The following is a 57,671-nucleotide window of genomic DNA, read 5'->3' as shown; positions in this document are numbered from 1 at the left end:
CGCCCCAAGAGCCGCCTTTCCTGGGGAATAGAACTTCCGTTTGACCCGGAATTCGTGACTTACGTCTGGTTTGACGCTCTCATCAACTACGTCTCCTTCGCCGGTTACCTGGCGGAACCGGACAGCGGGCTGCCGGAATTCTCCAAGCTCTGGCCCGCGGACTGCGAAGTGATCGGCAAGGACATCCTGGTGCCCGCCCACGGCGTGTACTGGCCCGCCATGCTGCATGCCATGGGCTTCTCCGACGAGGAAATGCCCACCCTGCTCGTCCACGGCTGGTGGAACATCAACGGGGAAAAAATGTCCAAATCCATCGGCAACGTGGTGGACCCCAACCTGCTGGCGGAACAGTTCGGCCCGGAACCCGTGCGCTATTACCTGGTGCGAGACATCACCACCGGAAAGGACGCCAACTTTGACGCGGACCGCCTGGTCATGCTGTACAACACGGAGCTGGCCAATGACCTCGGCAACCTGTGCAACCGTTCCATCAACATGACGCGCCGCTACTGCGATTCCGTCATCTCCGATGCGGAGGAATACGATGACGAAGCCTCCAAGGCCCTGCGCGTCACCATGGACCAGGCCGTCACCCTGTTCTCCAAATACATGGACGACAACATGGTCTCCGACGCCCTGGCGGCCCTGAACGCCCAGGTTTCCGCCTGCAACGCGTACATTGAACAGCAGCAGCCCTGGCAGCTTGCCAAGGATGAGGCCGCCGCGCCGCGCCTCCGCTGCGTGCTGCGCCACCTGCTGGAATGCTGCGCCCAGACGGGCTACCTCATCGGCTGCGTCCTGCCGGACGCTTCCGCCCGCATCCTGGACCAGCTCAACGCCGCGGACCTGTTCCGGGGCCGCACGCCGGATACGCTGGCCTGGGGAATCCTCCCCTCCGGGCACCGCATCAATAACCCGGCCCCCGTCTTCCCCCGCATTCTCTCGGAAGAGGAAAAGGCCAAACTGGCTGAAAAAGCGGCCAGGACGGCCAAAAAACAAGGCTGATTCCCGTGAGTGCCTCCGCATCCTTCGTCAAATCCCTGCTGGCCCAGTGCTGCCTGGGCGGCATCTGTGAATGGGTGGTCTGCCCCGGCGCGCGCAACATGGCGCTGCTCCAGGTGCTGGCCGCCGCGGAGGACCTGGTGAAATGGACCCACTTTGACGAACGGTCCGCCGCGTTCTTTGCCCTGGGACGCATTCAGGACATGGGGCTTCCCGTAGCCGTGGTCACCACGTCCGGCACGGCGGCGGCGGAACTGCTCCCCGCCGTGGTGGAGGCTTACTACCAGCGCCGGCCCCTGCTCCTGCTCACCGCGGACCGCCCGGCGGACTACCGCGGCTCCGCCGCTCCGCAGGCCATCGAACAGGCGGACCTGTTCGGCATTTACGCGCCCACGATTGATCTGGAAACGCCGGACAGCCTGCCGGAAGACATTCTGGAAGACTGGGATTACGCCTCTCCCCTGCACATCAACGTCTGCCTGCCGGACCCGGACCCCGCCTGGAATCCCGGCAACTGCGACCTTTACCCGGCGGAACCGCCGGAAGACAGCGAATTCCGCGGTTCCCTGGCGGAACTGGCCCAAGCCCTGCGCTTCAAATCGCGCGGCGGGCTGGTGGTCATGCTCGGCGGACTGGACCCCACGGAGCAGGCCCCTGCCCTGTGGCTCGCGAATGAACTGAAAGCCCCCGTGGTGGCGGACGCCACCTCCGGCCTCCGGGAGGAACTGGCCCATCTGGCCCTGACGGATGCGGACGCCCTGCTGAGGGAAAACCCGCCCGCCATCCTGCTCAGAATAGGGGACGTGCCCGTGGCCCGCTTCTGGCGCGACCTGGAGGACATCCCTTCCACGGAAGTCTTCTCCGTCACCCGCACCGGATTCTCCGGGCTGGCCCGGCCCTCCGCCGTCGTCACCGGAGACCTAGAAGCCATTCTGCACGCTCTGGGCGACGTGGACCCCGTGGGGGACGTCAACGGCCTGCGCGCCATGAACAAGCGCAGAAAGGCCCTGATGGAGGAACTGCTCATCACCTGCCCGGACAGCGAGCAGGCCATGGTGCGCGCCTTCTCCTGCTTTGCCGCGGACGGCGACTGCATTTACCTGGGCAACTCCATGCCCGTGCGGTACTGGAACAGCTTCGCCCAGATGGCCGTCCCCACGGAAAACGTCCGCGCCAACCGCGGGGCCAACGGCATTGACGGGCAAATCTCCGGCTTTCTGGGGGTCTCCGCCCGGTGTTCCCGTTCCTGGGCCCTCGTGGGGGACCTGACCGCCATGTACGATTCCAACGCCCTGGCCCTCCTTCCCCAGCTGGACACGGGAACCCGCGTGCTCGGCGTCATCAACAACGGCGGGGGCGGCATCTTCCGCGCCCTGCCCGGAGCGGCCAGCCATTCGGAAGCCATGCGTAACCTGCTTGTGCAGCCCCACGCCTACTCCTTCAAGGCCATTGCGGAACAATGGGGCATGCGCTACCTAGCCATCCGCACGGCGGAAGATTTCGACCAGCTTGACGCCCTGGAGGAAAACAGCCAGGTTCTCGCGGAACTCATCCCGGACCGGGAACAGACGGAACAGGTCAGAAACGCGCTGGCTAAGCACTGAACCGTTCCGCCCAACGCCCCCCTCCCTCCCATCAGCCGGATGGAGAGCCGCAACCCCTTGCGGCAACTGAAAAAACGGAGCGCGGACGAATGAACATTGGAAAAGCCAGTGCGTCCTTCAACCGCCTATTCATCCGGAAGCGGCAGAGGCCGGAGGCATTCCCCCCTGAAGGCATCTTTCCAAATGAAGGGCTCAACACCGCCTCACCGCTACCCGGCATAAAAAACCGGGGGAACGGACCTCCCCCGGCCAAATGCAGCCGCCGGGCGCGTACCACGGCGGCATGGATTTTCCGGCTTTACGCCGGAGCCGTTTACAAATAACTGCGCACTACGCCGGAAACGCGCTCCCGGGCGGCGGCAATGCGCTTGCGCAGTTCAAGCGTGTAAGCCTCCATGTCTCGGATGGGGGACTGGGCCACGCCGGAAATCATGGCCGCCTGGGCCACTGCCGGGCATTCCCATTCAATGATGCGGGGATCGATGGGCTTGGGAATCACGTAATCGATGCCGAAGCTGAGGGGAGCGCCCCCGTACAGGTCAACCACCTCCTGCGGAACGGGTTCCTTCGCCAGATCCGCCAACGCCCGGGCGGCGGCAATCTTCATCTGTTCATTGATGACGGAAGCGTGCACGTCCAGGGCGGCGCGGAAAATGAAGGGGAAGCAGGAGACGTTGTTCACCTGGTTGGGCCAGTCGGAACGGCCGGAACCCATGATGCAGTCCGGGCGCGCCTTCTTGGCGTCCTGGTACGTAATTTCCGGATCCGGATTAGCGCAGGCGAAGATGATGGGGGAAGGAGCCATGAGCTTCACCATGTCCTGCGTGAGCAGCCCCTTGGTGGAAAGCCCCAGGAACACGTCCGCCCCGGTGAGGGCTTCATCCAGTGAGCAGTCCTCCGACTGGGAGAACTGGGCCTTCGTGGCGTGCAGGTCGATGCGCCCGGTATGAATCAGCCCCTTGGAGTCAAACATGTAGATATGTTCGCGGCGGACGCCCAGCGTCATGTAAAACTTGGCGCAGGAAATGCCCGCGGCCCCGGCCCCTACGACGACCACCTTCATGTCTTCCAGCTTGCGGCCCGTCAGTTCTGCGGCGTTCAGCAGGGCGGCGCCGGAGATGACGGCCGTTCCGTGCTGGTCGTCATGGAACACGGGGATGTTCATTTCCTCGCGGAGGCGTTCCTCCACCATGAAGCATTCCGGGGCCTTGATGTCTTCCAGGTTGATGGCGCCGAAGGTGGGCTCCATGGTCTTGATAACCTCGATCAGTTTTTCCGGCTCCTTGACGTTCAATTCAATGTCAAAAACGTCAATGTCCGCGAACACCTTGAACAGAACGCCCTTGCCTTCCATCACCGGCTTGGCCGCATCCGGACCGATGTTGCCCAGGCCCAGAACGGCGGTGCCGTTGGTCACCACGCCCACCAGGTTGGAGCGTCCTGTGTACAGGGCGCTCTGGGAAGGATCCTCCTTGATGCGGAGGCAGGGTTCGGCTACGCCCGGAGAATAGGCAAGCGTCAAATCCCGTTGCGAAAAGCAGGGCTTGCAGGGCAGCGTTTCCACCTTGCCGGGGCGGGGCTGGGAATGGTACTGCAAGGCATCTAATCTAATGTCGGAACTCATGATCGTAATGAAAAAAACAAAAAATCGAGCCTTGCTTGCACCACATAATAGCCATGTATTCAAGTAAATAATCAATTAATCGCGTCACACGCCGCAGCCGGAAAGCGCCCTTTTACATTGAAAGAGCTCTCCGGATGTGGTAATAAGTAGCTGGATTATCAATTGCCTCCTGACCATGGAAACCACTCCCCCACTGCCTTCCGGATTTAATATCAACGGCTACCTTATCCAGTCACTGAAGCAGACGGATGCCCTCTGCCATGTCTATTACGCGTCGGACGCCAACCACGTGCAATACCTGGTCCGTGAATTCTGTCCGCAGGGCCTTGCCGTGCGCGATCCGGAAAGCGGAAAACTGCGTTATCCGGAAACTACGGACATCGAACAGGAAGTCCTTCCGCTGAAAAACGATTTTGAAGCCCAGTTCCGCACCGGCTCCCTGGGGGAAATTCCCGCCCTGGGCACCATGTACCTGGTTTATGCCCTGCCCGGCGTTCATCCCGCCGCGGAGCAGTCCCCGCTTCCGGCTACTCCCGTGGAGCCCCTCCAGCGCGACCAGAGAACCCTGGCCACTCCCGCAGCAGGAGCGCCCCCCGTCCATGCGGTACCCCTTTCCCAGCCCCGGAAAAAGAAAAGCTCCGCCGGCATCTGGATCCTTATCCTGATTCTGCTGGGAGGCGCCTGCGCCGCTTATTACTACACGCAGAAGCCTGCGGAGGACTCCGCCGCCCCGCAGGAACCGTCCAGTACGCAGCCCAAAAAAGAGAAGAAGGAAGCACCCAAACCGGAAAAGAAAGCCGCCCTGCCTGCTGCGGAAGTGGAAGACCCCTTTGAACAGGAAAGCGCCGCCGCGGAGGCCCCCCCGGGTGGAGCAGCGGAACAGCCGGAAGAAACGCCGTCCGCCAGTGCCCCTGAGGAACAGGACGAAGACGGCTCCGCCACTCCCGCGGAAGAACCTGCTCCCGAACCTGAACAGCCTGCCGGAGAGGCGGACGCTCCGGCAGACGACGCCACGTCTGCGGAACAGCCGGAACCGGAAACTCCCACCAAACAGAAGGATGCTCCGGCCCTGGCGGCACAAGCTGCCGTCAAACCCGCCTCCCCCGGCCGTCCGCGCGGAAAAGCCGCCAGGCAGACCACCAACATGGGGGACGTCAACGCCTACGTGAAAAAATTCGCCAAGGCCATGACGCTGAACCAGTGGAGGAAGCAGTACGCCAACCTGTACACGAGCTGGTTCGGCAACTCCGAGGAAGTGGCCAAGGGCTGGATCACCACCTTCGGCCCTCTGGGCTTCCGCGCCCGCGGCCTGGACGCCTCCTGGCCGGACACGAACTTCCGGGGCTTTTTCCCAAAAACCCTGCTGGACCCCAATGGGGAACCCGTGGCGAACCTCTACATGGTCACCCAGGTGATTGAAGGCTCCCCTGCTGAAAAATACGTGAAGGAGGGCGACCTGATCCTGGGCATTGACGGCCAGCCCTTCAAGACGGCCCAAAGCCTGGATGTGCTTTACGGTCCCTACCAGCACCAGGACAGGCGCGGCCTGGACATGCACGCGGGCCTGCTGGTGGACAAGGCGGAAGGCGCCGGAAAAATCACCCTGAACCTCATTCCTGCGGAAAATGTGGAGAAAATCCAGGGCATCCAGCCGCTCTGGAAGGAAGTCTTCCGGGAGGAACGGGCCAAAAAGCCCGTCTCCCTCTCCATTCCGGTGAAGGGAGGCCAGCAGGTGCGCCTTCATGTGGATGACGGCGGCAACGGCATCGGCAGCGACGGCTTCGAATGGTCGGACCTGAGGCTGGAAGGCCCCGGCGGCCCCGTTCCGCTGACCAAGCTCAAGCCCCTGCAATACAGCGTGGGCTACGGCGCGGCCAAATATGACCCCGAGCGCAAGGTGTGGCTGGCTCACGCCGTCTCCTCCCTGGTCTTTGACATTCCCAAGGGAGACTGGAAGCTGAAAGGCACCGGAACGCCCGGAGGGGCGGCCTCCGTAGGTGTGGCTGTCCATGTGGGCGGTTCCGCCACCCTGCCGGACTCCGTGAAGAAATACGTGAAAAACGTCACGTTCAAGATTCCCCAGCTGGGAAGCTACGCTCTCGGCTTCCCGAAAAACTGCGCCAAGAGCAAGGCCGTGGTCCACATGATGAGCGAATGGCTGGCGGCCCAGCAGCGCGAGGACGGCTCCTGGGAACGCCCGGGCGGCTACTGCGGCAACCACTACGACACGGGCTGGGCCGGGCTGGCCCTGATGGCCACGGGCAACCCGAAATATGATCCCGTCATTAAAAAGGCGGCTCAGTACATCGCCTTCTCCGGCTCCCAGTGCTGGTGGGCCGTCCCCCAGGCCTCCGCGGGCATCTTCCTGTGCGAATACTGGCTGCGCTACCGGGACAACTCCGTTCTGCCGGCCATCCGCAACGGCGTGCAGCGCATGAAAAACGAGGTTCTTTACGGGGACTTCGTCACCGGCCACGGCATCCACCCCGGCTATGCGGGCACGGGCGTCAGCATCGGCGGCTCCCACATGTGCCTGTTCCTGGCGCTGGCCAGCAAGACCCCGGCGCGCACGGAAGACGACGTGCTGGACAAGATGATGGACCACGCCCAGTCCATCTGCCCCACCGGCATGGGCCCGTACGGCCGCATGACGGAGGCCTTCACCTTTGAACCCAACCGCGAATGCGGGGGCACCTACTCCGGCCGCCACGGCCCGTACTACATCGCCTCCCTCATCTGCGGGGGACCGGAACTCTACACTAAAAACAGCCGCATCATGTACGGGGAAGGCCCCATCGGCGGCTGCGACCAGGGCCACTCCTCCGAGACGCTCTCCATCATGTGGGCCCTTCCCGCCTACTGGCGGACGAACCCGGAAGTCTACTACAAGAACATGGAGGCGTTCCGCTGGAAGCTGACGCTCCTGCGCCCGTTTGACGGCGGCATGATGCAAAACCCCAACCGCCTGGAACTGATGACGGCAGACCCGGTCATCGGCACCTACATCCGCACCAGCGTCTGGATCACGGCGCTGTGCGCGGAACGCCAGAACCTGGCGATCACGGGCAAGCCGGAATTCCAGGCCAAATCCTTCCGGAAGGTTCCCCCCATCATTGACACGGAATCCCGCTTCCTGAACACCTATGTGCGCAACTGGTCCATGGTCAGCGCCGCGCTGGGCGCCAAGGCTCCCGGCTCCCTGAAATCCGCCATCCGGGAACTGAAAAACATCCCCGTGGAACAGGGCTGCCGCTTCAAGCTCATGAGCGTCGTCAATGCCCGGGCCCTTCCCGTCGCCAAGGCCATCATGGCCATTCCCGGCCTGGACCAGCTCACCAAGGCCACCTGTGCGGAAATGATCCTGGGCATGGACGTGCGCATCTTCTTTGAACCCAAGCGGAAGGACGACAAGCCCCAGCCCGGGGAATACTCCCTGAACGTGGACGTCCAGCAGCCGCTGGGGGGCCGCGCCCTGGGCCTTCACCGCGACAAGGAACTGGAAGGAAAGGCCAATTCCGCCTACAAGTACGACTTTGCCGGCACCGTCCAATTCAGTGACGCCACCACCTTCTCCCCCATGGAAACCATTTCCTGGACCCCCGACTCCAAATTCGGCGGCCAGTGGAACGTGTACTCCTACAAGAAGGAGCTCAGCGGCCCCACCCAGCCGGGCGTGCAGAAAATGAGCGCCAAAATCAAATGGCGCGTGAACGACCTGGACGTGGAATATGACCGCCCCATCGCCGTAGGCGGCTTTGAAGTGGGCTGCGGGGAAAAAGCCCACCCGGTCACCAACTGCAACCACCTGTGGGTGCCGGGCATCCTGATCCGCGACCACGGCAACTGGGGCTGCTCCTTCCACCTGCCGGACGGCACCTACATCTCCGCAGCCTCCCAGGGCAACCAGATAGAGGTGTACGATGAAACCGACAAGAAGAAGGAGAAAACCTGGGTCTCCCCGAACGACTCTTGCCTGACGCAAGGCTCCCGCTGCCTGTTCCGCGTTTCCACGGACTGGCACGGCCTGGAATGCCGCGTGCGAGAACTGAAGCTGCTGGGCAGCGCCACGGAGGAAGTCACGGACTACAAGCTGAAAGCCTCCACCGGAGGCCATGTGGACACCGCCAAGCTGCTGGACCGGGACGCCACCACCATCGAGGAACTGGACGCCTCCCCCACGGAAGACGATCCCCTGGTGCTGGAACTCTCCCTGAAAAACGCCGCCTCCCTGCGCGCCGTGGACATCAAGATTGAAAAGGGGTACAACCGCCTCGTCATTGAAGCCAACAAGGGCGGCAAGTGGATTCCCATCCACTGGGGTTCCCTGGGAGCCGCTACCGCCGGCGTCAGCGATGCGCAGAAAGCCATGTACGCCAATGAGCCAGAGGTGCTGCGCATGCTCCAGCTCCCCGGCAACGGCTTTATCAAGTGCATGAGGACGTTTGAGCCTATCACCACCAACAGGCTGCGCGTCAAGCTCTTCCAGAAGGGGGGCAAGGTCCGCCTGGCGGAACTGCACGTGTACAAGGCGGATTCCGCCAGAAACGTTGCGCGTTAACATTGGGCAGCCTTCCACAACCAACTTGCAATGACAAACCAATCCTTGCCATAAAGAAATCTTCACAGGGGCATGCCCCTGTGAAGAAAAGGGGCTCTACCTCTCCAGCGAGGAAAAGCCCCCTTACACGATATTCGGGCTGCAGGCCCGGTTCTTGGCCATTGACGCCTCTTCCTCCTGTCCCACCCCTCCCTGTTATGTCCATCAGAACAACGCTCCTTCTTCTTTTCCCCATCGTTTCCCTTGCCGGGCCGCCTGCCCTGGCGGCAACCCCGTGGGTCTCCGGCAAAGACTGGGAACTTGTTTTTGAAGACGACTTTGACGGCCCCTCCCTGAATGCCCGCAACTGGAGCCGTATCGATTACGTAAACCATAACGCCCCGGATTGGCGCAAATACCAATCCCAGGACGAAAGCCTTGTGGAATTCCGGGAACAGGACGGCAATTCCGCCATGACCCTGTGGGGAAAATACGGAGACTACACCACCCAGACCAATCAGACCGCCCCAGCCCAGACCTATGCCTGCGGAGGAGTGTACTCTCTGAAAACCTTCCAATTCCAATACGGCTACGTAGAAGTTCGCGCCAGATTCGATTGCGTGCAGGGCGTCTGGCCTGCTATCTGGATGATGCCCAAATCCGACAGCATCGGATGGCCGGCAGGAGGGGAAATTGACATCATGGAACATTTGAATTACGAAGGACGTGTCTACCAGACAATCCACTGGTCTGAAAACGGCGTTCCAAACCAAGACAAATCCCAGGGGGTCACCCCCGGCTGGAGCGACGGCGCTGAAAAAACAAACTGGCACACCTACGGAATGGAATGGACGGAAGAAGGCATCACCTTTTATGTGGACGGAAAGGAAACCGGCTCCTTTAAAAAGCCCAATAATGCAAACTGGCCTTTTGACAAAGACGGAAACGAATTTTACCTGATCATCGACCAGCAGATCGGAGGCAACTGGGTAGAAAATGCAGGGGTTAATAAAGGAATTGACCAGAATACGCTGGCCAACTCCGGAGCCGCGTTCGACATCGACTACGTCAAAGTCTATTCATCAAGCAAATACAACCACCTCGTGCCGGAACCGGCTACAGCCGCGCTGAGCCTGGTTGGAACGGCCATCCTGTTGACTCGCCGCAAAAGGAGCAGACTTTAAACACTCCCTTCCTCCCCCTGTCACGGGGATAAAGCTCCCGGCTTCATTCCCGGCGCACTTTCGGCATAAGGCCGTCATCGGCATTCGCGTCAATACTTCTGAACCGGAGAGGAAGGCGACTCTTCATCCGCCTCCCCTTCCGCCAGGCGGCACAAGGCCTCCGCGCGGCGCAGGCAGGAATCCCACAGTCCTGCCTTTTCCGGGAACGGGAAGCACAGGGAATCGCTCAGCTTCTCCACCCGCTTGAAGGAATCATCCCGGTCATAGGCGTCCAGGCCTTCCAGGCGGGAAGCCACGCCGTCCAGCCAGGAGAGGGGGTCATGGCAAATCAGGGGAAGATCGCACCCGGCCTTCAGGGAAAGCAGGGCGGCTTCATCCGGAGCATGCCGCGCCGCAATCGCCCCCATGCACAAATCATCCGTAAACACCACTCCCCGGAAGCCGAGCCTGTCCCGCAGAAGCCCCCTGATCACCCGTTCGGACAGGGTGGCGGGATAATCGGGATCAATCTGCGGCAGCATGATATGGGCGGACATGATGGAGGAAAGCTCCGGACACAGGGCCAGAAAGGGCAGCAGGTCCGTCTTGAACAACTCACGTTCATCCAGGTCAACCACGGGAAGGCTGAAATGGGGGTCCGCCTGGGCGCGCCCCATGCCGGGAAAATGCTTGCCGCAGCTTTGCACGCCGCCCCGGCGCAGGTTGGAGGAATAAACGCCTCCGCGCGAAATCACGTCCTGGGGATTGTCTCCCCAGCAGCGGCCGGGCAGCGCATTGGCCGCGGACGGGTCATGGCAAATATCCAGTACCGGGTAAAATTCAGGTTCACCCCCAGGTACCGGAGCGCCATCGCCGTCACCGCGCCCAGTTCCACAATGCCGTTAAAACCGCCGCTCCGCGCCAGAGAAGCGGGAGAAGGCAAATTCAGGCCCAGGGAAGCGGTGCGCACAACCCTGCCCCCCTCCTGGTCCACGGCAATGACGGGATGGTGGCGGCAGAGCTTCCGCAACGTTTCCGTCAGGCTGCGCACCTGCTCCACGGAATCCACATTCCGGGAAAACAGGATGAAGCCGGCCGGCTGCAAACGCAGGATGGCCGCCTCCTCTTCCGCGCCCACTTCATGGCCGCTTATGCCGATCAGGGCGGGGAGCATGAACGGAAAAAAATTATTTGCCCAGCAGGGACGTCCTGGTGTACAGGGGATAAACGGGAATGCCGCGTTCCTCAATCGCCTGGCGGCCGCCTTCCTCGCGGTCCAGCAGCACCAGGGCGGCGGCTACCTTGCCCCCTTCCGCCTCAATGGCGTCAATCGCCTTCAGGGTGGAGCCGCCCGTCGTAATGACGTCATCCACCACCACCACGGTATCCCCGGCCTGGAAATTGCCCTCAATGCGGCGTCCCCGGCCATGGTCCTTCGGCTCCTTGCGCACGGTAAACACCTGGAGCTTCTTTTCAGCCCCTTCCAGAGCGCTGGTCATGCCGACGGCCAGGGAAATGGGGTCTGCGCCCATGGTCATTCCGCCAATGGCCGCCACCTCCGGGAAACGGGGCAGAATCTCCTCCTGCACCAGCTTCCAGCCCAGCGCGCCCACCAGCGTGGCCCCCACGGGGTCCAGGGCGGTCATGCGGCAGTCCACATACAGGTCTGACACCTTGCCGGAAGCCAGCGTAAAGGTTCCCGTGCGCACGGATTTTTCCAGAAGAATGCTTTTCAGAAGGTCGTATTGTTCACTCATGGAGATATGGATGGATGAGGTGGTTGCGCCGTGTATAACAGATACCCCCGGAATAAGCAACGGATAACAGCATGCAAATCTTGACAAAAGGGCGGACAGGCTCCATAACCTGCCTGTCATTCTCCCGTTCCCATGAAACCCGGCATACTGGCATTAGCTTCTATCAGTTCCATTCTCGTTTCCTGCAATCCATATGGAAGGCCCCCCTGTTTGATAAAATCGCCGGGAAAATCCAGGGCGCGTCCAGCCAGGACAGCTACCTGTCCGGCGTGGGCGCCACCTCCGGCGTGAACACGGACCTGCCGCCGGAAGCCCGCCTGGGCCAGGGATACTGGGACCTGCCTTCGGGCATTCAGGGGAAAAGCACATCATTATTGACCTCAAGCAGCAGAAAGTCTTCTACTACGTAGGGGCCACGCTGGTGGGCGTCTCTCCCATGTCCTCCGGCAAGGAAGGCTTCGGCACGCCCAGGGGAACCTACAAGATTATCCAGAAGGACGCCAACTACAAATCCGGCACGTACGGCGTTCTGCGCAGCAAATCCACCGGTGCCGTCGTCAACGGGGACTATAACGCCAGGGCCGGCGGCGCGCCCGCAGGAACCTACTTCGACCCCGCCCCCATGCCCTACTGGATGCGGATTACGGGCGGCTACGGCATGCACGTGGGCTTTGTCACCGGATACCCGGTCAGCCACGGTTGCGTGCGTCTCCCGGCAGACATGGCCAAGACGTTCTTTGAACACACACCTCTCGGAACCAAGGTCACCATCCGCTAGCCCTTCCCGGCGGCTCCCTGCTCGCAGGGAGAAAAAGGCCCTCTTCCGGCTTCCTTGAAACGAGGTTTTCCCCTTCTTCCAGACGGGTGCCCGCGCTATGCGGACGCCATGGCACAGCTTCCGCACTCCGGAATTGACAAAAGGCTCCGGACCTCCTTAAATAAATGAGTCTTTGATCTTTTGATTCGTCATGACAGTACCTCAAACCCCTGCCCTTCCGTCCCATTTCAACATAGGCGGCTATAGAATCACGGCGCTTGTAGAAAGCGGTCCGGATTATAACCTGTACCAGGCCATCTCCCCGGAAGGCCAGGCCGTCCTGATACGTGAATTCTGCCCCCAGGGCCTCGTCACCCGTGACCTGGCTACCGGGGAATTGTCCGCGGCCCCGGAAAACCGGGCTCAATTCTCCCAGGCGCAGGAAGCCTTTGAAACCCAGTACTCCGCCAATGCGGAAGGCAAGCTGAGGGGCTTCGGTACCGTGCTCTTCCTTTACCCGCTGGCACAGCCGCAGGCTCAAGCTCCGGCACAGCCCCAGCCGGCCGTTGCCCACGCCCAGGCCCTGCGCCCGGCCAAAAAGCCGCAGCAGCCCCAGCTCCGGAAGCCGGTAATCGGCGCCGTCACGCCCGGCGCGCCGCTGCCCAAGGTAAAGCGTTCCGGCGGCTTCCCCGTCATCACGGTCATCGTTACCGGAATGCTCGCCCTCTTCGGCTTCCTGGGCTACCAGAATCCTCAAGGACAAAAAGGAACCCGTCGCCAAAACCGTGGCGCCCCCGGTAGTGGTTCCGCCCAAGCCCAAACCCAAGCCCGCTCCGCCCAAGCCGGAACCTGTGGTGGTTGCCCCGGAACCGGAACCCATCGTCGTGGCGCCTGAACCGGAACCTGAGCCTGAGCCAGAACCGGTCGCGCCCGATCTTTCCCCTCCCCGCAAGTCATCGCCATGGAAAAGGCGCTGCGGGAGGAAGCCATGGCCTCCAAGGGCAAATTTTCTGAAAAGCTTCTGGCTAAATACCCCCTTTACGCGGAAGCCTACGTGCGCGACTACGTGAAAAAGCGCGGCGGCACCTTCTCCCCGGACTTTGAAAAATGGCTGAAAAACACTAAGAACAACCGTGAAGTCTTCGCCATGTTCTTCCCGCCGGACCCCAGCGTCGCCACCAATGTGGCCTTCATGATTGATGAACTGGGCCTGGAAATGACGGAAAAATACAACCAGCTCGTCCTGGCCTTTGCGGTGGGACGCCGCGAATTCGGCATGGGCGCCTTCGACCTCACCCAGCAGGGCCGCTACATTGACGCCCTGGGCAAACTGAACGGCTTGAGGTCCTCCGGCGTCATGCCTCCGCCCGCGGACCTGTACTGCGCCGGCAAGCCCCCTGTGAACTGGTACGGAAACGCTCCGCGCACGGTGGATGAAGAATGCTACAAAAAGGTGGAAGCCTACCTGGACCGCAAGAAAATCACGCCCAAGCAGGCATGGATCAACAAATACCCCACGGTCTCGGAAATAGGGGACACCGCCATTACGGAAGGCAACCTGGCCGGCTTCCTGCACGAATACCTGTACCGCCACGGCCAGCTGAGGCGCAAGAGGGACCCGTTCCCCACCCCGGTGGAATTCTTCACCTACCTGGTGGACAAATATGAAAACTGCAGCAAGCTGCGGGACGTGGACCACAAGCGCGTGGAATGGACCGGCGTGTCCCTGGAAGGAACGCCCTGGCCGGCCATGATGGCCCTCTCGGAAACGCGCCCCCTGCGGGAATGCGACAGCGTGTGGGAACGCTACATGGGCCAGCGCGGCCCGACGCGCCTGTGGCTGTACGGCCCCTACCGCATGGATGACGACAAGGAGCCGCCCATCCTGTTCAGCTTTGACCCTGATCCGGAATGGTCCCGGGAATCCAATGAACGCAAGCTTCATGAAGGCGGCGTTTGCGGCACCATGTCCCTCATCTCCCGCAACTCCCAGATTGCCCGCGGCATCCCCGCCGCCCCTGCCGGACAGCCCGGCCACGGCAACCTGATGACCACCAACTTCAACGGCAACGGCTGCTGGCTGAGCGTGGGCCAGAGCGTAGACACCCTGAAAGCCACCACGGGATTCTGGTACTTCCGGGACTCCAAGGCGCCGCGCACCGGGAATGCGGAATACCAGTCCGGACTGGCCCTGTCCATGAACATCGACTACGAGAAATTCATCGACAGCCGCTTCGCCATGAACATCTACAAGCTCGCGGGCGCGAACTCTTCCACGGAAGAGGCTCAAGACCCCTCCGGCACGCTGCCCAGGGAATTCACGCAGACCGCCATGAGAACCGTTCTCAAGGCCAACCCGTTCTACACGGAAGCCTGGTACACGCTCTTCAAGCAGGCTCCCCAGGACCTCATGGGGGCCACCAAGATGGTGGATGAAGTACGTGAGGCCCTTCCGGACGGCATGGGCATCAGAAAGCTCTGGAAAACGCGCAAATACGTCTCTTCCGTAGGCCGCGGGGACAAAAACGGCAAGGAAATGCTGGCCAACCACGCCAAGGAATACGTCAATGTGCTCTGCTCCGTGATTCTGGAAAACGCCCTGAAGCAGGAACATGACTACAAGACCTTCCAGTGGGCGGACCTCATGTCCTGGCTCAAGTCCGAGTCCAAGCGCAACTCCTACCCGGAACCCCAGGCCGCCTACCAGATAGCCTATGCCAAGGCCCAGGGCACGGACAGGCTCAAGAGGACCGTGGACAGGGGCTTCAAGAAAGCCCTCAACTTCTACCGGGATGAAAACAATGCCCTGAACGCTCCCAAGGACGTGGATCAGGAGGAAATGTCCTTCTCCCTGGACGCCCTGTGCCTGGCCCTGCCCAAGGAGGAACTGATCCCCTGGATGAAAAACATGGTGGACACCTGCCCGGACGGGTTCAGGTACAAGCCCAAGAACAAGAAGGAAACGAAAATTCACCCCTTCTACAGTGCCCTGACGAAGAACTACATGTCCCTGGCCGACGGTACGGAAAAATCCCGCGTCAAGAAGGAGATGAAGGACTCTTCCGCCAGGATTCTGGAACTCTCCCAGAACAAGAAGGGCGACGGGGAAGGAACCTCCGGACGCCGCCGGAGACGCTGATTCCCGCCGCACCCCGTGCATCTTTACGTCCACATCCCCTTCTGCCACCGCATCTGCCCGTACTGCGCCTTCTTCAAGCACACGCCGGCCTCCACGGACATGAAGCTCTTCATCCGTGCGCTGGGGCGGGAGGTGGAATCCCGCGCCGCCGCCCTGTCCACGGACCGCGGGGGAAACGGCCACGCTCTACTTTGGGGGGAACGCCTTCCATGCTCTCGGACACGCACCTGGGACGCCTCATGGAAACCCTGGACCGGCTCGTGCCCGTAGACAGGCTGGACGAATTCTCCTTTGAGGCCAACCCCGCCACCTTTACGGAAAAAAAAGTGCGCTTCTGGCGTAGCCTGGGCATGAACCGCGTCTCCCTGGGCGTGCAATCCCTGGACCCCGGCATTCTGCATCTGCTGGGACGCGAACACACCCCGGAACAGGCCCTGCACTCCGTGGAAATGCTGAAAAACGCGGGAATGCCCCATATCAACATGGACCTCATGTTCGCCATTCCGGGGCAAACCCTCTCCACCTGGGAAGCCACCCTCAGGGAAGCCGTCCGTGCCGGAACGGACCATGTCTCCGCCTACAACCTCACCTATGAGGAAGACACGGAATTCTTCCGGAGCCTGCTGCGGGGAAAAAAGGCAGGATCCGGACGAAGACGCAGCCTACTTTGAACTGGCGGAACACATGCTGGAAGCGGCAGGCATGCAACACTATGAAACCTCCAACTACGCCCGGGAGGGCTGCCGCTCCCCCACAACATGGCGTACTGGAAGGGTGAGGACTACGTGGGCATAGGCCCCGGCGCAGTCAGCACCATCAACGGCATACGGTACTCCAACACGCGGGACACGGACGCCTACATACGCAGCACGCTGGAAAACGGCCTCCCCCTCTCCGAACAGGAACCCGTCACCGCGGAAGACTACCGCCTGGAACGCATTGCCCTGATGCTCCGGACGGATGAAGGGCTGCCATTGAAATATATCCTTCCGGAATCCCGCCCCCTGCTGGAACAATACCGGGAACTGGGCCTGGCGGACATTTCCCCGGAACAAAGGCTCATCCTGAAAGGCCGCGGCCGACTGCTCGTGGACGCCATTGCGGCGGAACTGTGCTGACGGAGGGGATTTTTCTTCTCAAAAGGCTGCGGTTCCCGGCATCCATGGAAGCCGGATGTTGAAATAATCAGGCATGAGCCATATTATTCTTGGCATTTCAATATCCAGAGGATATTCTGTCCTATAGACAATGGTGTCTGCGTATTCGGATTTTAACTTCTAATCCCGGCTCTTCGGGAATGCATTTAAGAATAATCAGATCACTTGTCTTTTGATCATATGAACACAAAAATGTACGTAGGGAATTTGTCCTTCAATTCCACCGAACAGGACCTGAGGGATTTGTTTGGTTCCCATGGCGAAGTGACTGAAGTATTCATTCCAACCGACCGTGAATCCGGAAGGCCCAGAGGTTTCGCATTCGTCACCATGGATTCCACCGATTCCATGAACGATGCCATTTCCGCCCTGAACGGAAATGAGTTTCAGGGTCGCCCCCTGGTTGTCAATGAAGCCAAACCGCAGGCCAACACAGGCGGCGGCGGTGGAGGCGGTTACCGTGGCAATGGCGGCGGCGGCAGACGCGACAACAACGGCTATGGCCGCAACCGCCGCTAACAGCGGTAAAATTGCGGGAAGAACATTCGCTTCTTCCTGATCACCACACTTCCAGTAAGGCCCGGCGCTTTCATGCTCCTGGCCTTATTATTTATACAAGGCTTCCCGGGAAAGGCCATTCTCCGGGAAGCCTCTTTTTATGGCTGCATGGAATCCCGGAGCGCTGCCTGCCCCGTGCGGCCTTTCATCAAGCCAGCCGCTTCACCGGACTATTCCTCACAACGGGAATGTCCTCCCCCCGTTCAATCTATCTGGAACTGGCGCGCCATTTTTTTCAGCCACCAGTCCCGGTGCCGCATTTCATCCCTGCTGCGTTCCAGTTCCCGGAGCTCGCTGCCGCGCAGCCCTCCCTTCATGTACCGTTCATCCAGCTTGCGCGCCTCCACCCGCGTATCCTTCCGCAGGGCCTTGTAAAACTGGGCTCCCGTTACCAGCCCGCTGGCGGCTCCCCCTGGCCCACCAGGTTCATGTAAAGCTTCCTCAGCCTGTTGTAATCCTCCACCACCCGGTTGTATTTCAAAGCGGCGTACTGGTAGCGTTCCTTCCAGTCCTCCGGACCGGGATTGACCAGGCGGTCCTCCACGGAGCCGGGTTCCGGCGCGGGAGCCGGGGAGCCTGTCCGCGGGAAGGCAGCGGCGTAAGCGGCGGAGGCTGGGGAACGGGGCGACGGCTCGTCCCGGGAATGCCATTGCCCGTCATGGAAAGGGGGGAACGTTCCGTCAGCAGGCTGTCCATGCGCATCTGCTCCAGCGTTTCCAGCAAATGGGCACGCTCCTTTTGCAGGGAAGCATTCGCATCGCGTTCTTCTGAAAGCGACTCTTTCAGCGTCCGCATGCCGCCGGACATTTCCGAATAAATCAGCGCATACGCCCCGATGCACCCCAGCAGAAAGCCCAGGCCCAGCATGATTCCCCTCTCCCGCCACGGTCCGGGACTGCGTTCCGGAGCCGGTTCCGGAACGTCCGGCTCCGGCTCATGGGAAACAGTCAGGTAGTGTTCCAGCGGGCCCTCGTCAGGCATGGGCTTGATTCAGGGTTGGGACGTGAAAATGCCGGTTCAGCCCTGTTCCGGGCGGATGCTGTCCGCGCCGAAGTACGGCACGAGCGCTTCCGGAATGCGGATGGAGCCGTCCGGCTGCTGGCAGGTTTCCAGCAGGGCTACGTACAGGCGCGGCAGAGCCGTGCCGGAACCGTTCAGGGTGTGGCAGAACTGGTTCTTGCCGTCCGCGTCCTTGTAGCGCAGGCGCATGCGGCGCGCCTGGTAGTCCGTAAAGCAGGAGCAGGAGGAAACCTCCAGATACTGCCCCTGGCCCGGAGCCCATACTTCAATGTCATACGTCTTGGCGGAGGAAAAGCCGAGGTCGCCCGTGCAAAGTTCAATCACGCGGTAGTGAAGCTCCAGCTTCTGAAGAATGGATTCCGCATGGCTGCGGAGCACTTCCAGCTCCCGGAAGGAGTCTTCCGGCTTCAGAATCTGGACCAGCTCCACCTTGTCAAATTGGTGGACGCGGATCATGCCGCGGTTGATGCGTCCGGCGCTCCCGGCTTCCCGGCGGAAGCAGGGCGTGTACGCGGCCATCTTGATGGGCAGCTCGCTTTCCTGTAAAATGGTGTCCCGGTACAGGTTGGTCACGGGCACTTCCGCCGTGGGAATCAGGAACATCTGCTGGTCTTCCGTGCCGTACATGTCTTCCTCAAATTTGGGGAGCTGCCCAGTGCCTTCCATGCACTCCCGCTTGACCACAAAGGGAACGCCCACTTCCTGATAGCCGTTCTCCCCGGTCTGCGTGTCCAGCAGGAAGTTGATCAGGGCGCGTTCCAGGCGCGCGCCCGCCCCACGGTATACCACAAAGCCGGAGCCCGTGATCCGCGCGCCGTCTTCAAAGGAAATCATGCCCAGGTTCGCGGCCAGCTCCACATGGTCCTTCGGGTTCTCAATGGCGGGTTTCTCTCCCCACAGCTTGACCTCCGGGTTGGCCGTTTCATCCGCGCCCACGGGGCATTCCGGATGCGGCAGGTTGGGAATGTTCATCAGCAGGGAGGTGAGCTGGGCGGAATTCTCTTCCGCCAGGCGGTCCAGCTCCCGGATGCGGTCCCCGATTTCGCGCACGCGCGCTTCAATGGAGGAGGTGTCCTCCCCCTTCTTCTTGAGCATGCCGATCTGCTTGGAGGTGGCATTGCGCTCGGACTGCAAGGCCTGCTTTTCCGTCTCGGCATTGCGGCGCGCTTCATCGCACGCCAGAACGTCATCAACAAGCTTCCACGCGTCTCCGCTGCGGGGCTTCAAACGCGCTTTCACTTCTTCCGGATTTTCTCGTATTACACGGATGTCGAGCATAACGCGCACAGCTTGCACTCCATCCCTCCGCCACGCAAGCCAAATGAACGGACTTTCATGGAAAAACTGCACCTGCAATAACGTGCCTTTTACTCCGGCGCGGCGCGGTTACTGCGGAAAAACACGCCGGGAGCGCCGCATGCCATGAAGCGCTCCCGGAGGCTTTTTGATGATAGCTGGAGAGACAGCGGAAGATTTGCTGAACAGTTTCCGGAAACCACTGTTTTTATGCGTTTTCCCTGGATGCGGGAGTATTGCAAGAAGGGGCAAAAGGGGAATTTTTCTCCGTTTTCAGCAAGTTAATTCCCTTTCATTTTTATTTGTTCTTGAAGAGTTCAAACGGCAAAGGGTAGTGTAGGAGCACTATGCAACAAACCGCACGCGCCGCTGTCCTGACAGCTCCCAAGACATTTGAAATCCGTGAATACCCCATTCCCGCCATCGGGGATGATGAAATGCTGATCAAGGTGGAAGCCTGCGGCGTTTGCGGCACGGACGGCCACGAGTACAACCGGGACCCCTTCGGCCTCTGCCCCGTGGTGCTGGGCCATGAAGGCACCGGGGAAATCGTCGCCATGGGCAGGAATATCACGAAGGACACGGCGGGCAATCCCCTGGCCCTGGGGGACAAGATCGTCACCTGCATCATCCCCTGCGGCACCTGTGACGCCTGCCTGAATACCCCGGCCCGCACCAACCTGTGCGAGAACGTGGGCGTGTACGGCCTGATGCCTGACGACGACGTGCATTTGAACGGCTACTTCGGGGAGTACCTGGTCATCCGCAAGGGTTCCACGTTTTTCAACGTTTCCGGCATGACGCTGGACCAGCGCATTCTGGTGGAGCCCGCCGCCGTGGTGGTCCATTCCCTGGAACGCGCCAAGTCCACCGGACTGCTCAAGTTCAATTCCGTGGTGCTCGTGCAGGGCTGCGGCCCTATCGGCCTGCTCCAGATCGCCGCGCTGCGCACGCTGGGCATTGAAACCATCATCGCCGTGGACGGCAATGATTCCCGCCTGGAACTGGCTAAGGAAATGGGCGCCGCGCGCACGTATAATTTCACGCATTACGCGGACCTGGACGGCCTCCTTGACGCGGTGAAGAAAGATAACGGCGGCCGCCTGGCGGATTTCGTCTTCCAGTGCACGGGCGTAGGCAAGGCCGGGGCAAACGCCTGGAAGTTCGTGAAGCGCGGCGGCGGCCTGTGTGAAGTGGGCTTTTTCATGGACGGCGGGGAAAGCGTCATCAACCACCATTACGACCTCTGCAACAAGGAAGTGACCGCCGTGGGCTCCTGGGTGTATTCCCCGCAGGATTACCCGACCACGTTCGACTTCCTGAAGCGCGCCTACGGCATCGGACTGCCGCTGACCAAGCTGATTTCCCACCGCTTCAAGCTGGATGAAATCACGGAAGCCCTGGAAACGAACGTCCAGATGAAGGGCATCAAGATTGCCGTCATCTGCGACTAAGCGGAAACTCTTTTTCTTACCTCAACGCCGTTCCTCCGGGAGCGGCGTTTCCAGAGGGGAACGTCACTCATCCAATCCAGGGTAGATATCCTTCCAGTCCAAAAAACGCTCCGTATTGGGAGGAACAGTCATGATAGCCGCGACTTTTCTTTTCAATTGCACCAATGCGTCAGGGTCAAGAACCATGGGTTCGCTCACTTTAAGGTACGCCCCTTCCCGATGCACCTGTCTCTCCAGCGTCAAATATTTCTTGATGACGCCGTCGGAATCCAGGGCGGCATCAATGACGAAATGCAGCAGGAAGCCGGACTCCTGAAGGAAAAAATCAAATTCATAAATCCAGGAAAAACAGCAATTCTCGTCGTCTTCCTCCTTATCATCATTCAGCTCCCTTCTGGGGATTCCGGAATCATACAGACGGTTCAGTTCCTGCAAGAGGGACAGGATGTGTTCACGTCTCAACACGGTTACCTGGCACCCCTGCTTTCCCAGCATTCCCTGCCGACAATCGATGACTAATTCACGGCACTGTCCTTCCATGGCAAGAAGCACTTCCACGGCCTGCTCCCGTTGCCGGTCCATGGGTTCCCGCGAATACATGAGCTGGGTCTTCTACAGATTCACTTTCCCCACCGTTCCGTGATGCCGCCGTAGGAGTCTATGCGGCGGTCGCGGAAGAAGGGCCAGATGCGGCGGTGGTCTTCCAGCGCGTCCAGGTCCAGCTCCGCGTACAGGATGGCTTCATCGCTGACGGGGGCCTTGGCGACGATTTGGCCGTAGTAGTCCGCCACGAAGGACTGCCCCCAGAATTCGCTTTCCCCTTCCGTCCCCACGCGGTTGACGGCGCAGACGTAGCACCCGTTCGCCACGGCGTGGCCGCGCTGCACGGTTTCCCACGCGCAGTGCTGCTGTTCCCCCAGCAGGGGTTTTTCCTCCGGCAGCCAGCCGATGGCCGTGGGGTAAAAGATGATTTCCGCCCCCTGCATGGCCGTCAGGCGCGCGGCTTCCGGGTACCACTGGTCCCAGCAGATGAGCACGCCGATGCGCCCGAATTTGGTCTCAAACGCCTTGTAGCCCAGGTCGCCGGGGGTGAAGTAGAATTTTTCCTCAAAGCCGGGGTCCTGCGGAATGTGCATCTTGCGGTACATGCCCAGGAACGTTCCGTCCGCGTCCACCACCCAGGCGGTGTTGTGGTACAGCCCGGTGGCGCGCTTTTCAAAGCCGGAGGCCACGATCACCACGCCCAGTTCAGCGGCCAGCTTGCAGTGGGCTTCCGTCAGTTCTCCGGGAATGGGTTCCGCCAGGTTGAAAAGGTCGCATTCCTCTGTCCTGCAAAAGTATTCCGTGGTGAAGAGTTCCTGCGTGCAGATGATCTGCGCCCCATGGGCGGCGGCCTCCCGGATGGCGGCTTCCGTCTTTTCCTTGTTCACGGAGGGCCGGGCGTCTGCGGACAGTTGAATGAGTGCGATTTTCGGCATGCCCCTTCCTTACCCCGTTTCCCCTCCCATTCCAAGCAGGGAAAATGAATGCGGCGCGATTATTTGATGGAAAAGGGCATGAAAAGTGTTATGTACATGCAATATGGAACCCACCACCCCATCTCTGCCTGACGACGACGTAGCCGCCATTGACCGGCTCGGCGCCATTTACAAGGAGCTTTCCGCGGAATTGAGCAAGATCATCATCGGCCAGCAGCGCGTCGTGGAGCTGCTGAGCATCGCCCTGTTCTCCCGCGGGCACGCGCTCCTGATGGGCGTTCCCGGCCTGGCGAAGACGCTGCTGATCAGCTCCGTGGCAAAGACGCTGGACCTCAGTTTCAACCGCATCCAGTTCACGCCGGACCTGATGCCCGCGGACATCACCGGCACGGATATCATCCAGGATGATTCCGCCGGCGGCAAGCGGCAGTTTGAGTTCATCAAGGGCCCGGTCTTCGCCAACATCGTGCTGGCGGACGAAATCAACCGCGCCCCCGCCAAGACCCAGTCCGCCCTGCTGGAAGCCATGCAGGAGCGCCGCGTCACCGTCATGGGCCGCACCTTCACCCTTCTGCCTCCCTTCTTCGTGCTCGCCACCCAGAACCCCATTGAGCAGGAAGGCACCTATCCCCTGCCGGAAGCCCAGCTTGACCGCTTCATGTTCCTGATTGAAGTGGATTACCCCACGGAGGAGGAGGAAATGCGCATCGCCCGTGAGACCACCGGAAACCGCAGCGAGGAGCTCAAGCACGTCCTCTCCGGGGAGGAAATCATTTTTTACCAGGACCTGGTGCGCCGCGTGCCCGTCCCGGAACATATTTACGAGTACGCCGTGAAGCTGGTGCGCGCCACCCGCCCCTCCCTGGAGACTTCTCCGGAATGGGTGAAGCAGTACGTGGCCTGGGGCGCGGGCCCCCGCGCCGTCCAGTTCCTCATTCTGGGGGCCAAGACCCGCGCCGCCCTCCAGGGCAGCTACATCGTCCGCAAGGAGGACATAGACGCCATTGTGGAGCCCGTGCTGATGCACCGCGTGGTCACGAACTTCGCCGCGGAGTCCCAGGGCATCACGCCCCGCAAGGCCGTGGCGCGCCTGGCGGCGGAAGTGTGACCGTTCCGGCGTAATCCATCCCCTTTTCCTGCCCTCCCATGAAGTACCTGAACCACGACCTGCTCAGCCGCCTGGGGAATCTTCCCCTGGAAGCGCGCCACAGCATGACGGGGAACGTATCCGGCCGCCACAGGAGCGCCAACCGCGGCTCCTCCGTGGAGTTCGCGGAGTACCGCAAGTACGTTTCCGGGGATGATACGCGCCGGCTGGACTGGAAGGCGTATGCCCGGTCTGACAGGTATTACATCAAGGAGTTTGAGGCGGATACCAACCTGCGCGCCTACATCGTCCTGGACCTTTCCGGCTCCATGAATTACCACCCGGAGCAGGTGGAGTCCAAGTACCTGCGCGCGTGCAGGCTGGCGGCCAACCTGGCTTACATCGCCATCCGGCAGGGGGACGCCGTGGGGCTGAGCTTTTCCCGGCAGACGAAGGACGGAGCCACGCTGCATATCCCCGCCTCCCGCCGCCCTGCCCACCTGAACGTTCTCATCAGCCAGATGGATACGCAGTACCCCAAGGGGGAAACCGTGCTGGCGGAGACCCTGCATGAACTGGCGGAACGCGTCAGCCGCCGTGCCCTGGTGCTGATTTTTTCCGACCTGTTCACGGATACGGAGGAACTTAAAAACGCCCTCCGGCACCTCCACTTCCGCAAGCATGACGTGGCCGTGTTCCATCTGGTGGACCAGCTGGAAATTGATTTTGACTTTGACCGCCCCATCCGCTTTGTGGACATGGAGGGCGGCGGCTCCCTGATTACGGAACCGGATCTCATCGCGGACGAGTACCGCGCCATCGTGGCCGGCTACCTGGAGGAAACGCGCCGCATCTGCACGGACATTAACGCGGACTACCGCCTGGTCAGGACCGGGGACGCCTTGGAAGACGTGCTGACCGGGTTCCTGATGGGGCGGCAGAAGAAGAAAGCGGGCAGATAAGCGCCCGGCTGTCTCACGGAACGGTTGATTGCGCCGCGGAACGGGTGCAGGATTTCCCGCGCGCCTTCCGTGCCACCGTAAGCGGCAGTTTTCATTTTTTTCTCCTTCTCTTCCATCGTGGACGCACCCGTTAAAATGATCGTGGGCCTGGGCAATCCGGGCAGGACTTATGAAGATACCCGCCACAACGCGGGTTTCATGGTGGTGGACCGCCTGGCTGCCGGGTGGGGCGCCGTGTTCAAGACGGACAGGCAGCGCAAGTGCGAGCTGGCGGCCGGCCCCGGCGTGCTGCTGGTGAAGCCCGCCACCTTCATGAATGAATCCGGCCTGTGCGTGGGGCCCATGATGCGCTTCTTCAAGCTGGACCCGCGCAGCGTGTTCGTCATCCATGACGAGGTGGATTTTCCGCTGGGCGTCATGAAACTGCGGGAAAAAGGCTCCGCAGGCGGCCACAACGGCATCAAGTCGCTCATCGCCCACATGGGCACGCAGGAGTTCCCGCGCCTCCGCTTCGGCATCGGCCTGCCACGCGGCAAAGGGGAGATGATCGGCCACGTGCTGGGCAAATTCCGCCCGGAGGAACGCGAGCTCCTGGACGTGATGCTGGGAAAGGCGGCGGACGCCGTGCTGTACACCATGGAACACGGCATCACGAAGGCAGGCAACATTTTCAACGCCGTGCAGGACCATTAGCCGTCGGGACCGCCGCAAGCCCTTGCGGCATTAAAATATAAACGCGCGGGGAACGGACGCGCTTTTTCCTTAAAGCCGGCGCGTCCTGCGGACGCAGGATGATTCAGTAGCCTGCGGGGTTCCGGGAGATTCCCGGGACGCATGCCTTCTTTTTTCGCTCGCCAACAGTGTACGGTATTGCTAAACAAACGGGAATCCGCTAGGATTTTTGCACGTTTTTTCTCCTCCCAGGACAAATCCTGCTTCATCTTCATGGCTGAATTAAGTTCACAAGCTCCGCGCAGGCACATGCAGGCCAACAAAAGGCGCCAACCCAAGGCCAAGCCCAGGAAGCGATTCTGGAGCTTCATCCGGAAGCTGGCGCTGTGGTGCCTGGTTCTGGCCGCCATCGGGGGGGCCGTGGGCTACTTTGGCTTCATGATGGCCTGGAAACGCTATGACAACTGGGCGGCGGAGTTTGACCTGGAACGCATCAACGACCTGGAAAAGCCCAGCATCATTTACGACCGGAACGGGGAGGAAATAGGCCGCATTTATGTGGAAAACCGCAGCTACGTCACGCTGGACAAGATTTCGCCCGCCATGGTCAACGCGCTGATCGCCCAGGAGGACTCCCGCTTCCGGGAGCATCCGGGCTATGACTTCCTGGGGATTTTGCGGGCAGGCAGGGAATACATCCACAACAGCGGGGACGCCAACCAGGGAGCCTCTTCCATCACCCAGCAGCTTGCCAGAAACGCGTACGACCTGAAGAACCGGGCCAAGGCCAGGAATGAAGGCAGCTTTGGCCGCAAATTCGTGGAAATAGCGCTGGCGCGCCGCATTACGGAACGGTACAGCAAGGACCAGGTGCTGGAGTTTTACCTGAACCGCGTTTACTTCGGCAGCGGGTTCTACGGCATCCGCGCCGCCTCTCTGGGCTACTTCGGCAAGGAACCTGCGGACCTCACTACGCGGGAGGCCGCCTCCATCGCCGCCCTGATTAAAAACCCGAACGGCCTTTCCCCCCTCAATAATCCGGAAAGCAACCTGAAATGGCGCAACCATGTGCTCAACCGCATGGCACGGGAAAAGTACATTACGCCGGATGAAGCGGAACGCCTCTCCGCCATGGACCTGGGGCTCAACCCCAGGCCGCTGAAACGCGGCGTCTCCCACATTTACGACCGCATTTCCGCAGAGATTACCGCCTATCTGGGGGAGGACCGCGTGAATGCCGCCGGCCTCAAGATTTACACCACCCTTGACAGGAAGCTTCAGGAGGCCACCGGGAAATCCCTGGAACAGGCCCTGGAAAACATTGAAAAACGCCCCGGCTACCGCCACCAGAAGGCCGCGGACTACCACGGCGCCTCCGGGGACAAGCCGCGCTACCTGGAAGGAGCCCTGCTGGTGGTGGACAACCAGTCCGGCGCCGTCCTGGCCTACCACGGAGGCAGGGACTACACCAAGCGCCAGTATGACGCCATCAAGGACGGCGCCCGCCCCACCGGCACCGCCATCCTGCCCTTCCTGTACGCTACGGCCTTTGACACGGGCAAAAGCCCCGTCACCCGCATTCTGGACGACGCCATTGACAACCGCCTGACGGGCATCGGCGGCTCGGAAGGCATCCTGGGGGAATGGGGCGCGGAAAGCTCCAAAAACCGCTATGAAGGCATGATTACCGCCCACCGCGGCCTGTCCGCCTCCAAGATTGCCGCCTCCCTGCGCATGGGGATGGACATGGGCACATCCCCCTTCGTGAAAAAGCTCACGGACTTCGGCATCCGCAAGCCCGTGCGTGAAGCGGGCAGCACGGAGGTAAACCCCGTTTACCGCCCCAAGATTTTCGTGGGCACGGAACCCGCCTCCCTGAAGGAAATGACGCTGGCCTACACCGCCATCCCGAACGGCGGCTCCCGCCCGCAGGATATTTATTACCTGGACAGGATAGAGGATGAGGACGGCCAGTTGATCTGGGAATCCAACCAGGCCATTGAAACCCGGAACAACGCCCAGGTGCGGAAGGGGGCCACCTCCACCGCCACGGCCTTCCAGCTCCACAACATCCTGAATTCCTCCCTGAAAAACGGCTCCGCCCAGCGCGTGGCCCCGCATCTGCCGAAAGACTTCAAGGGGGGCGTGAAAACGGGGACTACGTATGACTTTGCGGACAACTGGCTGTTCGGCTATGACAGCCGCATCACCTGCGGCATATGGGTAGGCTTCCTGGAAGGGAAAAAACCCATTTACAACGGGGCCTTCTCGTCGGACACCTGCGCCTCCGTCCTGGGCGCCGCCGTCACGGAGGCGGAACGCCTCTTCCCCGCCGGGGAACTGGCCCCGCCCCCCAGCGTGGAACGGGTGGAAATCTGCCTGACCACCGGGAAGAGAGCCACGCACAGTTGCTATGACATTGACCCGGTGGACAAGAAATACCGCCGCCACACCATGTTTGAATACCTCCGCAAGGGGGATTCCAGCCTTCCCTTCTGCGACCTCCACGGGGAGGACATCTCCGCCCCCGTCTCACCCTTCACGGCGCAGAACCGCATCCTGCCCCTGCCGCCCATCCTGCCCACCAAGGCCATCCTCCAGGGGGACGACCCCTACCACACGGAGCTGAACCAGGGCCCCGCCAACCGCAACTATGAACTGCTGGGCGCGGGTGAAAACGTGCCGGAAGCCCAGGCCCTTTCCGCAGACCCCGTTTCTCCGGACCATACGGACACGAGCATCACGCTGCCCGCTCCCAAGCCCATCACCATCCCCGTTCCGGAATTCATCCACCTGTAACTCCCTTTTCTTCCATGCCCTCCCCCTCCCAGGATACGGTAGCCTGCACATGCCCGTCATGCGGAAACCCCTTTGCCGTGAAAACGTCTTTTCTGGGAAGCCAGGTGCAATGCCCCATCTGCGCCGCTCCGGTCACCGCCCGGCAGGAAGAGAAAGTCAAGGATGAAACGGAAGAACAGGCCGCCGTCCCCTGCCGCTGCAACGTATGCAACAATTCCTTTGCCGTCAATCCCTCCTGCATAGGGAACAAGGTGAAATGCCCCGTCTGCCATTCCACCGTCACGGCCACCCGGCAGGAGGAAGAGCCAGCAACGGCCCCGGAACGGATGCCTGAAGCTCCGGAAAAAGCTCCTGAAATCCCGGAAGGGACGCCTGAACCAGCAGCCTCCGTCCGGCACGGCGGCGCGCAGGAGGAAAGCCCCTCCGCTTCCCCGTCCGCATCTTCCCACAAATCTCTTACGCCTCAGAAAAAGACGGATAAACGGAGCATTGCCGTTACCAGGCCTTCCATCCCCATCCCTGCGGAACCCACTACCAAAATCCGCAAGCGGAAGGAAAAGGGGGACGCCGCCCCTGCCATCACAGCCGCCCGCAGCGCCTCCCTGGCGCATGAAGAGCCGGAATACCAGCCCACCGCCCAGGAAGCCGCCCGCAGCGAGCGCCGCCCCACCTGGCACATCTGGCTCTTTGTCTCCGGCCTGGTGCTGGCCTCGCTGGGCGTGTTCATGTTCCTGCGCGGAAAGGACATGGAAGCGGAAGGCTCCAAGATTCTGAACATTTCAGACCGGTTTGTGGACCATGAAGCGGTCTTCTCCCTGGACGTGAACAAGGACCTGCTGGCGGAACTGGAGCAGAGGGAGCAGCAATACCGGCTCATGACCCATCCCCGCAGGGAGGAAGACCGGGAAGTGGAATCCGTCTCCGCCCACATCACGGCAGCCATGAATGAACTGGCCCTCTACTGCATGGCGGAATCAGACGAAGAAAGGCTCAACTACGTGATGGAGCCCGAGGCCGTGCGCCCCAAAATGGCTCACTGGGCCTCCTACGGGCGGTACAAGGACTACCTGCCGCAGGAAGCGGGGAAAAGCTCCAAGAACGGGGACCTGCTCCAGATATCCGTGCTGATGGATGACAACACCGTCCGCCCGGCCGTCTTCCTGTATGACCGGAACTCCGGCAAATGGAAGCTGGACTGGGAAGCCTGGGAGGGTTACTCCCCCATGCTCCCGGCGGAGCTGGAAGCCAAAAAGCCCTCCAAACCCGTCCCCGTCAGAATAGCCCTCAGCATGCCCGGCATCTACCAGCCGCCCTTCCTGGAGGAATCCTCCGCGGAAAGCTACCGCAATACCGCCTACATCAACTTCTCCCTGGAATTCCCCAACGGGGAGCGCCTGAACGCGTACGTGGACAGGTATTCCCCGCTGGCGCTGGAACTGACCAAGCTCCTTTACAACGGCCCCGTGCGCGCCTGCGTGCTCATTCACTACCCGGCGGACCTGCCCGGCAACCAGTCCGTCATTATTGACAAGCTGCTGTATTCCGGATGGATGAGCGACGCCACCCGCAACCTCCTTCCCACCAACTGACAATCCAGAACCGGTTCCCGTTTTCCATGAGTTCCAAAGCATTAGCGCAAACACAGGACAAAGCCCTCCAACTCAATCTGGCCACCACCATTTACGGCACCTTTGCGGAAATAGGCGCCGGCCAGGAAACGGCCAACTGGTTCTTCCGTGCCTCCGGGGCCGCCGGCACGGTGGCCAAGACCATCTCCGCCTATGACATGACCGTCAGCGACACGCTGTACGGCCCCGTCAAGCGCTACGTCTCGGAAGAACGCCTGAAAGGCATGCTGGATTACGAATTCACCCAGCTCGTCAACCGCCTGGGGCCCAAGCGCGGCAAGGACACCCGCTTCTTCGCCTTCTGCAATACGGTGAAGGTGAAAGGCTACCGGGACAACGGCCCGTGGAACGGCTGGATAGGCGTGCGCTTCCAATTGAAGCCGGAGGCGGAACCGTCCGACCTGATCATCCACGTGCGCCTGAATGACCCGGACCACGACAGCCAGATGAAGGACCTGGGCATCCTGGGCGTCAACATCCTGCACGCCGTCTTTTTCAAAAGGGACCGGCTGGAGGAATTCATTGAATCCCTGGTGGACAATCTGGATCCCCGCCTGGTGGAGATAGACGTCGTCCGCTTTGAGGGCCACGGCTTCTCCATGGTGGACAACCGCCTTTTTGCGCTCCAGCTCGTCAAATCCGGTCTGACGCCGGCCACCCTGTTCCTGGCAAACGGCCAGGTGGCCCAGGCGGCGGACGTGCTGTACAAACGCCCCATCGTGCTGATGAGGGGCAGCTTCAACCCCGTCTGCAACCTGCATCTGGAAGTCATGGCGCAGGTGAAAAAATGCTTCCTCTCGCACATCAATGAGACGCAGGCGGACCGCTGCCTGGAAATCTGTGAAATATCCATGAACAACCTGCTCCGCGGCGGGGACGTGGACCATCTGGAATTCCTGGACCGCGCGGACAGCCTGAAAGCCCTGGGCAAGAACGTGCTGATTACCAAGATGGCCCGTTTTGACAACCTGTCCGAGCTGCTGGCGCGCTACACGAACGAGCCCATCGCCATCGCCCTCTCCATCGGCCTGTTGAACGAACTGTTCAAGGAAAAATGGACGGAGGACATCCCCGGCGGCATCCTGGAATCCTTCGGCCGCACCTTCCAGAACAAGACGCGACTGTACGTCTCCCCCTGGCTCAACCGCAAATCCGGGGAATTCGTCACGGCGCGCACCTTCCGCGCCCCGGAACAATACGTGCACCTGTACCAGCACTTCCTGGCGAACGGCCTGGTGGTTGACGTCCCCTTCTTCAATGAATTCCTGCTGCGCCACACGCCGCGGGACATCCAGCGCATGATCGCCGCGGATGAAGACATCTGGAAAACGCTGGTCCCCGCGGAAGCGCACCGCTCCGCCCTGCATTTCCGCTGACCTCCTCTTTAAAAAGTCTGTGCGGCCACTCTCCAGTGCTTTTCCAACGGCGGCTTACCTGCTACCTGCCGGGGAGGTTTTACAGGAAGGAAAAGTTTCCCCCTACGGATGCCCTGGGTATTGGGTGGAAACCGCAAATATGCGGTTAACAAATACTTCCATCGTTCTTTTCACGTCCGGCCGCCCCTGGAAATGAGGGCCTCCGTCCCTCATCGCAGCCTCCGCCGGAGCGGAGCGACGGGTATTTGAAAGAAAAGCCGCCTCTGCGCTCCGGAAAAGCTTTTACCTGCGAGAGGAGGGAATCTTCCGGCTCCCAGGACGCCGGAGGCGCAAAACCACCGTGAATCAGCATTTCCACCGTTTCCTTTTACGATTGCATATTCTTTCGGTTTCCTCCTCCGGCATTGCCTTCCCTGCCTCATTCCCTGTCCTGAACCCGGAGAATCCGGCACAGCCACGCTCATCCTCCCCGCTCCGCTCCCCGGAACGTTTCCCTTCTTCAAACTCATCTTATCAGGAAAACTTAACAACTTTGTAAGATTGTCTTGCCATAAGGCGGGAATCTCATTAAGGTCTCCGAGTTCCATTTTTATCATGAATACCATTATTATCGGCTCCCAATGGGGCGACGAAGGCAAGGGCAAAATGATCGATTTCCTGACGGAATCCGCCGACGTGGTGGCACGCGGCCAGGGCGGCAACAACGCGGGCCATACCGTAATCGCCAACGGGAAGAAGTACATCCTTCACCTTGTCCCCTCCGGCATCCTGTGGCCGGGCAAGCTTTGCGTCATCGGTAATGGTGTGGTGCTGGACCCCATCGGCCTGGTGGAGGAAATCAATGAGCTCCGCGGCCAGGGCGTCTCCATCACGAAGGACAACCTTCTCATCTCCGACCGCGCCCACGTGGTCCTCCCCTTCCACAAGGAAATGGACGCCGCCCAGGAATCCGCCCTCGGCAAAAAAGCCATCGGCACCACCAAGCGCGGCATTGGCCCCACGTACGCGGACAAGGCCCGCCGCATAGGCGTGCGCATGGCGGACATGAGGGATCCCAGGATTTTTGACGAAGTGCTGCGCCGCCGCATCAAGATGGCGAACGCGGAAATGGAACGCATGGGCCTTCCCTCCATGGATGAAGAAAAAATGGTGGCGGAAGTGACTGCCGCCGCGGACGTGCTGCGCCCCCACATCACCAATACCATCCCGGTCATGCATGAAGCCGTGGCCTCCGGAAAGAGCATCCTCTTTGAAGGAGCCCAGGGCGCTTACCTGGACGTGGACTTCGGCACCTACCCGTTCGTCACCTCCTCCAACACCTCTTCCGCCGGCGCCTGCACCGGCACGGGCGTTCCGCCGCACAAGATTGACCGCATCATCGGCGTGTGCAAGGCCTATACCACCCGCGTGGGTTCCGGCCCCTTCGTCACGGAAGATGAAGAAATCTCCAACCACCTGCACAGCATGGGCCGCGAATTCGGCGCCACTACGGGCCGTCCCCGCCGCTGCGGCTGGGCGGACGGCGTGCTGCTCCGCTTCTCCGCCATGTTCAACGGCTTTGACGAAATGGCCATGACCAACCTGGACGGCTACGACAAGTGCCCGGAAATCAAAATCTGCACAGGCTATGACCTGGACGGTGAAATCCTGGCCTATCCGCCCGCCACGGTGGACGAATGGGAACGCTGCAAGCCCGTGTATGAAACGGTGCCCGGCTGGATGCAGGACATCTCCGCCTGCCGTTCCTGGGAAGAGATTCCGGAAAACGCCAGGAAATTCGTCAAGCGCATGAGCGAGCTCATCGGCTGCCCCGTCACGACCGTGGGCGTGGGCCCCGACCGCGAACAGACGATCGCCGTGAAATAACCCCCCTATTCCGGCTTTCCCAAGCCTCCCTTTACCTTCAAGGGCCGTTCCGCTTCCCCAGCGCGGAAGGGCCCTCTTTTCTGCCTTCTCCGCCTTTTTCTTTGCGCCCCCACTCTCCACTCTCCACTCTCCACTCTCCACTCTCCACTCTCTATTGAAATCCGTACAGGAGCCCCAGTTATAACCAGCCTTTTTGCCTTCAAAGCCCGCCCTTCCTTCTCTCATATTCCCATTCCCGTTCTTCTATGGAAGCGTTTCCACGGCCAACTGCCAACCAAGGGAATCCGGGACGGAACAGGGGGCCTGCCTTTCCTCCTTCCTCCCCCTCCACGCTGTTTGGAATACGGCGGCACGGACGCCAGGAAACGGAGAACCGCATCTGCTTGCTCATGCCCGGTTGAATGAGGCGGCGGGAGGGGCAGTCTTCCCTTTTTGCGGAAAGGCGGGAAAAAACAGGTATTCGTGTCAGCATTTCAGTTGAGTTATGACACTTCCGTCTGCTGTCTTGTCTGATTGTCTATATGAAACATGTCATGCTTCCCTCCTTGTGCGCCGTCGCCGTCGTGGCCTCCTGCGATCCCGTCCTGGCCCAGCAGCCCGCACCCGTAGTGACGACCACGCCTCCCTACCTGAACACGGAACGCGGCCTGCGCGTGAAAACCCTGGAAGGCAGGGAAATAAGCCCCAGCCTGCTGAAGGGCATGCGTCCGGAAGAACAAATCACCAAGAGGACGCCCGGCGTTCCCACCAGGCCCAGCGTTCTTCTCCAGCATGAGGCCAGGCCCTCCGCCCCCGGCATTGAATGGTTTGCGGCCAAGCCTCTCAAGATGATGCCGTATCTGGACAGTTCCTACGTCTTCGGCAACACCTGCGCGGAACCGAACGCCTGGATCCGTGAAGACATGATTTCCACCGGGGCGCAGAAGATCAAGACCGCCCTGTCCAGATACGGCATCACCTATTCCGCCCAGTTCGGCTTCAACTACACGGGCCTGACGGGCGGCGGCCTGAACGGAAAGACGGATTTCCCCTCCTATAACGGCTCCCTGCTGACCAATATCACCATTTTCCGCAACAACTCCACGGGGAGCGGCCTGTACCTGGCCTCCGAGTTCGACTTCGGCAACGGCTTTGACTTCAATGAAGGGAGCAAGGGCCCCGCCACCACGCTGGGCTCCCTCCAGAATCCCACCAGTTCCTTCCAGGGGCCGGACCCCCACCTCAGCAACCTGAGCCTGGCATGGGTGGGAGCGGGCGGCAAGCTCCTGCTGATGGCGGGCCAGCTGGACACCACCAATTACATGGACCACAACGCCTACGCCAACTCACACAACAATAACCTGACCAACAGCGTCTTCGGCAACAACCCCATGCTGCCCCTGACGGACAACTCCCTGGGCTTCCATTTCGCATGGCAGCCCACCACCTCCTTTTACGTGATGGGAGCCACCGCCGCCAACAACATGACCCAGAACCACAACCCGTTCAGGAACCTGAACTCGGACAACTGGACGAACGTGCTTGAATTCGGCTACGTGGCGGAGGACTTCTGCGGCATGGGTTCCGGCGTGTACCGCCTCCAGCCCTTCTTCACCACCAGCAACAGTGAAAACGGCGGCGGCGTGGCCGTGAACTTCCAGCAGCAGCTTGGCCGCAGCAGCCACCTGGGCTGGTTCTTCCGCGGCGGCTGGGCCAGCGATGACGCCGCCACGCTGACCGGCGTGCGCTGCGCGGCCACCACGGGGCTGGTGCTCCTCTCCCCCTTCCGCGGAAAAGGCGCCTCCAATGACGGCTACCTGGGCCTGGGCTTCCTCTGGCAGCAGGGCGCCAAAAAGAACGGCCCGTACGTGAACAAGAATGAATACGGCATTGAACTAACCTATGTGGCCCAGGTGACGCCCACCATGACGCTCCAGCCTGACATTCAGCTCGTCAAGAATCCCGTCAACGGCCGCAGGGGCCAGACGGCCGTGGTTTTCCAAATCCAGAACGTCTGGTCCTGGTAGGGGCAGCCCCTGAAAAATTGGAAAATATTGATCGCATTTCCCGGAAATCGTGTCTAAATGGAAACGATTTATTTGGACCACGCACATGAAGCGCACGCAGCAACCTTCCATGCAGGAGGCGGAGCAGGCCTCCCTGAATCATGAGATTTTAACCACATGGCGTCCCGGGGAAACCCTGGGGGAACACATGGAGCGCCGCGGCGTCAGCCGGCGCGAATTCAATAAATGGTGCCTGAAAATGATTGCCCTGATGGGCGTCGCCACCGTGACGGGAGGCGTTTCCAACGCCCAGGAGATTGCGGACAAGATGGCCGCCCTGAAACGCCCGGTGGTCATCTGGCTCCAGCTCCAGGAATGCACCGGGTGCCTGGAAAGCACCATCCGCAGCTATAACGAGGAGATCGGGGACATGGTGCTTTCCGCCGTCTCCATGCCTTACGTGGAGCTGCTGATGGCCCCCTCCGGGGACGCAGCCAACGCCGCCCTGGAAGAAGCCATCAAGGAACCCCATATCCTCGTCATCAACGGGTCCGTCCCGGTCCATGACGGCGGAGTGTACTGCACTATAGCCGGGGATACCGTGGAAAACATGCTGCGCCATTGCGCGGAAAACGCCTCCTATATCCTGGCCGTGGGCTCGTGCGCGTACTTCGGCTCCATCCAGGCCGCGCGCCCCAACCCTACCGGGGCCGTGGGCATCCGGGACATCCTGACGGACCGCACGGTCATCAACGTGCCCGGCTGCCCGCCCATCGGGGACGTGATTACGGCCGTCATCATGTACATCCTTACGTTTGACCGCGCCCCGGAATGCGACCAGGAGTCTCGCCCGCTGATGGCGTACGGCACCCGCATCCACAATAATTGCCCGCGCCGCGCCCATTTCGACGCCGGACAGTTCGTCAACGTGTTTGACGACGAGAACGCGCGGGAATGCTTCTGCCTGTACAAGGTGGGCTGCAAGGGCCCGGACACGTTCTCCCCCTGCCCCATCGTCAAATGGAACGGCGGCGTCAGCTTCCCCATCCAGTCCGGCCACCCGTGCATCGGCTGTACGGAGCTGCACTTCTTTGACCGCATGACTCCGTTCTACAAGACGCTGCCGAACGTGAACGGCTTCGGCGTGGAAGCCTCCGCCAACGTCATCGGGGCTGTGGGCGTAGCCGGCGCCGGCGCGGCCATCGCCGCCCATGCCGTAGGCTCCGTCATCCATTACAAGAAGCAGCACATGAAGGAGGAAGCGAACGTCTCCCTGCCCGCCTTCGGGGACGCTCCCGGCTCGCCCGACAAGGAAACTGAAGAATAGCCAGAAGCCCCTTACCACCAGATTACCATGAGCAATTACACATCAGCGGACGTTCCGGAATCCAGCCGGGTGGTCATTGACCCGGTGACGCGCATTGAAGGCCACCTGCGGGTGGAAATGGAGGCCGGGGACGGCGTCATCAAAAACGCCTGGACGTCCACCACGCAGTACCGCGGCATTGAGGTGATCGCCTGCAAGCGGGATCCCCGTGACGTCTGGGCTTTCGTGGAACGCATCTGCGGCGTCTGCACGGGCACGCACGCCATCGCGGCCCTGGCCGCGGTGGAAGACGCGCTCCAGTACCCGGTGCCCGTCCAGGCCCGCCTCATGCGCGACCTGGTCAGCGGGGCCCTGGGCATCCAGGACCACGTCATCCATTTTTACCAGCTCCAGGCCATGGACTGGGTGGACGTGATGTCCGCCCTGAAGGCGGACCCCGCGGAAACCGCCGCCATCGCCAAATCCCTTTCCGACTGGCCCCTGTCCTCCGCCGCGTATTTCGCCGGAGTGCAGAAAAAGCTGAAGGACTCCATCGCCTACGGGCAGTATTCCATCTTCACGAACGGCTACTGGGGCCATCCGGCCTACAAGCTGCCGCCGGAAGTGAATCTGCTGGGCGTGGCGCATTACCTCCAGGCCCTGGTCTGGCAGCGGGACATGATCAAGATCCACACCATTCTGGGCGGCAAGAACCCGCACCCGAACTTCCTGGTCGGCGGCATGGCCTGCGCCATCAACATGAACAATGACCAGGCCATCAACCAGTTCTCCCTGAGCTACCTGAAGCAGCTGGTGCAAACCTGCCACGATTTCATCCACAAAGTATATTATCCGGACATTGTCGCCATCGCCGGATTTTATAAGGACTACGCCCATATCGGCGCGTCCAACCCCAACTTTTTCTGCACCGGGGCTCCGTCTGAAATCAACGCGGGCGCTCCCGCCGGCAAAGGCATGATCAAGCCCGGCGTGCTGCTGAACGGGGACTACAGGAACGTGCTCCCCTTTGACCAGGACAAGATCAGGGAATTCGTCACCAGCTCCTGGTACAAGTACACGGAAGGCCGGGACGCGGGCCTGGCCCCGTACGACGGGGAGACGAACGCGGATTACAACGGCCCCAGGCCGCCCTACAAGTGGCTCTCCGACCATCCGCAGTACACCTGGGTGAAAGCCCCGCGCTACGACGGCCACGCGATGGCCGTGGGCCCGAACGCCCGCATGATGATCGGCTACGCCCAGGGGGTGCCCGCCATCGTGGAGCGGGTGGACGCCGCCTGCGACAAGCTGGGGCTGCCGCGCGACAACGCCTTCATGAACTCCACGCTGGGCCGCGTGTACGGCCGCTCCCTGGACGCCCTGATCAACGTGGACATGATGGTGAACCAGCTCCAGGAGATGACGGACCGCATCAAGAACGGGGAAACCGCCACCTTCAACCCGGAAAAATGGGAGCCGGAAACCTGGCCCTCCTCCTGCAAGGGCGTGGGCTGGGTGGAAGCGCCCCGCGGCAGCCTGAGCCACTGGGTACGGATTGAAAACGGCCAGACGGTGAATTACCAGGCCGTGGTGCCCAGCACCTGGAACAGCTCCGGCCGCGACGCGGAGGGGCAGATGGGGCCGTACGAATATTCCCTGGCCCATACCGGAAAACACCCGCTGGTGGACCCCACCCGCCCGGTGGAACCCCTGCGCACCGTTCACAGCTATGACCCGTGCCAATCCTGCGCCGTCCACTTGTTTGACGAAGAAGGGGAGGCCATTCTGACCAGACAGGACCCGTGAAAACGACTCTTATCGACAAAGACCTCACCCTGGCGGTGGAGGACGCCATTCCGGCCAGCCCGGTTTACACGCCGGAGGAAATCCTGGCCCTGGCCGTGTGCGCCTCCCCCAACGGCAGCACGGACCCGGGGGACCTGGCCCTGCTCCACGCCGCGCGGGAACGGGGCGTGGCCCTGCCCTACGCCCAGCAGGAGAATTCCTGGGAGGCTCCCTCCCGGGAAAGGCCGTACAGCACGGCCATGCTGAAAGCCGCGGACAAGGAGGACGCCGCCCCCTTCATGGTGGCCCGCGGCAGCCTGAAGGCCCTGGAAAAGCTGTGTGAAGTCAGCCATCTGGAAAAAGAGCGCATGAACAAGGCTTTTGAGGAATACTCCCCCTCCGGCTTTGAACCCGTGGCCGTGGCCGTCCACCGGCCCGGCGCGCCGTGGCGCCTGCTGGGCGTGGTGCCCATGCATGCCATGAGAGACGTGCGCCGCCTTTCCATGGCCAAGGCCAATTTCCGCTACTTCCACGTCTGGGACTGGCCGCTGCGCGTGCTGCACTGGACCTGGGTGTTCTGCATCATCGGGCTGGCTTCCACCGGCATCTGCATTGCGGAAGGGTGGTTCCTGAAAATGGGGGACCTGCACGGGGCCTTCCAGTTCGGCACGCTCCGCTTCGTGCACTACGCGCTGGGGTGGACCCTGGTGGTGGTGATGATGCTGCGCTTCTCCTGCTTCTTCATGGCCTCCAACAAGTACCAGAGCTTCCGGGCCCTCTTCCCCATCTCCAGGCAGCAGTGGAAGGACCTCTTCACCACGGCGGTGGACTACGTGTTCGCCCGCAGTTATGACGGCCCCCGCTACATCGGCCACAATCCTTTACAGCAGTGGACGTACACGGGCGTCTACGTCCTGTTCACCACCATGGTGGTGACCGGGCTGGCCCTGTACGCCCTGTATGAGCCGCGCCACTGGTTCTACCACTGGTTCATGCCCCTGAACGACCTGATAGGGGTTCCGTACGTGCGCCTGGTGCACCTGATCGGCATGTGGTGCTTCATCATCTTCGCCATGGTTCACGTGTACCTTTCCATCCTCTCCGGAAACGTGGATCGGGACGGCACCATCTCCTCCATGTTCAGCGGAGGGCGCTGGCTGCGTAAGGGCGTCAAATTCCGGGATGAATAACCCTTCCCCCGCATCTGCCATGGAATTGGAGCCATACACGGAAGAACTCCGGGGCTGCCCCGTGAAGGGGAACGCCTATCCCGTGCTCGTGCTGGGCGTGGGCAACCCGCTCATGGGGGATGACGGCATAGGCGTGGAGCTTGCCCACCGTCTTCAGGAACGGGACTACGGCCCGCTGGTCCATGTGGAGGAGGGAGGCACGCTGGGAATGACCCTGCTGCCCCTGCTGGAAGACGCGGATACGGTCATCCTGCTGGACGCCGTCAAGACGGGGGCCCCGCCCGGAACCGTCGTCACGCGCAGCCGGGACGAACTCCCCCGCCATTTCTCCCTCGTCATTTCCCCGCACCAGATCGGCATGAAGGAAGTGCTGGGCGCGGCCCAGCTGTGCGGAACCCTGCCGCGCATCATCACGCTGGTGGGGGTGGAGGCCGGGCATACGGACTTCTGCCAGCCCATGTCCGCGGAAGTGCGGGAGGCCGTGCCGCAGGCACTGGACCTGGTGGAAACCCTCATCGCCCGCGCCCTGGAGGAATACCAGGCCCGGAAAGACGCGCATGCATGAAGTAGGCATCATGGAGGGGGCGCTGGACATGGCCCGGCGGCTCATGGAAAAGAACGGGGGAACCCGGCTGATGCGCGTGCACATGACCATCGGCAGCCTGAGCGGCGTGGTGCCGGAAGCCCTGCAATCCGCCTTCCTGGCCCTGAAGGACGCGTATGTCGCGCAGGACGCCGCCCTGGACGTCACGTGGGTGGAGGCCCTGTGCCGCTGCGACGCTTGCAGCGCGGATTTTTCCTTCACGGAGCACGGCTATATCTGCCCCGGCTGCGGAGACCCCGCCCTGGCCATCCTCCGGGGACGGGAACTGGAACTGACCCGGGTGGAATGGGAGTGAACCGCGCTTTTCCCGTCCGGAAGAAAATAAGGTGAATTTACCCGAACATTTTACCCGCCCGGACGGTCTAATACCATTGGCGCGCATCCACCGCGCCTCAAACGTCAAACCAACTATGTAACCAGCGTCATGAGCAATATCAACCCATTCATTCTAACAGGGATGATGCCGCTTTCAGCCTCATCCATGAACCGCGTCTCCTACATGTGCCCGGTCACCATCAGCAATGACGTGGTGCAGGGCCAGACGGACATTCAGGATTCCCTCACCGTTGATTCCGGCGGCAATCTTTACATCATCAACGCCCCCGTTTACGTGGGAGGCCCCAACCAGCCGGACCACGGGCACCGCACCGCCCACCTGGTCATCCGTAACGGAGGCACCATGACGCTCCTGGGCAACCTGCCGGACCACATGACCGTTTTCCTGGGAAACAAGGCCAACGGCAGCCTGGAGATCAACGGCGGCCGCCTTCTGATGGGCCAGGGCCGCATTCAGGGCTCCAGAGAGCATGAAGGCAGAATCGCCATGACGGACGGCTGGCTCTTCGCCTCGGAAGTGGACCTGCCCGCCGAGGGCTCGGAACTCGTCATCAAGCACGGCCTGATGCGCATCAAAAAACTTTCCGGCAGCGTATCCACCCACATTTACGGCGGCGTGCTTCACGTGAAGGAGGAAGCCCACGCCAGCCGCATCCATTTGATAGATGACGGCGTGCTGCTTCTGGGCAGCGTCACCAGCCAGCCTTCCGCGGACGTCATGGCCGGAGCGGGCATCAACTTCCGCGGGGACGGCGGCGCGCTGGTCATCCGCGTGCCCCATCCGGAAAACGCGCTGACGCGCACGCGGGAGGCGGAACACGTCTTTGACGAACTGCTCCGGAGGGGCAAGCTCTTCCATGACAGCAAACCCATGACCAGCTTCCAGGGCTTCCACATGAGGGAATTCACCGGGCATGACAGCCTGACGTACGCCGCGCTGCGCCCCTCCGCCCAGCTGCGCGCGGAACAGAACCAGGTCACGCGCCTGCTCCATACGTTCATGTACGGCGGCAGTGAAAAGGACATGCCCATCTGAACCTCTCCGGAAAACGGATCCCATTCCGCAAAAAAGCCGCCGGCGCAGAATGCCGGCGGCTTTTTCATAAATGGGCAAGTGGAAAAAACGTTACTTCAGGAACGTAATCGTGAGGGGCGCCACGTAATCGTAATCCCCGTTCGCCACCTTGACGGCAGTGATAATGGCGAAAACAATCCACGCGATGACGACCGCGGGAGCCAGCACGAAGCCGATCAGGACAAAACATAACAGGAAGGCCGCAATCGAATAAATCGCCCAGGAAATCTGGGCATTCAGAACATTCTTTCCTACCTTGTCCACCAGGGGGTTGGCATCCTTCCAGACCAGCCAGCAGATCAGGGGCGGAATGATGTTCACGCCGGTGGAGAAACCGAAAAAGACGGATACCAGCGGAGAAACCGCCGTAAGAGTGGCCTGGGTCTTGTCGGGCTGTTTTTCAGGGGCGGGTTCCTGAACCGGCTCCTGGATAATTTGTTGTTCTTCGTCCATAAAAAATGCAAGGCGATGGGAAGCGGGAGGGCGAACGGAAACCTCTTCCATTCCTTTCCGCCTCAGTTAACCCCTTTTTCACATATTCCACCCGGTAGTCAAGCTTCCAGACCGTTCGTTTTCCGAATAAAAAGCGTTCTCCTGCAATCATCCTTGCCTCCGCGGCGGGAAGTGGCTACACATGCAGTCCATGACCAACACCCTGACGCTGCTCACCCTCTCCGCCTGCCTGGGGGCCTGTGTTCCCGGCGCGCCGGAAATCCTGCCTCCCGCTTCTTCCGTCACCCGCCGTGAAGCTCTGGAAACCAGCCGGGCCTATACTTCCATGGCCTGGCGGGGCTCTCCCCGGAACGTCCGCCACGGGACGGACGAGGACGGCATCCGGATAGACACGCCGGACGCCTCCGCAGCCGGAGGCCATGCCGGCGCGTGGTGGCGGCCCGGCGCGCGTTCCACCGGCATGCCGTACAAATGGGGCGGGTTCGACACCCCGCGGCAGTTCGCCGAACGCCTGAAGGCGGATGCCGCCAACGGGGGCGCCCCCGCCGCGGCCGGGGACATGGGCACCCCGGAAAAGCAGGCCGCGGGGGATGCCGCCGTCAGCCGCTTTGCCGCCGGGGTGGACTGCTCCGGCTTCGTCTCCCGCTGCTGGCGCCTGTCCAGGCCATTTTCCACACGGGAGCTCCCCGCTCTTTCCATTTCCCTCCCCTCCTGGGATGAGCTGAAAACGGGGGACATCCTGATTGCTCCGGGACGCCATGTGCTCCTGTTCATCCGCTGGGAGGGAGCGGAAAAAGACAGGTTCCTGGGCAGTGAAGCCGGCCCCCTGCCGGTCTGGAAGTGCGCGGAGCGCGTTTTCAGCCGCCCCATGCTGGAGAACAGCGGCTACCGCCCCATGAGGTACAGGGGCATGCGGGACTGAACCGCTGCGCGGAACTCCCCCATCTCCGGCGCTCCAGAATGGCACCGGGAACAGGAACGCCCCGCAAGTCCGGAGACTGCGGGGCGCTGGAAAGAGTGCGGCGCATGCGGCCGCCCGGCTCCGGAAGAAGCCGCCCGGGATTATCCGGGCCGCGCCGCTTCCGGCACGGGCCGTTACAACGGCTGGACGTTCAGATCAAACACCTTCCCCTGGAAGGAGGAGCCGAGCACCTTCAGCGGGAGAACGAAGGTGGAGCGCACGCCCTTCGTGCGGGGTTCAAAGTTTTCGTCCGGATTGCGGAAGCTCTTGAGCACCATGGTGCCCGCAGGCTTGCCGTCAATGAGGAGGGTGGTTTTTTCCGGCTCTCCCACAATTTCCACCTTCACCTTCTTGCCGACGGGCAGCTTGGCGCCGAAGGAGAATTCCAGAGAGTCATCCCGCCGGAAGCCCATGGTGCCGTCCTTCATGACGGCGAACAGCTCCCCTTCCGGGCCGGAAAGCAGAACCTGCTCCTTCCCTTCCGGAGCGGCGGAAAGCTCAAGCTCCATGGTGAGGCGGTAGCCGGGCCCCAGGGCGGGCTGGTTCAACTGCTGGGGCAGCTTGCCCGGAACCACGGAGAAGGGCTTGGAATCCTTCCACTTGTGGAGGGGGTTGGTACGGGGGGCTTCCCCGATGGCCTTGACCAGCTCCCGGTGCTCTTCAAAAGAATCCGGAGCCTTGGCCTTCCCCCACATCTTCTGGGCCAGCACGTCCATGGAGCCGGAAATAACGCCCCAAATGTCATAGGGGGCATAGCCGGAGTGCTTGAGGTCCGTCTCATCATTCCAGACGGCAAAAGCCGCGCCGATGAGCTGGGGATGGCCGGAAGGCAGGGTTTCATTCCCGATGCGGTTGGGAATCCAGTTATTATAAAGCCCCTTGTGGTTCCTGTCCATGCGGTAATAGTTGGCGTAGGGCACCACGTACAGGGCGCCGTCATTGGTATTGATGACGTCGTAACCCAGGTTCACGGCCTCCCAGGCCCTCATCCATCCGGTACTCCAGAGGTTCATTTGAACGCCCTTGCTCACCACGGGGGTTTTGCCGGGCTTGGTGCTCAGGCTGCCCCAGATGCGGGGCGTATAACCGCGCTTCAGGGCGTGCTTCAGCACGGCGTCCGCAAAATGGCGGTAATCCTCCTTGTTGCCGTAAAACTCGTCCGCGCCCACATGCACCACCTTGCTGCCGAACACCGGGCGGCCCAGTTTGGGGTCTTTCAGCAAATACTCGTCAAATACCTTGCCCACCAGGCTGATCGTCTCCGGGTTGGCGGCGTCCAGCATCTCGCTGCGGCGCTTTTCATGGTTCATGGGGCCCTTGTAAATGAGGTCCGGGCGCAGGCGGGTGAAGGAAAGCGCGTGACCGGGAGTGTCAATCTCCGGAACGATGCTGATGCCGCGGCGTTCGGCGTAATCCACCAGATCCGCAAACTCCTTCTTGGTGTAGAAAAGGTCCTTCGCCGTAAGAGGAACGCCGTCCTTGCCCTTCATGTTGGATTCCAGGCGGAAGGCGGCATAGAGCTCCTTGAACGGATCGCGGCCCTTGTCCACATACATTTCATGGAAAATGAAGTTATTGTTGATGACCAGGTGCAGATCATTCATCTTGTACCAGGCCATGGTGCGGATCACGTCCCTGAGGTAGCTGAGGGGATAGGGCGTACGCGCAATATCAAGCATGAAGCCGCGCAGCTCATAGCGCGGGAAATCCACTGCCGTGCCGCAGGGAACGCTGCCGGGGGTCTGGCGCAGCATCTGCAGCAGCGTGCGCGTGCCCCAGAACAGCCCGGTGGGCGTAGCCGCGCCAATGCGGACGCCGTCCCTGGTCACCTGGAGCCTGTACCCCTCCTTGCCCAGGTTGCCGCCTTTCAGCAGGGAAAAGGAAATATCCGCCTTCGCGCCGGGCGGGACAAGCTTGACCTTCTTCCCCGCCACGTCTTCCAGATCAGCCGTGAATATCTGCGCCAGCTCTTTTTCCGGGCAGGCTACGGAAACCGTGTTCCCCAGCTTGTACTCGCCCTGGCCGCCCTTCCATTGCAGGATTTCCGGAATGATACGCGGCTTGGGATTGCCCTGGGCGGCGTCCGGGGCCTGCAGCATGATTTCATAATCCTTGCTGATGGCTTCCTTGCCGTCCTTGGTCACCTTGAAGCTGACGTTGACGGGGGTGTCTGAAATAACGGGGGCTATCTTTCCCTTGCTGTTAACAAGCTGCTCATAGTCGGCCCCCAGGAATTTGATCTGGGCTCCGGAGGCGCTTGGCATCGGCAGTTGTTTCGCGCCCGCTTTCACCGGAGGGATGGTGAGGGAATCCGCAATCTGCTTGGCGTCCTGCCCCATCAAGGGAGATGCGGCAAAAGCGGCGATCATCAGGAATAGGTTCTTCTTCATGTTATCGTGTCGTTTCAGGGAAAAGGAGGATCTGATTCGTGCCAAGAACTACGCGCCCGCCGTCCTTTTCTTGCAGGGAAAGGGGAAAAAGCGGGTGAATTCTCCTTCGTTCCGCCGTCCGGGCAGGCATTCCGCCGGGCGGATTGCCGCGCGTCAGGTTTCATGAAGGAAAACCGCCGGGCCCGGGAGGACCGGCCAATCTTGTTCAGGCAAGTTATTATCTCAAACATCCCGTTCTTGGCGAGATTAAAAAACAGGCACGCTCCGGACGCGGGAATGCGCCCGGAAGGTAAACGCCCTGCCGGACAAAAAAGGGGCCGGACCTCCAATCAGGAAATCCGGCCCCGGACAGGGGGAAAAGGGAAGGAGAAATCAGGCGCGGATGTCGATCACCTCCCCGGCGGGGAAGCGCACCTTGGCCTCGCGGGCGTAATCGTCGTCCTTCGCGCGGTAGCCCAGCGCCACGCTCACCACGGAGCGGTACGGCGTGCCGTCCAGGCCCAGAATCTCATCATACTTATCGCGGTCCATGCCGCCGATGGTGCAGGAATCCACCCGCAGGGCGGCGGCCGCGCTGAGCAGGAAGCCTGCGGCAATGTACACCTGGCAATCCAGCCAGGTGTGCATTTTTTCCGGAGTCAGGGATTTTACATAGCCAGTATAGAAATCAGCGGAGGAAGCCAGCTTTTCCGCGGACGGGTGGCGCGTGAACTCAATCTGGGCCAGGTAGCGGTCCACGTCCCGCTGGGTGGCCGTCCTGCGGGCGCAAAGCACCACGTAATGGGAGCAGTCCTCCACCTGGGACTGGTTCCAGGAGACTTCCCGCAGGCGCGCCTTTAATTCCTTGTTCGTCACCACCACAAACTTCCAGAGCTGAAGACCCAGGGAAGACGGGCTGAGGCGCAGGCTTTCCGCCAGCGCATGCCAGGTGGGTTTCTCAATGCGGGCTTCGGGGTCAAACTTCTTGCAGGCGTAACGCCATTCAAGACCGTCAATGTACTGTTCCGGAGAGATCATAAAAGGTGAGACAGGAAAAACGGCGAAACTGTTTAAAGTACTTCCTTCAAAACTTCAATGCAGCGGGCATTTTCCGCGGGGGTGCCTATGCTGATGCGGATCCACTCCGGCAGCCCGTAGCCGTCCTGCGCGCGGACGATCACGCCCCTGGCCAGCATGTCCTGGAACACCTTCCTGCCCTGCCCCACCTTCACCAGGATGAAATTGCCCTGGCTGGGAATCCATTCCAGCCCCATGTCCCGGAAAGCCTGTTCGTAAAAACGCATGCCCTCGGCATTGTTCTCCACGGTGCGGCGCACGTGCTCCCGGTCTTCCAGGGCGGCCAGGGCCGCCTCCTGCGCCAGCACGTGCAGGTTGAACGGCGCGCGCGCCTTGTGCAGCATGCTGCACACGTGTTCCGGGGCAATGCCGTAGCCCACGCGCAGGCCCGCCAGGCCGTAAGCCTTGGAGAAGGTGCGGAGAACAATCACGTTGCGGCCTTCCCGCACGAACTTGAGGGTATCCGGCGGATTGTCGGAAAACTCCCGGTACGCCTCGTCAAAGCATACCAGCACGTGTTCCGGCACCTTCGCCATGAAATCGTCAATCTCCTGCTGGGTCACGACGGTGCCCACGGGATTGGTGGGATTCGTAATGAACACGATGCGCGTGTTGTCCGTAATGGCATCCAGGAAGCCGTTCAGATCGTGCGTCCAGTCCGGCTTGTTGGGCACTTCCACGTACGTGGCGCCGAACAGCTTGGACATGATGGGGTACATGGAAAAGGCGTGCCTGGCGGCCACTACCTCCGCCCGGGGATTCAGCAGGGCATGGCACATCAGCTCAATCACCTCGCTGCTGCCCGTGCCCACCACCGTCTGGCCAAACTCCACGCCGCAGAACTCCGCAATGGCGGAGCGCAGGCGGAAGGCCGCGCCGTCCGGATAAATGTTCACGCCTGCCGCCGCGCGGGCAATGGCCTCCACCGCCTTGGGGGACGGCCCCAGCGGGTTCTCATTGGACGCCAGTTTCACAATATCATGGGGATCCAGGCCCAGTTCCCGGGCCGTCTCCTCAATGGGCTTGCCCGGCTGGTAAGCCACCAATTCCAGCACATGCCGGTTTGCGAAACTCTCAATACTCATAGCGGCGGAATGTTACCGCCATTCCCCACTTCTGGCAATACGGATTTCCATCCGGAGCGGACCTTAAAAACATGCCTGTCATTCAGCCTCATCCACGCTGCGGGAAGCGGCGGAATTTCTTTCACCCCCGGAAAGGCCTTCCTTTCCAACCGGCTTAATCCTCTTCCCGCCGCCAAAATAAACGTATCCATGGCGCGAACAGCCGGAAGCAGGCTTTTTAATGCCGCGGCGGGCAAGTATTGCCCGGAAGGATAAAAATTAGACTTCCGCTCTTTGGACAGTTTCCCAAACATGGAAAGGGTGGTTCAAAGCAGATGTCCCTCCGGAAAGGTCGTGCCAAATCCATGCCCTTGTGGACGACAATGGAAGTTTCACCATCAAGCAAGTTTGGAATGTCCGCCTGCCCTTTCCTTCCGTCTTTCCGCGCATCCCCTGCCCTATAAAAAGCAACCCGGTTTAACGGCCTTATTCCGGGACGTGCCTGCCGGGCATTTCTTCCCTCGCCCGGCGGGTCATGGCGGCGATCAGCTCCGTTTTTCCCTCCGTATAGGCATCCCGGTTGAATTCGAACTTCTCTTTCAGGGAACGCTTGAGGGCGGCGTACCTTTCCGCCTCATCCGGATGCGCGGCCAGGTAATCCCGGAAGTACAATTCATCCCAATCCCGGCAGGGCCGCACATGCAGATGGAACGCCTGCCCCCGGAAGCCGTCCGCGGCATAGCCCTTCACCAGAACCAGGCGCATCTGCGCTTCGTCCCGGTGCATTTCCCGGTAGCCGCACTTTTCCAGCAGGGGAAGCGCTTCAAAAACAAATGAATCGGGCCGCACTTCCAGCAGAATGTCAATGGTGGGTTTGGCCGCCAGGCCCGGAACGGACGTGCTCCCGAAGTGGGAAAGGCGGCTGATGCGCGAGAGGGGCACCACCGATTCCAGCATCTCTTTCTCCCTCCGGTAGATTTCCGCCCACTCCGGCCTGGATTCGCTCAGGATGACGGGAAACAAGCGCCAGAGTTCTTCAAGGCTCATGGCGGACAGGGCGGCTTCATCCGAAACACGGCGGGACATTCCCGGAAGATAAGGGAGACGAAGCCGTGAGTCAACCTCCCCGGCGTCCTCCCCGCCCTGACGCCGGGGAACCGCGGACCTTTTTGCCATTCCCTACTTTCTCCGCTTGCTGCCGTCCCGCGGACGGCAGCGCAGGGCCTGGTACCCGGCCACGACAAAGGCGAAGGTAGTCACCGCCAGAAAAGAGCGGAACAGCCACGCCAGAAGTTCCCAGTAAATCTCCTGAGTCATGCGGAAGGTTTTTTACCGGAATCCGGGACGTTGCCCAGATCTTCCCGGAGACGTTTGACGGCACAGGCAATGAGGGTAGCCTTATCAAGCTGGCAGCGCTCCACGTTCAGGGCGTCCGCTTCCGCATCCCGGAAAAAATGGACGGATAACGGCATTTTTCCCTTGATTTGAATTTTTTTCTGACTCTTTTTCTTATTTCCCGTCTTCATAAAAATCCTTCTTTTGGTGCAATAAGGGCTTCAATAACCCGCTTACGATGCAATAATGCACCTGAAACGGTATTTTAGTCAACGAAAATATACCGTTAAAATGATATTATGCAAAAAAGGTTGAAAAATCGCACCATTTTCGTTACAAAGATATGCATGAGTGAGAATCAGGATGAACTCAAAGTGCAGATCAAGGCTTGGCTGAAACAGCAGAACATCTCCCGCAATGATTTTGCGGAGGAATGCTTCGTGTCTCCCAACACGGTCCGCAACTGGCTTGCCAAGGTAGCCATTCCCAAAGACAAGGAAGCTCTCATCCGGCTCATGATGGAAAAGACGGAAAGGGAGAAAAAACTGAAGGAGGCGGCAAGAGCCCATTGGAAACCCTTCGCCGTCATGCTGAGCGCCGAGGATTACAAACTCATCGAAGAAGCCGCCAGAAGAGACAACATGACGGTGGAGGAATGGGCGGAAGCCACCCTGATCAAGGACGCCCAGAAGAGGATGAAGAATTATTACGACGACGAAAGCAGCCTCCCGAACGACATCCCTCTGGCAGCGGAAATTCCGGAGGAGTACGGCGCTCCCAGGCCTTCCTCCTCTTCCAGTTCCTCATTCTCCGAACCTTCTTCTCCCCGCCGCAAGCCTCGGCAATAACCCATGGCGGATATGGCAGGCGCGCCCCGTGCAGGGACACCGCCCTCCCGCTGAGCCCCTCTTCGGCTGAAATCCCCCGGCTCCCTGCGGTTCCGGGGGATTTTCCTGTCAAGGCCCCGGGAACGGCTCAAACACTTGCGGCAACTGAAACCGGGATGGGGTTCCGCAAACGATTTAAAATACGCGTATCCGCAGGGCACGATGGGGATATTAATTACCGCAGGGGCTTGCGCCGCTCCCGTCCGCTCTTTTTCTTGCCTGACGTGTTAGAGGGGTTCTATCATATTGACCATGAGACAACTACTCTGCCTGCTGTTCATTTCCGCCTTCTGGCTTCCGCTTTCCGCCCGTGCGGAGGCGGCTCCGCCGGCCGTTCCCTCCATTGCCGTCAGGATGGTGCATCCGGACAGCCTGGAGCTGGACCGGGAAGGAAAACCGGTTCCGGAAGGATACACGCCTTATGTGTATGAATTCCGCGACCGCCACGGAAAGATGCAGCGGGAACGTCTGTTCCTGAAAGATGAACCGGTCATTACGGAGGCGGAGGTGGAACGGGCAGGCGTCGATCCGAGCAGACCGGAGCATCTCAACATCACCCTGAACACGCCGGGAGGGAGGGCCATGAAAACGGCTACATCCGCCATGAGGCTGGGACATGACAGGCTGGCTGTCGTCGTTCAGGGAAAAGTCAATTCGGCCCCGGTGGTTCAGGCCATTATTTCCCGTGCTTTTGAAATTTCCGGACTGGACGGGGAGAATGAAGCCGCCAACTTGGCGGAACTGCTCAACCACCGGGCCGCCACGGGAAAACCACCCCTTTCATTCCGCGGGATCTGGCCCTGTACGTCATCCATCCGGAGAACGCCCGGCTGGTGGAAGAAGGGACGCTTTCCGTACCGGGCTACCGGCTCTGGAGCCGCCCGGGCGCGGAGGAAGAAAAAGACGCGGAGAAGGAATACCTGTTTCTGGGGAACGCCCCCATCGTCACCGGGGATTACGCCCAGTCCGCACGCCCCAATCTGGATTATCCAGGGCATCTGGACATCGTTTGGAATGAAGAAGCGTACAGGAACCTGGAACAGGCCTGCGCCGCCCTCCGGCCCGGCAAGGACAGAATGGCCGTGGTCCTGCGCGGCGCCATCCTGTCTACGCCCGTATTCCATAAAATGCCTTCCCACGCCACCCTCATTCCCGTGCCGGGAGATGACCGCCAGCTGGATGCCCTCTGCGCGGCCATCAATACCCAGTTTCCGCCGCTCACGGAACAACAGCAGAGGAAGGTGAAAAAGAAGCTGGCCGTTTATCCCGTGCATCCCCGCAGCACGGAGCTGGAACAGCGGTTCCTCCCGGAACTCCGGCAAGGGAAAACCATTCATCTGAAAAGCGGGTTCCGCTCCATCCCCTACACCCGCCCTGATTTCCCGGAGCCTGTTCCATCCTGGGCCTTTATCCGGCCGGAATCCCTGATCGGCCCGGAGGATATCCGGTACGCGGCACGGGAGCAGGACGGCACGATTACCTGCCAACTGCTGCCCCGTGCATGGGAAAAAATGCATGCCTTCATGGACGCAAGCCCTGCGGGAACCGTGGCCGTGGCGATTGTCTTTCAGGGGAAGGTTCACCAGATGTTCAAGATCAGAGACAGCTTGCTGCAGATGTGGGGAATCCCCGTGATCACATTCATTCAGCCCATTTCCGTCATTTACATCCTCACTCCGGAAGAGGAACGGCGCATGCACCGGGAATTCCTGTATCACGTCTTCAGGGATATGCTGTTTCCCGTCAGCCCGTGGTTCTTTAAAAACTGCGTTCCTTTCCGTACGCTGGGCGAACAGAAGCCTTTTTTAATGATTGATTCGGGCCTGAACCGCCCCTGATTTTTTTGCTCGAACCGGGGGCGGCGCTCCGCTATATTGCCTCCCGTTATGGCAACACCGGATTTTCATTACCAGGATCCTTTTCCCATTGAAAAGGACGACACCCAGTACCGCCTCATCACGTCCGACTACGTGAGCGTGGGTGACTTTGAAGGACACCCCATGCTGAAGGTGGAACCAGAGGGCCTGCGCCTGCTGGCCGCGGAAGCCTTCCATGACGTGGCCTTTTTCCTGCGCCCCGCCCACCTGAAGCAGGTGGCCGCCATTCTGGACGACCCGGAAGCCAGCGCCAATGACAAGAGCGTGGCCCTGACGATGCTCCGCAACGCGGAAGTGGCTTCCGCCGGAATCCTGCCCTTCTGCCAGGACACGGGCACCGCCACCATCGTGGGCAAGAAGGGCCAGCAGGTCTGGACCGGCTGCGATGACTGCGAACAGCTTTCCCACGGCGTTTACGACGCCTACACCCAGAACAACCTGCGCTATTCCCAGACCGTGGCGCTGGACATGTATACGGAAAAGAACACCGGCACCAACCTGCCCGCCCAGATTGACATTGAAGCCGTGGAAGGCATGAAGTACTCCTTCCTCTTCGTCGCCAAGGGCGGCGGCTCCGCCAACAAGACCTACCTTTACCAGGAAACGAAGGCCCTGCTGAATCCGGCCACGCTGAAGAAGTTCCTGGTGGAGAAGATGAGCACGCTGGGCACGGCGGCCTGCCCGCCCTACCACATCGCCTTCGTCATCGGCGGCACATCCGCGGAAAAGTGCCTGAAAACCGTGAAGATGGCTTCCACCAAGTATTACGACAACCTTCCGACCACGGGCAACGAGTACGGACGCGCCTTCCGCGACCTGGAGCTGGAAAAGGAACTGCATGAGGAAGCCTGCAAGCTGGGCCTGGGCGCCCAGTTCGGCGGCAAGTGGTACGCGCTGGACGTGCGCGTCATCCGCCTGCCCCGCCACGAAGCCTCCTGCCCGGTGGGCCTGGGCGTCTCCTGCTCCGCGGACCGCAACGCGAAGGCCAAGATCACGCCGGAAGGCATCTTCATTGAACAGCTGGAAACCAATCCCGGACAGTACATTCCGGAAGCGCTGCGCATGACCTCCAGCGAGGCCGTCTCCATTGACCTGAACCGCCCGATGAAGGAAGTGCTGGCGGAACTGAGCAAGTACCCCGTCACCACGCGCCTGAGCCTGAACGGCACCATCATCGTGGCGCGCGACATCGCCCACGCCAAGCTGAAGGAACGCCTGGAAAAGGGTGAAGGCATGCCCCAGTACATGAAGGACCATCCCGTGTACTACGCGGGTCCGGCCAAGACCCGGAAGGGTATCCCTCCGGCTCCTTCGGCCCCACCACCGCGGGGCGCATGGATTCCTACGTGGACCTGTTCCAGGAAAACGGCGGCTCCATGATCATGATCGCCAAGGGCAACCGCAGCCAGCAGGTGACGGACGCCTGCCAGAAGCACGGCGGCTTTTACCTGGGTTCCATCGGCGGTCCCGCCGCCATCCTGGCCAAGAATAACATCAGGAAGGTGGAACTGCTGGAATACCCGGAACTGGGCATGGAAGCCATCTGGAAGATTGAGGTGGAGGACTTCCCCGCCTTCATTCTGGTGGACGACAAGGGCAACGATTTCTTCGCAAAGATCCGCGAAGGCTGGGCCTGCGCCGGCTGCGCCCATTAAGCCGCCCGGACAGAGCGCCGGATTTTTTCTCCCTGTTCCGCCATGCCGCGCGGAACAGGGATTTTTTATGGCCCCTTTACGGGAAAACTCGTTTCATCTCCCCTCCTTTTTCCCTTGAGCTTTTGGGTAGATTCTTCCGAATATCCCCGGCCTGCCGTTTCAAGCATTCATTAAATCCGGAAGGAGGAAGAAGCGCAGATATAAACAGGTGGAATCCGCCACCCGTTACAGGGAGAATCTCCAGCCTTTAAAAAACCGTTTGTAAGACATTGCCGGAAGTTTTTCCCGCTTGACTATTTATGGAAATTTTTCATAGTAGTTCCGGTTAGTATCATACAAATCACATTTACCTCTAATAAATCGCCCCGTCCTGCTGCTACAGGACGGGGCTTTTCGTTAGCTGAACATTACAATGAGTAACTCAATCAGCCTGGTTAGTATGATACAGTCATTCACATGGTACACCTCCTTTTCTTAATCCGGGATCAACCCGGCGCGGAGATTTTACAGAAAAACAATATTATTTCAAGATTTTCAATTTCAGCAAATTTCCCCGTCCCGGAGAGTATTCCTGTCTTTCCGCGCCATTCTCCCATGCCCGGGGCGGGCGTTTCAGGGAAAGAACGGCAATAGAGCACGTCCATTCCAACAACTCCGGAGATGGCCGCCAGGCTGGCAGGGCAACGCGGTTCCCCCATTGCAGCAAGCGCCACGGAAAAGCCCCCGTCCACGGGAAGGCCGGGGAACACGCCGGATACACAGTGCGCCCGCTTCACGCAAGCAGGGAATAAAGCAGCATCAGCGCCAGATTGGCGCCAGCGGCCAGCAACAGCCTGCCCGGCTTCAAATACCGTGCCTTTCCCAGGAAAACCGTCAGCACCGTAAAGACGGCATACAGGGATATCCACATCAGGAAGAATTCCGCCAGATTCCTTCCGTTCCCGAGACTGTCCAAGGGCATTTTCCAACCGGAAAACAGGAGGGGCAACACCGGAAGCACGGCATAAACGGCATATACCCAGTTCCTCACCACCGGCCTGAAGACGACTGTCAGCGGGTCCCGGCCAAAGAGGATATTCCTGGAATGGACGCTCTGCACCTTTTCCTTCCGCAGGGCGAAGGGGAGATAGAGGAGGAGAAGCATCGGCAGCAGAACAGGCCAGGCGTACCAGACCGTGGCCGCCCCCAGCATGAAGACGAAGAAGGCGGTAAAAATGATGGGAATGCCCGCCATGAGCAGGAAAAGGAGGCTTGTCCTGCGATCCGATTTTTCTCCCATTTTCAGGAAGGACCATGAGAGGTAGGCCATAGGGCAAGAGTCTGGTTTTCCGAAGGTTGCCAGAAATCACAGCCGCCCGCAAGGAAAAGCCGCCCACGGCCGGCAGAATCCGTTACGAACCCCGTTCCGCACACAGAGAACCGGACCGCAGGCAGACTCTGATTGGGATTGCCCCCCGCCCCTTCCCACGCTATCCTGCCTTCATGGCCTACCGAATCTGCAAATCCATTGAACTGGAAAGCGGGCACCTTCTGTCCAAGCACCCCGGCAACTGCAAATTCCCCCATGGCCATACGCGTTCCGTGGAGATGGTGTTCCGGGCGGATACGCTGGACGCCAACGACATGGTGGTGGATTTCAAGGCCATCAAGCAGATGATGGGGGATTTTCTACAGCAGTTTGACCATTCCCTGTGCGTGAATACGGATGACCCCAATTACGCCGCCTTCGTGGCCGCGTACGGGGAGCGCATCATTCCGTTTGACCGGGAGGACCCCACCAGCGAGGTAATGGCCCGCACCATTTTCAACTTCGCCCGGCATGCGCTGGAAAAGGCCAGGGAAGGTTCCGGCGAATACCCCGTGCGGGACTGCGTCACCCTGGAACGCGTGCGCGTGTGGGAGACCAGCAGTTCCTGGGCGGAATACGGAGAATAGAAGCGCGGGCTATTCCTTCCGCCACGCGTTCCGCCGGGAATGCCGTTTCAACCGCATTTCACGGTTCTCCTTTCAGGACGGTTACCCGGTTGCCGGGCAATTCCCCCGCATACGGTCTGCGGAGGCTTATCCCTTAAAAGGGGTTGAATGAGATCATGCGCTTCTGCGTCCAGTGCCCGTACGTAGAGGAATACACATCCGTAATTTCACGGGCCCATTCGTCAATGGTGCGCTGGTGGTGGGCGTATTTTTTAAAATCCTTGGTATCCACGCCCAGCAGGGCGCTGTGGTCTTCCTCGTAGTCCGCAAATTCGGAAACGATGCGTCCGTCCTCATCCCGCAGGCGTCCCGCCATGGCGATGTGGCCCTTTTTGATGAACCGCTTGACCAGGCCGCCCCCCTTGATGCCGCTCAACGCCGTGACAAAAATGCCGGCTTTGGCGTTCGTGGGCGTGATGGAGATGATGGCGAGCTCCAGCGTATAGGCCCCCCTGGTTCCCGGAGGCACCATCTCAAAGTGCGGATTTTCCGCAACTTCCTTTTCCATGCTGGCCGTGACGCTCTTCCGGAAGTATTCCGCCAGACGGTGCAGGGCATCAAATCCTTCCGCGGTATCCGGCCTCACATCCATGTGCACCGTATCCACCGGAACGACGGCCATCAGGACTTTTTTGCCGTCCACGCCGTTTACCTTGTCATTCCAGATTTTTTTATCATCAGCATTCCAGTAGGCATCAAACGGGATATGGGAGTCGCAATTTTTTACCTGATGAGTCACGAAGCCCGTCCGGGGCACATGCTTGAAGTTATTGGAGCAAGCCACTACCGCCATGCCGCCAAGCAGCACGAGCGCCATCAGGGAAGCGAGGAACAGGAACCGGTGTTTCTTCATAAACAGGCAATCAGCTAGAGTCATTTCATACATGACCCGGCATCCGCTGTCAATAAAACCCAGGAAACAAACCGCTCAAGACCGGAAACCGGAGCCTTCCTCGTTGAGGCGGCAGGAGAGGGAACGCAGATTTCCGGCATCCCCCCGGTCAGGAAGAAGGGAAACGGAAGGAAATTCCCCCCTCCCTGCATCCGGAAATATCCCGGCAGGGATGTTGACAAGGGTGGAAACTTTTTATCAGAAGCGCACGGGAGGAGACAGGGGCCTCCGGCCTGTTTTCCCTGTTACCGTTCGCGAGAACGGAGCCGTCCGGGAATGCTAAAAGGAAAAGGCGCGGCAGGTCCATGAAAACCCTTTTAAAGGAACGGCCACCCGGGAGGGGCCTTAATCCTCTTCATCCATGGGACGGTATTTCACGGCCAGTTTTTCCAGAAGCTTCAGGGCCAGGGCGGCACGGCTGCGGAAGGATTTATAGTCCCGCGGGTCGCAGTCGCTCCAGGCCCGTTCGGCCAGCGCCAGGGCGCGGGGCCACGCCATGTATTCCACCAGCCCCATGTCGTACAGGTATTCCGTCCAGATATTGGCCTGGAGGCCGCGCACCTTGGAGGCTTCCTCCGGGGACAGCTCCGGCAGTTCATAGCCGTACACCTGCCTGAGCGGTATGAGGCCCCCGATGGCCTTCGGTTCCGTGGGAGCAGAAGACTGGTAGTAGTCAAAGTAGAAGTGGGAGCACGGGGCCAGGATGACGGGATGCCCCTTTCTGGCCGCCGCCGCGGCAAAGTCATTGCCGCGCCATGCCATGACGAAGATGTGTTTGTCCGCCTCCAGTTCCCCTGCCTCATCCCAGACGATGGCGTCATAACCGTCTTTCCGCACGTAGTCCGCAATTTGCTGCAGGAAGTCCCGGCTCAGGGCCTTGAGATCCGTCTCGTTCAGGTCTTTCAAACGGTTCTGGCAGTACCTGCATTTTTTCCATGCTTCCGCGGATACCTCGTCATGGCCCAGATGAATGGGGGAGCCGGGCGGGAAGACGGCCTTGAGTTCATCCACCACGTCTTTTACGAAGCGGAGCGTTTCCGGACGCCCCATGCAGACGGCGTCCCGGCCTTTTTTCCCTTCCACGGGAAAGTCCACCCCGTCGCAGATCAAGTCCCCGTAGGCATGCATGGCCGCATAGGAATGGCCGGGAAGGTCTATTTCCGGCACAATGGTGACCTGGCGGCTGCGGGCATAGGCAATGATTTCCCTCATCTGCTCCCGGGTGTAAAAACCTCCGTAGGTGGCCTCCGGGTCATGCTCCTGAATGGCCAGCTTCACTTCCTGCCAGTTCCATTCTCCATTGGCCAGCGGCACGCGCCACGCGCTCATGGAGGTGAGAAGGGGGTATTTCCTGATTTCCATCCGCCAGCCGGGGCCGTCCGTCAGGTGCAGGTGAAGCCGGTTGAGCTTGAAGAGGGACATGGTGTCAATCATGCGCTTGACCTCCGCCATGGTGAAAAAGTGGCGGGATACGTCCAGCATGATGCCCCGCCATTCAAAACGGGGGACGTCCCTGATGGAGAAGACGGGCACGGAGAAACCGTCCTCCGTCCGGTTGGCATTCAGTACCTGCACCATGCTCTGCCACGCGTAGAAGAGGCCTGCGGACGCCCCCGCTTTCAGATGCAGCACGCCCCGGCCCCCCTGCCCGGCGTCCAGGCGCGCCTCATACCCTTCCCCGGTTCCCGCGGGGTTTCCTTCCACCGAACAAACCACGTCCGCCGAATCCCTGTCACGGGTCATGGAGAGGCCGGACAGGACGCCCTGGGCGTTAAGCACATTCAGGATGGCTTCCACTGCGGGAGCATCCTTTTCAGGAGCATAGACCGCCAGCCGCAGCGGAAGATGCGCCACGGCGGACCGGTCGGACGTGCATGCGGAAGGAGCGGGGAGCAACACATCCTCCGCCG

General features: G+C 60.6%; 49 protein-coding genes and 3 pseudogenes (2 of these 52 cut by a window edge). 33 read left to right on the top strand and 19 right to left on the bottom strand.

The features are described 5' to 3' along the window. A protein-coding gene (locus PVA48_RS12700; RefSeq protein WP_102728106.1) for a class I tRNA ligase family protein crosses the window boundary here: on the top strand, positions 1-1,005 show its 3' portion. Its footprint begins 648 nt before the window's first position; 1,005 of the gene's 1,653 nt are visible here — the last part of the coding sequence; its start codon lies off the left edge, out of view; the stop codon is at positions 1,003-1,005. Positions 1,006-1,010: 5 nt separating this feature from the next. Continuing rightward, complete coding sequence (menD, locus tag PVA48_RS12695; protein WP_180975145.1) at positions 1,011-2,606, top strand: 2-succinyl-5-enolpyruvyl-6-hydroxy-3-cyclohexene-1-carboxylic-acid synthase; 1,596 nt, start codon at positions 1,011-1,013, stop codon at positions 2,604-2,606. A gap of 313 nt (positions 2,607-2,919) precedes the next feature. Here menD and PVA48_RS12690 read toward each other — a convergent pair whose 3' ends face one another. Next, the gene (locus PVA48_RS12690; protein ID WP_102722480.1) at positions 2,920-4,230 is read right to left on the bottom strand and encodes a malic enzyme-like NAD(P)-binding protein; all 1,311 of its coding nucleotides are present in this window, start codon (positions 4,228-4,230) and stop codon (positions 2,920-2,922) included. Positions 4,231-4,405: 175 nt separating this feature from the next. On the opposite strand from PVA48_RS12690, the gene PVA48_RS12685 reads away from it, so the two are divergent. Both PVA48_RS12685 and PVA48_RS12680 read left to right on the top strand, forming a co-directional pair. Next, positions 4,406-8,788, top strand: a complete 4,383-nt coding sequence (locus PVA48_RS12685) for a DUF6288 domain-containing protein (RefSeq protein WP_102728103.1) — start codon at positions 4,406-4,408, stop codon at positions 8,786-8,788. A gap of 197 nt (positions 8,789-8,985) precedes the next feature. Then, entirely contained in the window at positions 8,986-9,951 is a 966-nt protein-coding gene (locus PVA48_RS12680; protein WP_102722482.1) for a family 16 glycosylhydrolase, read from the top strand. Between the two features lie 89 nt (positions 9,952-10,040). Here PVA48_RS12680 and nagZ read toward each other — a convergent pair. Further along, positions 10,041-11,104 (bottom strand): annotated as a pseudogene (gene nagZ, locus PVA48_RS12675) (beta-N-acetylhexosaminidase). A 13-nt stretch (positions 11,105-11,117) separates the two neighbouring features. Then, the gene (gene pyrE / locus PVA48_RS12670; RefSeq protein ID WP_022397339.1) at positions 11,118-11,687 is read right to left on the bottom strand and encodes an orotate phosphoribosyltransferase; all 570 of its coding nucleotides are present in this window, start codon (positions 11,685-11,687) and stop codon (positions 11,118-11,120) included. Positions 11,688-11,758: 71 nt separating this feature from the next. Here pyrE and PVA48_RS12665 point away from each other — a divergent pair, with 71 nt between their 5' ends. From PVA48_RS12665 to PVA48_RS12630, 8 genes are all read left to right on the top strand, one after another. After that, complete coding sequence (locus PVA48_RS12665) at positions 11,759-12,097, top strand: hypothetical protein (protein WP_423231843.1); 339 nt, start codon at positions 11,759-11,761, stop codon at positions 12,095-12,097. 11 nt (positions 12,098-12,108) lie between these two features. Further along, the gene (locus PVA48_RS12660) at positions 12,109-12,465 is read left to right on the top strand and encodes a L,D-transpeptidase family protein (RefSeq protein WP_423231842.1); all 357 of its coding nucleotides are present in this window, start codon (positions 12,109-12,111) and stop codon (positions 12,463-12,465) included. 190 nt (positions 12,466-12,655) lie between these two features. Beyond that, positions 12,656-13,339, top strand: coding sequence for a hypothetical protein (locus tag PVA48_RS12655; RefSeq protein WP_423231841.1), 684 nt, complete (start codon positions 12,656-12,658; stop codon positions 13,337-13,339). Positions 13,340-13,405: 66 nt separating this feature from the next. Beyond that, positions 13,406-15,583 carry a hypothetical protein gene (locus PVA48_RS12650; protein WP_423231840.1) on the top strand — a complete coding sequence of 726 codons (2,178 nt, stop codon included), beginning with the start codon at positions 13,406-13,408 and terminating at the stop codon, positions 15,581-15,583. A 15-nt stretch (positions 15,584-15,598) separates the two neighbouring features. Next, positions 15,599-15,853 (top strand): hypothetical protein, encoded by a 255-nt coding sequence (locus tag PVA48_RS12645; RefSeq protein WP_423231839.1) that lies wholly within the window; start codon positions 15,599-15,601, stop codon positions 15,851-15,853. Then, positions 15,823-16,254, top strand: a complete 432-nt coding sequence (locus PVA48_RS12640) for a radical SAM protein (RefSeq protein WP_423231838.1) — start codon at positions 15,823-15,825, stop codon at positions 16,252-16,254. The genes PVA48_RS12645 and PVA48_RS12640 overlap by 31 nt, the downstream gene beginning before the upstream one ends. An 87-nt stretch (positions 16,255-16,341) precedes the next feature. Further along, complete coding sequence (locus PVA48_RS12635) at positions 16,342-16,701, top strand: hypothetical protein (RefSeq protein WP_423231837.1); 360 nt, start codon at positions 16,342-16,344, stop codon at positions 16,699-16,701. 219 nt (positions 16,702-16,920) lie between these two features. Next, complete coding sequence (locus tag PVA48_RS12630) at positions 16,921-17,259, top strand: RNA recognition motif domain-containing protein (RefSeq protein ID WP_102722486.1); 339 nt, start codon at positions 16,921-16,923, stop codon at positions 17,257-17,259. Between the two features lie 242 nt (positions 17,260-17,501). Here the strand turns inward: PVA48_RS12630 and PVA48_RS12625 are convergent, their stop codons facing one another. The 3 genes from PVA48_RS12625 to serS all read right to left on the bottom strand — a co-directional run bounded on the left by PVA48_RS12625 (position 17,502) and on the right by serS (position 19,596). After that, the gene (locus tag PVA48_RS12625; protein ID WP_423231836.1) at positions 17,502-17,645 is read right to left on the bottom strand and encodes a hypothetical protein; all 144 of its coding nucleotides are present in this window, start codon (positions 17,643-17,645) and stop codon (positions 17,502-17,504) included. Positions 17,646-17,775: 130 nt separating this feature from the next. Next, entirely contained in the window at positions 17,776-18,279 is a 504-nt protein-coding gene (locus PVA48_RS12620) for a hypothetical protein (RefSeq protein ID WP_423231835.1), read from the bottom strand. A gap of 36 nt (positions 18,280-18,315) precedes the next feature. Beyond that, a complete protein-coding gene (gene serS / locus PVA48_RS12615; protein ID WP_102728100.1) occupies positions 18,316-19,596 on the bottom strand; it encodes a serine--tRNA ligase in 1,281 nt (426 codons plus the stop codon). Between the two features lie 365 nt (positions 19,597-19,961). Between serS and PVA48_RS12610 the strand changes: the two genes are divergently transcribed. Next, a complete protein-coding gene (locus PVA48_RS12610) occupies positions 19,962-21,068 on the top strand; it encodes a zinc-dependent alcohol dehydrogenase (protein WP_102722488.1) in 1,107 nt (368 codons plus the stop codon). Between the two features lie 63 nt (positions 21,069-21,131). On the opposite strand, the gene PVA48_RS12605 is transcribed toward PVA48_RS12610, so the two are convergent. Together PVA48_RS12605 and PVA48_RS12600 are read right to left on the bottom strand one after the other, a co-directional pair. Continuing rightward, positions 21,132-21,650, bottom strand: a complete 519-nt coding sequence (locus tag PVA48_RS12605) for a hypothetical protein (protein ID WP_102749256.1) — start codon at positions 21,648-21,650, stop codon at positions 21,132-21,134. A 38-nt stretch (positions 21,651-21,688) separates the two neighbouring features. Beyond that, positions 21,689-22,546, bottom strand: coding sequence for a carbon-nitrogen hydrolase (locus PVA48_RS12600; protein WP_102722490.1), 858 nt, complete (start codon positions 22,544-22,546; stop codon positions 21,689-21,691). 103 nt (positions 22,547-22,649) lie between these two features. Between PVA48_RS12600 and PVA48_RS12595 the strand changes: the two genes are divergently transcribed. The 14 genes from PVA48_RS12595 (at position 22,650) to PVA48_RS12530 (ending at position 41,178) form a co-directional block, all read left to right on the top strand. Further along, positions 22,650-23,654: an AAA family ATPase gene (locus PVA48_RS12595; protein ID WP_022397351.1), complete on the top strand. Its 1,005-nt coding sequence runs from the start codon at positions 22,650-22,652 to the stop codon at positions 23,652-23,654. Positions 23,655-23,692: 38 nt separating this feature from the next. Further along, the gene (locus PVA48_RS12590; RefSeq protein WP_102722491.1) at positions 23,693-24,595 is read left to right on the top strand and encodes a DUF58 domain-containing protein; all 903 of its coding nucleotides are present in this window, start codon (positions 23,693-23,695) and stop codon (positions 24,593-24,595) included. A 117-nt stretch (positions 24,596-24,712) separates the two neighbouring features. After that, positions 24,713-25,288: an aminoacyl-tRNA hydrolase gene (pth, locus tag PVA48_RS12585; protein ID WP_102722498.1), complete on the top strand. Its 576-nt coding sequence runs from the start codon at positions 24,713-24,715 to the stop codon at positions 25,286-25,288. Positions 25,289-25,540: 252 nt separating this feature from the next. Beyond that, the gene (locus PVA48_RS12580) at positions 25,541-28,066 is read left to right on the top strand and encodes a transglycosylase domain-containing protein (protein ID WP_180971473.1); all 2,526 of its coding nucleotides are present in this window, start codon (positions 25,541-25,543) and stop codon (positions 28,064-28,066) included. Between the two features lie 14 nt (positions 28,067-28,080). After that, the gene (locus tag PVA48_RS12575) at positions 28,081-29,655 is read left to right on the top strand and encodes a hypothetical protein (protein WP_102728098.1); all 1,575 of its coding nucleotides are present in this window, start codon (positions 28,081-28,083) and stop codon (positions 29,653-29,655) included. Positions 29,656-29,681: 26 nt separating this feature from the next. Beyond that, positions 29,682-31,070: a hypothetical protein gene (locus PVA48_RS12570; protein ID WP_022397357.1), complete on the top strand. Its 1,389-nt coding sequence runs from the start codon at positions 29,682-29,684 to the stop codon at positions 31,068-31,070. A gap of 594 nt (positions 31,071-31,664) precedes the next feature. Beyond that, positions 31,665-32,936 (top strand): adenylosuccinate synthase, encoded by a 1,272-nt coding sequence (locus PVA48_RS12565; protein WP_022397358.1) that lies wholly within the window; start codon positions 31,665-31,667, stop codon positions 32,934-32,936. Positions 32,937-33,469: 533 nt separating this feature from the next. Next, positions 33,470-34,942, top strand: coding sequence for a carbohydrate porin (locus PVA48_RS12560; RefSeq protein WP_022397359.1), 1,473 nt, complete (start codon positions 33,470-33,472; stop codon positions 34,940-34,942). A gap of 85 nt (positions 34,943-35,027) precedes the next feature. After that, a complete protein-coding gene (locus PVA48_RS12555; protein WP_249853048.1) occupies positions 35,028-36,248 on the top strand; it encodes a hydrogenase small subunit in 1,221 nt (406 codons plus the stop codon). Between the two features lie 27 nt (positions 36,249-36,275). Continuing rightward, on the top strand, positions 36,276-38,033 hold the full coding sequence (locus PVA48_RS12550) for a nickel-dependent hydrogenase large subunit (RefSeq protein WP_102728096.1): 1,758 nt from the start codon (positions 36,276-36,278) through the stop codon (positions 38,031-38,033). Further along, positions 38,030-39,202, top strand: a complete 1,173-nt coding sequence (locus PVA48_RS12545) for a cytochrome b/b6 domain-containing protein (protein ID WP_102721521.1) — start codon at positions 38,030-38,032, stop codon at positions 39,200-39,202. The genes PVA48_RS12550 and PVA48_RS12545 overlap by 4 nt, the downstream gene beginning before the upstream one ends. Positions 39,203-39,221: 19 nt before the next feature. Further along, positions 39,222-39,767: a HyaD/HybD family hydrogenase maturation endopeptidase gene (locus PVA48_RS12540; protein WP_180975143.1), complete on the top strand. Its 546-nt coding sequence runs from the start codon at positions 39,222-39,224 to the stop codon at positions 39,765-39,767. Next, positions 39,760-40,101 (top strand): hydrogenase maturation nickel metallochaperone HypA, encoded by a 342-nt coding sequence (locus PVA48_RS12535; protein ID WP_102728094.1) that lies wholly within the window; start codon positions 39,760-39,762, stop codon positions 40,099-40,101. Before PVA48_RS12540 ends, PVA48_RS12535 begins: the two co-directional genes overlap by 8 nt. A gap of 129 nt (positions 40,102-40,230) precedes the next feature. Continuing rightward, the gene (locus PVA48_RS12530; RefSeq protein ID WP_146021083.1) at positions 40,231-41,178 is read left to right on the top strand and encodes a hypothetical protein; all 948 of its coding nucleotides are present in this window, start codon (positions 40,231-40,233) and stop codon (positions 41,176-41,178) included. Positions 41,179-41,268: 90 nt separating this feature from the next. On the opposite strand, the gene PVA48_RS12525 is transcribed toward PVA48_RS12530, so the two are convergent. Then, on the bottom strand, positions 41,269-41,670 hold the full coding sequence (locus tag PVA48_RS12525; protein ID WP_022397366.1) for a DUF4870 domain-containing protein: 402 nt from the start codon (positions 41,668-41,670) through the stop codon (positions 41,269-41,271). Between the two features lie 190 nt (positions 41,671-41,860). Here PVA48_RS12525 and PVA48_RS12520 point away from each other — a divergent pair, with 190 nt between their 5' ends. Continuing rightward, entirely contained in the window at positions 41,861-42,592 is a 732-nt protein-coding gene (locus PVA48_RS12520; protein WP_146019270.1) for a hypothetical protein, read from the top strand. A gap of 173 nt (positions 42,593-42,765) precedes the next feature. Here PVA48_RS12520 and PVA48_RS12515 read toward each other — a convergent pair whose 3' ends face one another. The 7 genes from PVA48_RS12515 to PVA48_RS12485 all read right to left on the bottom strand — a co-directional run bounded on the left by PVA48_RS12515 (position 42,766) and on the right by PVA48_RS12485 (position 48,613). After that, entirely contained in the window at positions 42,766-45,021 is a 2,256-nt protein-coding gene (locus PVA48_RS12515; protein ID WP_102727102.1) for a family 20 glycosylhydrolase, read from the bottom strand. 372 nt (positions 45,022-45,393) lie between these two features. Beyond that, on the bottom strand, positions 45,394-46,038 hold the full coding sequence (locus tag PVA48_RS12510; protein WP_102727101.1) for an NAD(P)H-dependent oxidoreductase: 645 nt from the start codon (positions 46,036-46,038) through the stop codon (positions 45,394-45,396). A 32-nt stretch (positions 46,039-46,070) separates the two neighbouring features. Beyond that, positions 46,071-47,162 carry a histidinol-phosphate transaminase gene (gene hisC, locus PVA48_RS12505; protein ID WP_102728093.1) on the bottom strand — a complete coding sequence of 364 codons (1,092 nt, stop codon included), beginning with the start codon at positions 47,160-47,162 and terminating at the stop codon, positions 46,071-46,073. Beyond that, positions 47,159-47,455, bottom strand: a complete 297-nt coding sequence (locus PVA48_RS12500; protein WP_102749444.1) for a hypothetical protein — start codon at positions 47,453-47,455, stop codon at positions 47,159-47,161. The genes hisC and PVA48_RS12500 overlap by 4 nt, the downstream gene beginning before the upstream one ends. Positions 47,456-47,627: 172 nt before the next feature. Next, positions 47,628-48,227, bottom strand: a complete 600-nt coding sequence (locus tag PVA48_RS12495; protein WP_102728091.1) for a GrpB family protein — start codon at positions 48,225-48,227, stop codon at positions 47,628-47,630. 93 nt (positions 48,228-48,320) lie between these two features. Next, positions 48,321-48,458: a hypothetical protein gene (locus PVA48_RS12490; protein WP_022397372.1), complete on the bottom strand. Its 138-nt coding sequence runs from the start codon at positions 48,456-48,458 to the stop codon at positions 48,321-48,323. Beyond that, positions 48,455-48,613 (bottom strand): hypothetical protein, encoded by a 159-nt coding sequence (locus PVA48_RS12485; protein ID WP_156340781.1) that lies wholly within the window; start codon positions 48,611-48,613, stop codon positions 48,455-48,457. Before PVA48_RS12485 ends, PVA48_RS12490 begins: the two co-directional genes overlap by 4 nt. A gap of 210 nt (positions 48,614-48,823) precedes the next feature. On the opposite strand from PVA48_RS12485, the gene PVA48_RS12480 reads away from it, so the two are divergent. The 4 genes and pseudogenes from PVA48_RS12480 (at position 48,824) to PVA48_RS12465 (ending at position 52,895) form a co-directional block, all read left to right on the top strand. Next, on the top strand, positions 48,824-49,324 hold the full coding sequence (locus tag PVA48_RS12480; protein WP_102721513.1) for a helix-turn-helix domain-containing protein: 501 nt from the start codon (positions 48,824-48,826) through the stop codon (positions 49,322-49,324). 291 nt (positions 49,325-49,615) lie between these two features. Next, positions 49,616-50,101: pseudogene (locus PVA48_RS12475) on the top strand (SecDF P1 head subdomain-containing protein); the annotation flags it as partial. Between the two features lie 95 nt (positions 50,102-50,196). Continuing rightward, positions 50,197-51,201, top strand: coding sequence for a hypothetical protein (locus tag PVA48_RS12470; RefSeq protein ID WP_423232546.1), 1,005 nt, complete (start codon positions 50,197-50,199; stop codon positions 51,199-51,201). A 48-nt stretch (positions 51,202-51,249) separates the two neighbouring features. Continuing rightward, positions 51,250-52,895: pseudogene (locus PVA48_RS12465) on the top strand (fumarate hydratase). 772 nt (positions 52,896-53,667) lie between these two features. On the opposite strand, the gene PVA48_RS12460 reads toward PVA48_RS12465, so the two are convergent. After that, positions 53,668-54,129 carry a hypothetical protein gene (locus PVA48_RS12460; protein WP_423231834.1) on the bottom strand — a complete coding sequence of 154 codons (462 nt, stop codon included), beginning with the start codon at positions 54,127-54,129 and terminating at the stop codon, positions 53,668-53,670. A 248-nt stretch (positions 54,130-54,377) separates the two neighbouring features. Between PVA48_RS12460 and PVA48_RS12455 the strand changes: the two genes are divergently transcribed. Continuing rightward, positions 54,378-54,830, top strand: a complete 453-nt coding sequence (locus PVA48_RS12455; protein ID WP_022397378.1) for a 6-pyruvoyl trahydropterin synthase family protein — start codon at positions 54,378-54,380, stop codon at positions 54,828-54,830. Between the two features lie 133 nt (positions 54,831-54,963). Here the strand turns inward: PVA48_RS12455 and PVA48_RS12450 are convergent, their stop codons facing one another. After that, positions 54,964-55,722, bottom strand: a complete 759-nt coding sequence (locus PVA48_RS12450) for a hypothetical protein (protein ID WP_180971737.1) — start codon at positions 55,720-55,722, stop codon at positions 54,964-54,966. Positions 55,723-56,106: 384 nt separating this feature from the next. Next, positions 56,107-57,671: the 3' portion of a beta-N-acetylhexosaminidase gene (locus PVA48_RS12445; protein ID WP_102728088.1), read on the bottom strand. 85 nt of this gene lie beyond the right edge of the window; 1,565 of the gene's 1,650 nt are visible here — the last part of the coding sequence; its start codon lies off the right edge, out of view — the gene reads right to left on this strand; its stop codon occupies positions 56,107-56,109.

It is taken from the genome of Akkermansia sp. JRP_AM1, from assembly GCF_049262625.1.
GTDB classification, from domain to species: Bacteria; Verrucomicrobiota; Verrucomicrobiia; order Verrucomicrobiales; family Akkermansiaceae; genus Akkermansia; species Akkermansia massiliensis.
The sequence above is the reverse complement of the archived record's forward strand: the minus strand, read 5'-3'. Positions and strand labels throughout refer to the sequence as shown.

What these genes read in the sequence shown, in the direction of transcription:
- PVA48_RS12690 (WP_102722480.1), bottom strand. Translation starts at nt 4,230, where the DNA reads ATGAGTTCCGACATTAGATTAGATGCCTTGCAGTACCATTCCCAGCCC.
- PVA48_RS12685 (WP_102728103.1), top strand. Translation starts at nt 4,406, where the DNA reads ATGGAAACCACTCCCCCACTGCCTTCCGGATTTAATATCAACGGCTAC.
- PVA48_RS12680 (WP_102722482.1), top strand. Translation starts at nt 8,986, where the DNA reads ATGTCCATCAGAACAACGCTCCTTCTTCTTTTCCCCATCGTTTCCCTT.
- pyrE (WP_022397339.1), bottom strand. Translation starts at nt 11,687, where the DNA reads ATGAGTGAACAATACGACCTTCTGAAAAGCATTCTTCTGGAAAAATCC.
- PVA48_RS12665 (WP_423231843.1), top strand. Translation starts at nt 11,759, where the DNA reads ATGCAAATCTTGACAAAAGGGCGGACAGGCTCCATAACCTGCCTGTCA.
- PVA48_RS12655 (WP_423231841.1), top strand. Translation starts at nt 12,656, where the DNA reads ATGACAGTACCTCAAACCCCTGCCCTTCCGTCCCATTTCAACATAGGC.
- PVA48_RS12650 (WP_423231840.1), top strand. Translation starts at nt 13,406, where the DNA reads ATGGAAAAGGCGCTGCGGGAGGAAGCCATGGCCTCCAAGGGCAAATTT.
- PVA48_RS12640 (WP_423231838.1), top strand. Translation starts at nt 15,823, where the DNA reads ATGGAAACCCTGGACCGGCTCGTGCCCGTAGACAGGCTGGACGAATTC.
- PVA48_RS12635 (WP_423231837.1), top strand. Translation starts at nt 16,342, where the DNA reads ATGGCGTACTGGAAGGGTGAGGACTACGTGGGCATAGGCCCCGGCGCA.
- PVA48_RS12630 (WP_102722486.1), top strand. Translation starts at nt 16,921, where the DNA reads ATGAACACAAAAATGTACGTAGGGAATTTGTCCTTCAATTCCACCGAA.
- PVA48_RS12620 (WP_423231835.1), bottom strand. Translation starts at nt 18,279, where the DNA reads ATGCCTGACGAGGGCCCGCTGGAACACTACCTGACTGTTTCCCATGAG.
- serS (WP_102728100.1), bottom strand. Translation starts at nt 19,596, where the DNA reads ATGCTCGACATCCGTGTAATACGAGAAAATCCGGAAGAAGTGAAAGCG.
- PVA48_RS12610 (WP_102722488.1), top strand. Translation starts at nt 19,962, where the DNA reads ATGCAACAAACCGCACGCGCCGCTGTCCTGACAGCTCCCAAGACATTT.
- PVA48_RS12605 (WP_102749256.1), bottom strand. Translation starts at nt 21,650, where the DNA reads ATGGACCGGCAACGGGAGCAGGCCGTGGAAGTGCTTCTTGCCATGGAA.
- PVA48_RS12600 (WP_102722490.1), bottom strand. Translation starts at nt 22,546, where the DNA reads ATGCCGAAAATCGCACTCATTCAACTGTCCGCAGACGCCCGGCCCTCC.
- PVA48_RS12595 (WP_022397351.1), top strand. Translation starts at nt 22,650, where the DNA reads ATGGAACCCACCACCCCATCTCTGCCTGACGACGACGTAGCCGCCATT.
- PVA48_RS12590 (WP_102722491.1), top strand. Translation starts at nt 23,693, where the DNA reads ATGAAGTACCTGAACCACGACCTGCTCAGCCGCCTGGGGAATCTTCCC.
- PVA48_RS12580 (WP_180971473.1), top strand. Translation starts at nt 25,541, where the DNA reads ATGGCTGAATTAAGTTCACAAGCTCCGCGCAGGCACATGCAGGCCAAC.
- PVA48_RS12575 (WP_102728098.1), top strand. Translation starts at nt 28,081, where the DNA reads ATGCCCTCCCCCTCCCAGGATACGGTAGCCTGCACATGCCCGTCATGC.
- PVA48_RS12570 (WP_022397357.1), top strand. Translation starts at nt 29,682, where the DNA reads ATGAGTTCCAAAGCATTAGCGCAAACACAGGACAAAGCCCTCCAACTC.
- PVA48_RS12565 (WP_022397358.1), top strand. Translation starts at nt 31,665, where the DNA reads ATGAATACCATTATTATCGGCTCCCAATGGGGCGACGAAGGCAAGGGC.
- PVA48_RS12560 (WP_022397359.1), top strand. Translation starts at nt 33,470, where the DNA reads ATGCTTCCCTCCTTGTGCGCCGTCGCCGTCGTGGCCTCCTGCGATCCC.
- PVA48_RS12555 (WP_249853048.1), top strand. Translation starts at nt 35,028, where the DNA reads ATGAAGCGCACGCAGCAACCTTCCATGCAGGAGGCGGAGCAGGCCTCC.
- PVA48_RS12550 (WP_102728096.1), top strand. Translation starts at nt 36,276, where the DNA reads ATGAGCAATTACACATCAGCGGACGTTCCGGAATCCAGCCGGGTGGTC.
- PVA48_RS12540 (WP_180975143.1), top strand. Translation starts at nt 39,222, where the DNA reads ATGGAATTGGAGCCATACACGGAAGAACTCCGGGGCTGCCCCGTGAAG.
- PVA48_RS12535 (WP_102728094.1), top strand. Translation starts at nt 39,760, where the DNA reads ATGCATGAAGTAGGCATCATGGAGGGGGCGCTGGACATGGCCCGGCGG.
- PVA48_RS12530 (WP_146021083.1), top strand. Translation starts at nt 40,231, where the DNA reads ATGAGCAATATCAACCCATTCATTCTAACAGGGATGATGCCGCTTTCA.
- PVA48_RS12525 (WP_022397366.1), bottom strand. Translation starts at nt 41,670, where the DNA reads ATGGACGAAGAACAACAAATTATCCAGGAGCCGGTTCAGGAACCCGCC.
- PVA48_RS12520 (WP_146019270.1), top strand. Translation starts at nt 41,861, where the DNA reads ATGACCAACACCCTGACGCTGCTCACCCTCTCCGCCTGCCTGGGGGCC.
- PVA48_RS12515 (WP_102727102.1), bottom strand. Translation starts at nt 45,021, where the DNA reads ATGAAGAAGAACCTATTCCTGATGATCGCCGCTTTTGCCGCATCTCCC.
- PVA48_RS12510 (WP_102727101.1), bottom strand. Translation starts at nt 46,038, where the DNA reads ATGATCTCTCCGGAACAGTACATTGACGGTCTTGAATGGCGTTACGCC.
- hisC (WP_102728093.1), bottom strand. Translation starts at nt 47,162, where the DNA reads ATGAGTATTGAGAGTTTCGCAAACCGGCATGTGCTGGAATTGGTGGCT.
- PVA48_RS12500 (WP_102749444.1), bottom strand. Translation starts at nt 47,455, where the DNA reads ATGTTTGGGAAACTGTCCAAAGAGCGGAAGTCTAATTTTTATCCTTCC.
- PVA48_RS12495 (WP_102728091.1), bottom strand. Translation starts at nt 48,227, where the DNA reads ATGTCCCGCCGTGTTTCGGATGAAGCCGCCCTGTCCGCCATGAGCCTT.
- PVA48_RS12490 (WP_022397372.1), bottom strand. Translation starts at nt 48,458, where the DNA reads ATGACTCAGGAGATTTACTGGGAACTTCTGGCGTGGCTGTTCCGCTCT.
- PVA48_RS12485 (WP_156340781.1), bottom strand. Translation starts at nt 48,613, where the DNA reads ATGCCGTTATCCGTCCATTTTTTCCGGGATGCGGAAGCGGACGCCCTG.
- PVA48_RS12480 (WP_102721513.1), top strand. Translation starts at nt 48,824, where the DNA reads ATGAGTGAGAATCAGGATGAACTCAAAGTGCAGATCAAGGCTTGGCTG.
- PVA48_RS12460 (WP_423231834.1), bottom strand. Translation starts at nt 54,129, where the DNA reads ATGGCGGGCATTCCCATCATTTTTACCGCCTTCTTCGTCTTCATGCTG.
- PVA48_RS12455 (WP_022397378.1), top strand. Translation starts at nt 54,378, where the DNA reads ATGGCCTACCGAATCTGCAAATCCATTGAACTGGAAAGCGGGCACCTT.
- PVA48_RS12450 (WP_180971737.1), bottom strand. Translation starts at nt 55,722, where the DNA reads ATGAAGAAACACCGGTTCCTGTTCCTCGCTTCCCTGATGGCGCTCGTG.